The sequence below is a fragment of the Paenibacillus sp. FSL H8-0122 genome, from assembly GCF_038005345.1.
In the GTDB taxonomy this organism is placed as follows: Bacteria; Bacillota; Bacilli; order Paenibacillales; family Paenibacillaceae; genus Paenibacillus_AQ.
This window is the reverse complement of sequence record NZ_JBBOTB010000001.1, coordinates 1325331-1383001: the sequence shown is the minus strand read 5'-3', so window position 1 is coordinate 1383001 and position 57671 is coordinate 1325331. Positions and strand designations below refer to the sequence as shown.

40 protein-coding genes (2 of these 40 cut by a window edge) are annotated in these 57671 nt (G+C 53.5%); 25 read left to right on the top strand and 15 right to left on the bottom strand.

Annotation, left to right across the window (positions count from 1 at the left end; translation table 11 throughout):
- Together NSS64_RS06015 and NSS64_RS06010 are read left to right on the top strand one after the other, a co-directional pair.
- A protein-coding gene (locus tag NSS64_RS06015) for a collagen-like protein (protein ID WP_341139540.1) crosses the window boundary here: on the top strand, positions 1 to 350 show its 3' end. Its footprint begins 1726 nt before the window's first position; 350 of the gene's 2076 nt are visible here — the last part of the coding sequence; the start codon falls outside the window, past its left edge; the stop codon is at positions 348 to 350.
- Positions 351 to 389: 39 nt separating this feature from the next.
- Positions 390 to 2465, top strand: a complete 2076-nt coding sequence (locus NSS64_RS06010) for a collagen-like protein (RefSeq protein ID WP_341139539.1) — start codon at positions 390 to 392, stop codon at positions 2463 to 2465.
- Between the two features lie 249 nt (positions 2466 to 2714).
- Here the strand turns inward: NSS64_RS06010 and NSS64_RS06005 are convergent, their stop codons facing one another.
- A complete protein-coding gene (locus tag NSS64_RS06005; protein ID WP_341139538.1) occupies positions 2715 to 4082 on the bottom strand; it encodes a hypothetical protein in 1368 nt (455 codons plus the stop codon).
- A 427-nt stretch (positions 4083 to 4509) separates the two neighbouring features.
- Here NSS64_RS06005 and NSS64_RS06000 point away from each other — a divergent pair, with 427 nt between their 5' ends.
- The 9 genes from NSS64_RS06000 (at position 4510) to NSS64_RS05960 (ending at position 19815) form a co-directional block, all read left to right on the top strand.
- Positions 4510 to 4821, top strand: coding sequence for a hypothetical protein (locus NSS64_RS06000; protein WP_341139537.1), 312 nt, complete (start codon positions 4510 to 4512; stop codon positions 4819 to 4821).
- A 115-nt stretch (positions 4822 to 4936) separates the two neighbouring features.
- Positions 4937 to 7585, top strand: coding sequence for a collagen-like protein (locus NSS64_RS32710; RefSeq protein ID WP_445667775.1), 2649 nt, complete (start codon positions 4937 to 4939; stop codon positions 7583 to 7585).
- A 114-nt stretch (positions 7586 to 7699) separates the two neighbouring features.
- Positions 7700 to 8746: a tetratricopeptide repeat-containing glycosyltransferase family 2 protein gene (locus NSS64_RS05990; protein WP_341139536.1), complete on the top strand. Its 1047-nt coding sequence runs from the start codon at positions 7700 to 7702 to the stop codon at positions 8744 to 8746.
- A gap of 615 nt (positions 8747 to 9361) precedes the next feature.
- Positions 9362 to 11227 (top strand): YVTN family beta-propeller repeat-containing protein, encoded by a 1866-nt coding sequence (locus NSS64_RS05985; protein WP_341139535.1) that lies wholly within the window; start codon positions 9362 to 9364, stop codon positions 11225 to 11227.
- 171 nt (positions 11228 to 11398) lie between these two features.
- Positions 11399 to 13288: a collagen-like protein gene (locus NSS64_RS05980; protein ID WP_341139534.1), complete on the top strand. Its 1890-nt coding sequence runs from the start codon at positions 11399 to 11401 to the stop codon at positions 13286 to 13288.
- A gap of 243 nt (positions 13289 to 13531) precedes the next feature.
- Positions 13532 to 15913, top strand: coding sequence for a hypothetical protein (locus tag NSS64_RS05975; RefSeq protein ID WP_341139533.1), 2382 nt, complete (start codon positions 13532 to 13534; stop codon positions 15911 to 15913).
- Positions 15914 to 15966: 53 nt separating this feature from the next.
- A complete protein-coding gene (locus NSS64_RS05970; protein WP_341139532.1) occupies positions 15967 to 17064 on the top strand; it encodes a tetratricopeptide repeat-containing glycosyltransferase family 2 protein in 1098 nt (365 codons plus the stop codon).
- Between the two features lie 362 nt (positions 17065 to 17426).
- Positions 17427 to 19118, top strand: a complete 1692-nt coding sequence (locus tag NSS64_RS05965; RefSeq protein ID WP_341139531.1) for a collagen-like triple helix repeat-containing protein — start codon at positions 17427 to 17429, stop codon at positions 19116 to 19118.
- Between the two features lie 379 nt (positions 19119 to 19497).
- Positions 19498 to 19815, top strand: coding sequence for a hypothetical protein (locus tag NSS64_RS05960; RefSeq protein WP_173140217.1), 318 nt, complete (start codon positions 19498 to 19500; stop codon positions 19813 to 19815).
- Between the two features lie 258 nt (positions 19816 to 20073).
- On the opposite strand, the gene NSS64_RS05955 is transcribed toward NSS64_RS05960, so the two are convergent.
- The 7 genes from NSS64_RS05955 to NSS64_RS05925 all read right to left on the bottom strand — a co-directional run bounded on the left by NSS64_RS05955 (position 20074) and on the right by NSS64_RS05925 (position 27641).
- Positions 20074 to 20499, bottom strand: a complete 426-nt coding sequence (locus NSS64_RS05955; protein WP_341139530.1) for a MerR family transcriptional regulator — start codon at positions 20497 to 20499, stop codon at positions 20074 to 20076.
- A 238-nt stretch (positions 20500 to 20737) separates the two neighbouring features.
- Positions 20738 to 21859, bottom strand: a complete 1122-nt coding sequence (locus NSS64_RS05950) for a glycosyltransferase (RefSeq protein WP_341139529.1) — start codon at positions 21857 to 21859, stop codon at positions 20738 to 20740.
- A 20-nt stretch (positions 21860 to 21879) separates the two neighbouring features.
- A complete protein-coding gene (rfbH, locus tag NSS64_RS05945; protein WP_341139528.1) occupies positions 21880 to 23166 on the bottom strand; it encodes a lipopolysaccharide biosynthesis protein RfbH in 1287 nt (428 codons plus the stop codon).
- Positions 23167 to 23427: 261 nt separating this feature from the next.
- The gene (locus tag NSS64_RS05940) at positions 23428 to 24117 is read right to left on the bottom strand and encodes an N-acetyltransferase (protein WP_341139527.1); all 690 of its coding nucleotides are present in this window, start codon (positions 24115 to 24117) and stop codon (positions 23428 to 23430) included.
- 23 nt (positions 24118 to 24140) lie between these two features.
- A complete protein-coding gene (locus NSS64_RS05935) occupies positions 24141 to 25421 on the bottom strand; it encodes a glycosyltransferase (protein WP_341139526.1) in 1281 nt (426 codons plus the stop codon).
- A gap of 25 nt (positions 25422 to 25446) precedes the next feature.
- Positions 25447 to 26526, bottom strand: a complete 1080-nt coding sequence (locus NSS64_RS05930; RefSeq protein WP_341139525.1) for a Gfo/Idh/MocA family protein — start codon at positions 26524 to 26526, stop codon at positions 25447 to 25449.
- Between the two features lie 8 nt (positions 26527 to 26534).
- Complete coding sequence (locus NSS64_RS05925; RefSeq protein WP_445667774.1) at positions 26535 to 27641, bottom strand: DegT/DnrJ/EryC1/StrS family aminotransferase; 1107 nt, start codon at positions 27639 to 27641, stop codon at positions 26535 to 26537.
- A 96-nt stretch (positions 27642 to 27737) separates the two neighbouring features.
- On the opposite strand from NSS64_RS05925, the gene NSS64_RS05920 reads away from it, so the two are divergent.
- Genes NSS64_RS05920 through NSS64_RS05910 form a run of 3 tightly spaced genes read left to right on the top strand, consistent with a single transcriptional unit; the run spans position 27738 to position 30166 of the window.
- A complete protein-coding gene (locus tag NSS64_RS05920) occupies positions 27738 to 28727 on the top strand; it encodes an NAD-dependent epimerase/dehydratase family protein (RefSeq protein ID WP_341139523.1) in 990 nt (329 codons plus the stop codon).
- Positions 28728 to 28740: 13 nt separating this feature from the next.
- The gene (locus NSS64_RS05915; RefSeq protein ID WP_341139522.1) at positions 28741 to 29664 is read left to right on the top strand and encodes an NAD-dependent epimerase/dehydratase family protein; all 924 of its coding nucleotides are present in this window, start codon (positions 28741 to 28743) and stop codon (positions 29662 to 29664) included.
- Entirely contained in the window at positions 29645 to 30166 is a 522-nt protein-coding gene (locus NSS64_RS05910; protein ID WP_341139521.1) for an acyltransferase, read from the top strand. Before NSS64_RS05915 ends, NSS64_RS05910 begins: the two co-directional genes overlap by 20 nt.
- A 1-nt stretch (position 30167) precedes the next feature.
- Here NSS64_RS05910 and NSS64_RS05905 read toward each other — a convergent pair whose 3' ends face one another.
- The 5 genes from NSS64_RS05905 to NSS64_RS05885 all read right to left on the bottom strand — a co-directional run bounded on the left by NSS64_RS05905 (position 30168) and on the right by NSS64_RS05885 (position 35544).
- The gene (locus NSS64_RS05905) at positions 30168 to 32156 is read right to left on the bottom strand and encodes a glycosyltransferase (protein ID WP_341139520.1); all 1989 of its coding nucleotides are present in this window, start codon (positions 32154 to 32156) and stop codon (positions 30168 to 30170) included.
- Positions 32153 to 33268: a glycosyltransferase gene (locus NSS64_RS05900; protein WP_341139519.1), complete on the bottom strand. Its 1116-nt coding sequence runs from the start codon at positions 33266 to 33268 to the stop codon at positions 32153 to 32155. The genes NSS64_RS05905 and NSS64_RS05900 overlap by 4 nt, the downstream gene beginning before the upstream one ends.
- Positions 33269 to 33286: 18 nt before the next feature.
- Positions 33287 to 34549, bottom strand: a complete 1263-nt coding sequence (locus tag NSS64_RS05895; protein WP_341139518.1) for a nucleotide sugar dehydrogenase — start codon at positions 34547 to 34549, stop codon at positions 33287 to 33289.
- 184 nt (positions 34550 to 34733) lie between these two features.
- The gene (locus NSS64_RS05890; RefSeq protein ID WP_341139517.1) at positions 34734 to 35276 is read right to left on the bottom strand and encodes a hypothetical protein; all 543 of its coding nucleotides are present in this window, start codon (positions 35274 to 35276) and stop codon (positions 34734 to 34736) included.
- Complete coding sequence (locus NSS64_RS05885; protein WP_341139516.1) at positions 35266 to 35544, bottom strand: hypothetical protein; 279 nt, start codon at positions 35542 to 35544, stop codon at positions 35266 to 35268. The genes NSS64_RS05890 and NSS64_RS05885 overlap by 11 nt, the downstream gene beginning before the upstream one ends.
- 192 nt (positions 35545 to 35736) lie before the next feature.
- On the opposite strand from NSS64_RS05885, the gene NSS64_RS05880 reads away from it, so the two are divergent.
- The 5 genes from NSS64_RS05880 (at position 35737) to NSS64_RS05860 (ending at position 45127) form a co-directional block, all read left to right on the top strand.
- Positions 35737 to 36150 carry a hypothetical protein gene (locus NSS64_RS05880; RefSeq protein WP_341139515.1) on the top strand — a complete coding sequence of 138 codons (414 nt, stop codon included), beginning with the start codon at positions 35737 to 35739 and terminating at the stop codon, positions 36148 to 36150.
- Positions 36151 to 36260: 110 nt separating this feature from the next.
- Positions 36261 to 38417: a collagen-like protein gene (locus tag NSS64_RS05875; protein ID WP_341139514.1), complete on the top strand. Its 2157-nt coding sequence runs from the start codon at positions 36261 to 36263 to the stop codon at positions 38415 to 38417.
- Between the two features lie 35 nt (positions 38418 to 38452).
- Positions 38453 to 40609, top strand: a complete 2157-nt coding sequence (locus NSS64_RS05870; RefSeq protein WP_341139513.1) for a collagen-like protein — start codon at positions 38453 to 38455, stop codon at positions 40607 to 40609.
- A gap of 126 nt (positions 40610 to 40735) precedes the next feature.
- Complete coding sequence (locus NSS64_RS05865) at positions 40736 to 42886, top strand: collagen-like protein (RefSeq protein WP_341139512.1); 2151 nt, start codon at positions 40736 to 40738, stop codon at positions 42884 to 42886.
- Positions 42887 to 42997: 111 nt separating this feature from the next.
- On the top strand, positions 42998 to 45127 hold the full coding sequence (locus NSS64_RS05860; protein WP_341139511.1) for a collagen-like protein: 2130 nt from the start codon (positions 42998 to 43000) through the stop codon (positions 45125 to 45127).
- A 66-nt stretch (positions 45128 to 45193) separates the two neighbouring features.
- Here the strand turns inward: NSS64_RS05860 and NSS64_RS05855 are convergent, their stop codons facing one another.
- Positions 45194 to 45610: a MerR family transcriptional regulator gene (locus NSS64_RS05855; RefSeq protein ID WP_341139510.1), complete on the bottom strand. Its 417-nt coding sequence runs from the start codon at positions 45608 to 45610 to the stop codon at positions 45194 to 45196.
- 536 nt (positions 45611 to 46146) lie between these two features.
- On the opposite strand from NSS64_RS05855, the gene NSS64_RS05850 reads away from it, so the two are divergent.
- Positions 46147 to 49272 carry a hybrid sensor histidine kinase/response regulator gene (locus NSS64_RS05850; protein ID WP_341139509.1) on the top strand — a complete coding sequence of 1042 codons (3126 nt, stop codon included), beginning with the start codon at positions 46147 to 46149 and terminating at the stop codon, positions 49270 to 49272.
- Positions 49273 to 49315: 43 nt separating this feature from the next.
- Positions 49316 to 50449: a response regulator gene (locus tag NSS64_RS05845; RefSeq protein ID WP_341139508.1), complete on the top strand. Its 1134-nt coding sequence runs from the start codon at positions 49316 to 49318 to the stop codon at positions 50447 to 50449.
- A 262-nt stretch (positions 50450 to 50711) separates the two neighbouring features.
- On the opposite strand, the gene NSS64_RS05840 is transcribed toward NSS64_RS05845, so the two are convergent.
- Positions 50712 to 51911: a hypothetical protein gene (locus tag NSS64_RS05840; RefSeq protein ID WP_341139507.1), complete on the bottom strand. Its 1200-nt coding sequence runs from the start codon at positions 51909 to 51911 to the stop codon at positions 50712 to 50714.
- Positions 51912 to 52747: 836 nt separating this feature from the next.
- Here NSS64_RS05840 and NSS64_RS05835 point away from each other — a divergent pair.
- The 4 genes from NSS64_RS05835 to NSS64_RS05820 all read left to right on the top strand — a co-directional run.
- Positions 52748 to 53275, top strand: a complete 528-nt coding sequence (locus tag NSS64_RS05835; RefSeq protein WP_445667773.1) for a cupin domain-containing protein — start codon at positions 52748 to 52750, stop codon at positions 53273 to 53275.
- 223 nt (positions 53276 to 53498) lie between these two features.
- Positions 53499 to 54254: a LytR/AlgR family response regulator transcription factor gene (locus tag NSS64_RS05830; RefSeq protein WP_341139506.1), complete on the top strand. Its 756-nt coding sequence runs from the start codon at positions 53499 to 53501 to the stop codon at positions 54252 to 54254.
- Positions 54241 to 55542, top strand: a complete 1302-nt coding sequence (locus NSS64_RS05825; RefSeq protein WP_341139505.1) for an ATP-binding protein — start codon at positions 54241 to 54243, stop codon at positions 55540 to 55542. Before NSS64_RS05830 ends, NSS64_RS05825 begins: the two co-directional genes overlap by 14 nt.
- A 319-nt stretch (positions 55543 to 55861) precedes the next feature.
- Positions 55862 to 57671 carry the 5' portion of a serine hydrolase domain-containing protein gene (locus NSS64_RS05820; RefSeq protein ID WP_341142767.1) on the top strand. Its footprint extends 233 nt past the window's final position, so 1810 of the gene's 2043 nt are visible here — the first part of the coding sequence; it begins with the start codon at positions 55862 to 55864; its stop codon lies off the right edge, out of view.

Genomic DNA, 57671 nt, shown 5'->3' with positions numbered 1-57671 from the left:
CCGTTCCGTTCGACAGTTATGTTGGTTCAACCAATAATATACAACTAGACGTTCTCACAGGAACCTTCACTTTAACCGCCGGGCATGCTTACCTGATTATGTACACTATGGGAGCCGGTAATAATAACGCTTTCCGCTTTGCAACGGGTATTCCCCCAGTCCCTCCAAACACTCTGGTTCCAGGCACTCTTACGTCAGCCTCCAATAATACCAATGTCAATCACACTACAAGTGCCATTCTGGATCTTCGCGGTGGCGTAGATACTGCTTTGGAAGTTCAAAACGTTGGAGCTGCACCTATAACTGTTAATTCTGACAGATGCGGAGTGACGATAAACACTTTGACCTAACGATATTTCGAACCATCAACTCATGAAGGAGGGTTTTATTTGTCTACACCTAACATTCCCAATATATCTCCAACGATCACCTTGACAAGAGAAGATGTCGTTAATCTGTTGTTCTCGTCTATTGCGATGGAAGAACTCGGTCTGGCTCACATTATTAATGCAGAGGGAGAGAAAATTCAGTTTGCTCTAGGCACACTGCCGGGAATAAGCGGTCCGCCCGCTACGCTGGCACAGGTTCTGGAGGTCAATAGCAGTACGCAAGCCATGCTGGATTCCATCTTCCGGCAGGAAATGATGCTGGATTCCAAATTAAAGAATGCCTCTCTCATTCCTACGGTAACCGGACCGACAGGACCCACGGGACCCACAGGGCTAGCAGGGGCTGTCACCAGCGTCAACGGCTCGATCGGAGCGGTTGTACTGGACTCCGCGGACATTGGAGCCCTGCCTTTTACAGAAGAGCCCTCCAGCTCCCCCTTGAACTCGTTCACCGAAGCGGGTGTCTACAGTTCCAATGATCCCGATGGAGCCGATCCCACTAACGGTCCGACAGGAGTATCACATCCGCCGGTCTGGACCTTGTATGTCTCCCAGGTTGGAAGTTTCATTCAGCAGCTATATATCTCCAATCCCGTTCTCTATTACCGCAGCAGCCAGGATGGAGGAGCGCACTGGACGGACTGGCAAGAAATTGGTCAGCGCGGCATTACCGGACCTGCCGGTCCTACGGGGACGGGCGTTACGGGTCCAACAGGATCTATTGGCGTCACCGGGTCCAGGGGCGCCTCCGGGCCAACAGGTGCCACTGGACCTATCGGCGTGACGGGTTCAACCGGCATTACCGGGCCTACGGGGGCTACGGGACCGACCGGCATTACCGGGCCAACCGGTGTTACCGGACCCACCGGCGTCACCGGACCTACTGGCATCACCGGGCCGACCGGCGCTACCGGACCCACTGGCGTCACTGGACCCACCGGCGTTACTGGACCGACGGGCGTCACCGGGCTGACCGGGGCCACCGGACCCACCGGCGTCACCGGACCCACCGGCGTCACTGGACCCACCGGCGTCACTGGACCCACCGGCGTCACTGGACCCACCGGCGTTACCGGACCCACGGGCGTCACCGGGCCAACAGGTGTCACTGGACCTACCGGGGCCACGGGTCCCACCGGCATCACCGGACCCACCGGCATTACCGGACCCACGGGCGTTACCGGACCCACGGGCGTCACGGGGCCGACGGGTGTCACCGGACCCACCGGCGTTACCGGGCTCACCGGCGTTACCGGACCCACGGGCGTTACCGGGCCCACCGGGGTTACTGGACCCACCGGCGTCACGGGACCTACGGGCGTCACTGGACCCACCGGCGTCACTGGACCGACCGGCGTCACCGGGCCCACTGGGATCACCGGACCCACCGGCATCACCGGGCCGACTGGTATCACCGGGCCGACCGGCATCACCGGACCCACCGGCGTCACCGGACCCACTGGCGTTACCGGACCCACCGGCGTTACCGGACCCACCGGCGTTACTGGACCCACCGGCGTTACCGGGCCCACTGGCGTCACGGGACCCACTGGCGTCACGGGGCCGACTGGCGTTACCGGACCCACCGGGGTTACAGGACCAACCGGGGCTACGGGAGCCACCGGGATCACAGGACCGACAGGACCAACAGGGTTACCAGGCCAACCCCTTAACTCTGTATATGCCACTATAGCAGCTGCAGCCCCCCTACCTATTCCGAATGGAGACCCGGTACCGTTCGATACGCGTAACGGAACAAGCGACACAGTAACACTTGCACCAGATGGAACCTTTACATTAACCGCTGGGCACGCTTATATGATTATATACTCTGTAGGAGGTGGCACTAATAACTCGTACCGTCTTGCAACGGGTACTGCTCCTAATGCTCCAACGAATTTGGTTGTAGGAACACTCTCATCATCCACTAACTCGACAAATGTTAATCATACGGCGAATGCTATTCTTGATCTTCGCGGAGGCGTAAATACTACCATGCAGGTCCAAAACGTGACAGCCACTGCAGTAACTATTATCCCTGACAGATGTGAAGTGACGATTATTACTTTAATATAAGGAGTTCGTAGTAAAGGAATCGAACCTACGTTTCCTTAAGGCTGAAGCAGGTTGTCTCAGACTAACATGTTCGAACGACCACCATCATGAATGAGAATGTCTTGGCTTGTGAATCTGTGTCTTCCATGATGGAAGTGCAGGTCACAGGCCGAGACTTTTTTTTGGTAGGACTGAAGCACACAAAAGCCACCCGAGCTTAGCGGGTGGCTTAGGTGCTAAAGCAGTACTCCCAATGCAACGATACTAGGATCAGGTTAATCTATGCATAGACCATATAATACCTGAATCTGTAGCACCCAAATCAATCGCAAGGTTTAAGCCATCAGCCTGATACAGGACAGCAATCTGATCATTAGCTGTAAGTTCAACTTCGCCTGCCAGAGTAACTGTGCCGCTAGCCAGGAGTGTTCTAAGGGTTAAGGTTCCTGTGATAGCCACATCCAGCACCGGCAATAATCCGGTCACCAGATCTATAGGTGTCGGAGTAATTCTTCGCACCACTACATATGGATTCTCATTTGCCCCGAGCGCAGCCGCGATAGCCGCGTTAGTTGCGAAATTGACGGTAGCTTCAATAGAGTATCTTCCCGTTACCGGAACGGTGAATACCCCACTAGTCTCGTTGAACCCCAGGTAACCATAATAAGGTGCTATTATCGTCCAACCGACAAGTTGTTGATCCGCATTCACTGCGAACGTAGTTAGAAATGCCGAGAAGCCTTGAATGGCCAAAATCGGACCGGTGGGACCAGTTGGACCCCTTTCACCTGTGGCTCCAGTAGCACCTGTGGCTCCGGTCGGACCTGTCACTCCTGCACCTGTGGGTCCAGTCGGGCCGGTCGCTCCGGTCACTCCGGTCACTCCAGGTGGTCCCGTCACTCCGGTCGGGCCAGTCACTCCTGCACCCGTAGGTCCGGTCGGGCCGGTTGCTCCAGTCACTCCAGGTGGCCCCGTCACTCCTGTTGCTCCAGTCACTCCTGCACCTGTGGGTCCACTCGGGCCTGTCACTCCTGTGACTCCAGGCGGCCCCGTCACACCGGTCGCACCCGTTGCTCCTACCCCTGGACCTGGAGGTCCTGTTACCCCGCGAGGCCCAGTCACTCCAGCACCCGTTGGTCCAGCAGGTCCGGTCGGGCCTGTTACTCCTGTGACTCCGGGTGGTCCCGGCTCACCTGTTGCACCCGTCGCCCCTACTCCTGGACCGGCCGGTCCGGTCGGGCCTCTTGCTCCAGTGGGGCCTGCCTCTCCGCCGCCATTTTCTCCAAGCAGTTCCTCAGACACTAACCGGTGTGCCGTGACCAGTTGACCTGTACTGCTCTTGCCCCACACCGAAACTTGAACCGGACCACTGTCTTCAGACGCTTCCGGTGTAACAAAAGTAAATTCAAACCCATTAAAATCAGCGTAATAATTCCTCGTAATCACTTGATTCGCTGCAAGATGGTGTAATTCGCTTACATACATAACCCTCGTTCCGGCACTCAAATAATAGCCCTGAATCGATACGGTGGAAGCCGAGTCCACACTGCGGTTATCGATTTTCACGGTAACCTGCTGAGTAGGCCTCACTCCGCCAACCGGATTATTTTCAATCGGTCCTGTTGATAAAAAAGCCATTATTCCATCACTTCCTGACAGTATATTTGGATTTCATTTCAGCATACGCCCGGAATAATACGGTATAGCGATGAACTGCGATCCCCCTTTTCCACACCGCCATTATTCTTTAGTCATACATGCCGAGTCTGCACATATAACCAGAAATATTCCAGTCAACAGCATGCTGAATTGATTATTATAGTAATATTCCGAGTTAACGGTTTGGTGTGGACTTCGGGGCCGACAAGCTGTAATGGGGCTGATGAGTAACAAAAGAGACCCTCCCGGGGGTTAACAAGCCTACGGAAGGGTCTCTCTCGACTGAATATCCAGCAATATTTGCGGTTCTTGCGGTTAGTGTAGCATCCATACGCAGAATTGTTGTACATGGACAACTGCCCATGCATAGACTTAGACAAAGACAATTTCAAACGGAGGTGCAATCTTGTCCAACCCCAACATCCCTAATATTACTCCAACCATCTCCCTGACCCGGGATCAGACTATTAATCTGCTGCTTGCTTCCATAGCGATGGAGGAGCTGGGTCTGGCCCATATTATCAATGCAGATGGTGAGAAAATTCAATATGCTCTGGGTACGCTCCCTGGTTCTAATCATACCAAATCTTCGATTAAGGAAATTCTGGCGGTGAATGAAAGTGTAAGAGATATGCTGGAGACTGTATTTAAGGAGGAAATGATGCTGAATTCCAAGCTTCAAAATGTGCTTAAACTGCTTCCTGACCGCCACTGCTAACCAAATAACCTTAGTAAAGTTATTTAATTAATATAAAGAAGATAGGTTCATATCCGGTTCGTCAATAATGTTCAGAGAATATTGTGGATTAATCCAACTTAAGGAGGTTGTTGTATTGTCCAATCCCAATATTCCGAACATCACCCCGACGATTGCCTTATCGAGAGATGATGTCGTCAATCTGCTCTTCTCTTCCATTGCTATGGAAGAGCTTGGACTCGCTCATATCATTAATGCTGAAGGGGAGAAAATTCAGTTTGCCCTCGGCACACTCCCAGGATTAAGCGGCCCCCCCGCCACACTGGCCCAGGTGCTGGAAGTCAATAGCAGCACCCAAGCCATGCTCGACACCATCTTCCGACAGGAAATGATGCTCGATTCCAAGCTCAAGACCGCCGCCAACGTTCCCACCTTGCAGGGGCCCACCGGACCTGTCGGACCCACCGGCGCCGCAGGCGCCGTCACCACAGTCAACGGCCAGGCCGGTGTTGTCGTATTGGATGCTGCAGATGTAGGCGCCTTTCCCGAAAATGTGGAGTCTTCCGATTCTAATCTTAACGCCTTCGTAGAAGCCGGGGTCTATAGCTCCAATAACCCCACTGGCCCGGCGCCTCAGAACGGTCCGATGGGAGTCTCGCATCCACCGGTCTGGACCTTGTATGTCTCACAGGTAGGTAGCTTCGTTCAGCAGATCTATATCTCGAACCCTGTCCTCTTCTACCGTAGCAGTCAGGATAACGGGGACCACTGGGGCCCGTGGATCGAAATTGGACAACAGGGGGCGACTGGCGCTACAGGGCCGACCGGAGCAGGCGTTACCGGACCTACTGGAGTTAGTGGCGCCAAGGGTGCCACAGGGGCCACTGGCGCTGCTGGGGTCACAGGAGCCACCGGGGCCACCGGCGCTACCGGGGTTACCGGCGTTACCGGCGCTACCGGCGTTACCGGCGCTACGGGTGCTACCGGCGTTACCGGCGCTACGGGTGCTACCGGTGCTACCGGCGCTACGGGTGCCACCGGCGCTACCGGCGCTACCGGCGCTACCGGCGCTACCGGCGCTACCGGCGCTACCGGCGCTACCGGCGCTACCGGCGCTACCGGCGCTACCGGCGCTACCGGCGCTACCGGGGCTACCGGGACCACGGGGGCCACTGGCGCTACAGGAGCCACTGGAGCCACTGGTGCTACCGGCGCTACCGGCGCTACCGGGGCTACCGGGGTTACCGGGGCTACCGGCGCTACCGGCGCTACCGGCGCTACCGGGACCACGGGGGCCACTGGCGCTACAGGAGCCACTGGAGCCACTGGTGCTACCGGGGCCACGGGGGCCACTGGCGCTACAGGAGCCACTGGAGCCACTGGTGCTACCGGCGCTACCGGCGCTACCGGCGCTACCGGCGCTACCGGGACCACGGGGGCCACTGGCGCTACAGGAGCCACTGGAGCCACGGGTGCTACCGGGGCCACGGGGGCCACTGGCGCTACAGGAGCCACTGGAGCCACGGGTGCTACCGGGGCCACGGGGGCCACTGGCGCTACAGGAGCTACTGGAGCCACGGGTGCTACCGGGGCCACGGGGGCCACTGGCGCCACTGGCGCTACAGGAGCCACTGGAGCCACGGGTGCTACCGGGGCTACCGGGACCACGGGGGCCACTGGCGCTACAGGAGCCACTGGAGCCACAGGTGCTACCGGCGCTACGGGTGCCACCGGCGCTACGGGTGCCACCGGCGCTACGGGTGCCACCGGGGCTACCGGTGCCACCGGGGCTACCGGTGCCACCGGCGCTACTGGCTCTAGAGGTGCTACAGGTCAACCAGGAACCTTGCATCCTCCAATGCTGTATGTAGGCACTAATGGGGGGAATGCAGCTAATAGACGTGTGTCGGTCATTAACGCCTTAACGAACGAAATCGTCTCAACCTTTTCAATTGCCGCAACGTACTTCGATAGTGCGGTAGTAGACTCACAACGGCACCTTCTCTATTTTTCTAACAGCACCAACATTATTCAATATGACGAACTGATGAACCAGATTACTGCCACTTACGCTCTGGGAGCGGGAACTCCCCGAGGGATGGCCATCAATACGTTGACGAATAAGCTATACGTGGCTAATAACCTCTCCACAGCTACCAATATTTGGCAAATAGATGTTCCCACAGGTGTAGTTACAACCATATCCGGGGTTACAAGCTTCCCAGTAAATATCGATATCAATCCACTGACCAATACGATCTATATCGCTTCTAATTACATTTCAGTCCTTGATGGAAATAACAATAATGCCGTGATTACAACATTTGCCGCTGCGACCAGACCGCATGGTATTCTGATCGACCCTCTTCGTGACCGGTTATGGGTTTCACATTATACGAGCCCAGGCATTGTGAATGTTTTTGATTCAACTAACTATGGCATTGTAGGCACGGTTACCGTTGGTAATAATCTTACGAATATCTCAGCGAACTTGCTGACCAACCGCTTTTATGTAACGAGTTATAGCGCATCCTATGTTAGTGTCATCGACGGAAATACCAATACTGTCGTCGGTACGATTACAACAGGAAGCAATCAGGACTCTCCTGCTGTGAATCCATTCATCACCCTATTGCGGAATACCGTTCAATCTAATCTGGTCTATGCCAGTATCGGAAATGCGAATGCCGTGATCGTTATTGACCAGAATACCAATAAGCTGCTTGCCACCATTCCGGTAGGAGACACGCCTTTTTGGAGTGTTATTGATCCGTTTATGTCTTAACGCAGGCCGAGAACGGACCAACGGTCTATGTTTCATGTAATTCAAGGAGAGGTGCGTCTAAGCAATCGCGCACCTCATTTCTATGTAACGATGGACAAAATAGGAGGGTAAGCTGTGGCTACAATCAGTTTGTGTCTAATTGTCAAGAATGAAGAGCAGAACCTGGAGCAATGTCTCTCTTCCGTACAAGGCATTCCCGATGAGATTATTATTGTTGATACCGGTTCAAGCGACCGCACCAAGGAGATTGCAGCAAAGTGGACACAGCATATCTATGATTTCGAGTGGATTGATGATTTCTCTGCTGCCCGGAATGAATCCTTCAAGTATGCCACCAAGGACTATATTCTCTGGCTGGATGCCGATGACATTCTGAAGCCTGAAGAAAAGGTCAAGCTGGAGCATCTGAAAGATACGCTTACGGAAGAAGTCGACGCGGTTGCAATGAAGTACGAAATTCCGCAGGATGGCAGCCGGAGATTCATCAGTCACACCACCAGGCTGCGGCTTCTCAAGCGTACCAAGGGCTTCATCTGGAAAGGAATCGTACACGAAGATATTGCTATAGAGGATGCCTATCATTTTATGAACTCCGATATTACTGTCACCCATACTAAAACAGGAAGTGCTACAGGCGGTCCCCCCCCAATGAGAAATCTGAAAATCTACGAAAAGCATCTGGCCAGGGGTTACACCTTCAGCATATCCGATACGCTTAACTATGCCAGAGAATGCCAATCCCATAAGCAATATGAAAAAGCGATTCGTTATTACGAGTTATGCAAGGATCATCCTGAAATACCCCGGGAGAACCAAATTTTCATCCTTCACAAGCTGGCAACCTGCTATGTATATAACAACCAGCCGGAGAAAGAACTGGAGCTTACTCTTGAAGCTCTTGCCAAAGATGTCCCTTACCCTGCCTTCAGTTGCCGGATGGGGGAGCACTTCCTGAAGTCAGGCAATCTGGAGGCCGCCATATTCTGGTATCGCTCGGCATATTCCTCCCCTCCAGGGGAACGGTATTCCTGGTCTGCTGTTGACAATGCCTATCATACCTGGCTTCCGCATCAACAACTCTCTCTATGCTATCAGGCTCTGGGAGATACGGCCCAGGCGAAGCACCATCAGCAATGGGCTGAATTTTATCGTAAGGGGTAGCAGCAAATAACGTGGCTGTGATGGGTCAGAACACGAATAAAATCCTTGCTACCATTCAGGTAGGAACCGCTCTACTTTGGAGTGTTATTGATCCGTTTATTTGTTGATGTCTTCGTGGGGGCAGATACAATATCCTGTGTTCGTTTAGCAAAATATTTAATAGAAAGAGACAGCTCCGGATGCTTGTTCACTCCTGTAGCTGTCTCTTTCTGGGTTAATCCGCCCTTTATAACATGTTCCCCCCTAAGTCCACACCAAACTGGTAAGTCTGAATATTACTATATTAATCATTAAGCATGCTGCTGACTGGAACAAAATTCAAATATACTGACTGGAAGTGATGATGTAATGGCCTTTTTATCAACAGGACCGATTGAAAATAACCCGGTTAGCGGAGTGAGGCCTACTCAGCAAGTTACCGTTAAAGTCGATAACCGCAGCGTGGCCTCAGCCTCCTCAGTATCTATTCAGGGTTATTATCTAAACGCAGGAACAAGGGTCATGTACGTTAGCGAATTACTCCATCTTGCAGCGAATCAAGTCATTACGAAGACTTACTACGCGGATTTTAATGGGTTTGAATTCATTTTCGTTACACCTCATGATGCAACCGAGTTGAGCGATTCTATTCAAGTCTCAGTGTGGGGCAAGAGTAGTACAGGTCAACTGGTAACGGCACACCGGTTAGTGTCTGAAGAACTGCTTGGAGAAGATCACGGCGGAGGGGCGGGTCCCACTGGAGCACAAGGACCGACCGGACCCACCGGCGCAGGATTGACAGGTCCTCGTGGAGCGACTGGTCCTACCGGGCCAGGGGCAGGAGCGACGGGTCCCCGCGGAGCGACAGGGCCTCGCGGAGTGACTGGACCGACCGGTCCAGGGGCAGGAGCGACGGGACCTGCTGGAGTGACAGGGCCTCGTGGAGCAACCGGACCCACTGGTCCAGGGGCAGGAGCGACGGGACCTGCTGGAGTGACAGGGCCTCGTGGAGCAACCGGACCCACTGGTCCAGGGGCAGGAGCGACGGGACCTGCTGGAGTGACAGGGCCTCGTGGAGCAACCGGACCCACTGGTCCAGGGGCAGGAGCGACGGGACCTGCTGGAGTGACAGGGCCTCGTGGAGCAACCGGACCCACCGGTCCAGGGGCAGGAGTTACCGGGGCTACGGGTGCCACTGGCGTTACCGGGGCTACGGGTGTTACCGGGGCTACGGGTGTTACCGGGGCTACGGGTGTTACCGGGGCTACGGGTGCTACCGGGGCTACGGGTGCTACCGGGGCTACGGGTGCTACCGGGGCTACGGGTGTTACCGGGGCTACGGGTGTTACCGGGGCTACGGGTGCTACCGGGGCTACGGGTGCTACCGGGGCCACGGGTGTTACCGGGGCTACGGGTGCTACCGGGGCCACGGGTGTTACCGGGGCTACGGGTGCTACCGGAGCTACGGGTGTCACCGGGCCTACCGGTGCTACTGGTGCTACCGGGCCTACCGGCGCTACGGGTGCCACCGGAGCTACCGGGGCGACGGGTGCACCAGGAACAATACGTCCCCCAATGCTATATGTAGGGACTAATGGTGGAACTCCGGCTAATAGACATGTGAATGTCATTAACGCCTTAACGAACGAAATCGTTTCAACCTTTTCAATTGCCGCTACGTACTACGATAGTGCGGTAGTAGACACGCAACGGCATCTTCTCTATTTTTCTAACGGCACCAACATTATTCAATATGACGAACTGACCAACCAGATTACCGCTACTTATCCTGTCGGAGGCCAGCCTCGCGGGATGGCCATTAATACCTTTACGAATACGCTATACGTAGCCAACTCCACCAATTCATCTACGAATATTTGGGAGATCGATGTCGACTCAAGTGTAGTAACAACCATTGCCGGTGTTACAAGCTTCCCTGTAAATATCGATATTAATCCACTGACCAATACGATTTATATCTCTTCTGATTATGTTTCTGTCCTTGATGGCAATAACAACAATACAGTGATTACGACATTTGCCGCTGCTACCAGACCGCATGGCATTCTGATCGACCCTCTTCGTAAACGGTTATGGGTCTCACATTATACGAACCCAGGCATTGTGAATGTTTTTGATGCAGACACCTATGCCATTGTAGGCACGGTTACTGTTGGCAACAATCTAACGAATATTGCAGGGAACCTGATAACCAACCACTTCTATGTAACGAATTTCAGCACAACTTATGTTAGTGTCATCGACGGAGCCCCTCCATACCCAATCGTCGGTACAATTACAACAGGAACCAATCAAGACTCTCCTGCTGTGAATCCATACATCACACTTTTGCGGAATACCGTTCAATCCAATCTGGTCTATGCCAGCATTGGGGCAGCGAATGCCGTGGTCGTAATTGATCAGAATACCAATACACTCCTTGCTACCATTCCAGTTGGAGACTCGCCTTTTTGGAGTGTTATTGATCCGTTTATGTCTTAACCCAGTGCTGAAATCATTTATAAAGAAATCAAACTCAAGGAAACCGATTATTTTATCCATCGGCTTCCTTTTTTACTGGATTATTTTTTTGCAATAGATGGGTTCCTATCCGGTTCCCCTAAGCGGTTCTTAGAATATTGTGGATTAATCCAATTTAAGGAGGTTAACCTCTTGTCCAATCCCAATATTCCAAACATCACTCCTACGATTGCGTTATCAAGGGATGACGTTGTCAATCTTCTATTTTCTTCCATTGCAATGGAGGAGCTGGGACTAGCCCATATCATCAACGCCGAAGGCGAGAAAATCCAGTTTGCTCTTGGTACGCTGCCGGGGATCAGCGGTCCCCCTGCCACACTGGCACAGGTACTGGAGGTGAACAATAACGTACAATCCATGCTCGATACTATCTTCAAGCAGGAAATGATTCTGGATTCCAAATTAAAAACTGCCTCTAATCTTCCTATTGTAATTGGACCTACCGGCCCTACCGGACCCACAGGTGCTGCAGGAGGTGTCCTAAGTGTCAACGGCCTGACCGGCGCGGTGGTATTGAATGCCGAGAACGGCGTCTTCCCCTTCTCTAATGACGAACCTTCCGGTAGTAACCTCAATCAGTTCAACCAGCCTGGGGTCTACAGTTCGGCAGACCCGTTCGGTCCGGATCCCCAGAACGGTCCACCCGTCCAACACCCGCCCGTTTGGACCCTCTATGTCTCCCGGGTCGGCAACTTTGTCCAGCAGCTCTATATTTCCAATCCCTCCCTGTACTACCGCAGCAGCCAGGATGGGGGGAGCACCTATCCTACTCCTTGGATTCCTATTGGTGAACGAGGCCCGACCGGGCCGACAGGAGCCGGGGCTACGGGGCCTGCAGGATCTACAGGGGCTACTGGCGCTACCGGCGCTAAGGGGGCTACTGGCGTTAAGGGGGCTACCGGGCCTACGGGGGCTACCGGAGCCCCGGGGGCTACGGGGGCTACGGGGGTTACCGGGCCTACGGGGGCTACGGGGGCCACCGGAGCCACCGGCGTTACTGGTGCAACGGGCGCTACTGGCGCTACTGGTGCTACTGGTTCCACAGGGGCTACCGGCGCTACCGGCGCTACTGGTTCCACAGGGGCTACCGGCGTTACCGGCGCTACCGGCGTTACCGGCACTACCGGCGTTACCGGCGCTACTGGCGTTACCGGCGTTACCGGTGCTACTGGTGTTACCGGCTCTACTGGTGCTACCGGACCAACCGGGGCTACTGGCGCTACTGGCGTTACCGGGGCTACTGGCGCTACTGGCGCTACTGGCGCTACTGGCGCTACTGGACCAACAGGCGCTACTGGACCAACAGGCGCTACTGGACCAACAGGTGCTACTGGACCAACAGGTGCTACCGGGTCTACAGGTGCCACTGGTGCTACGGGTGCCACTGGTGCTACGGGTGCCACCGGAGCCACCGGCGCCACCGGAGCCACCGGAGCCACCGGCGCCACCGGCGCTACTGGCGCTACTGGCGTCACCGGGGCCACTGGCCCTACCGGCGCTACTGGCGCTACCGGCGCTACCGGGCCTACTGGCGCTACTGGCGCTACTGGCGCTACTGGTGCTACTGGGCCTACTGGCGCTACTGGGGCATTGTCATCATCCTATTTTTATGCGATTGCTAGTTCGAACGGCATAACACCAGTCATCACAGGTAACAGCATTATATTTAATCCATTTATAGTAAAAACCGCTGATATTGATTTTGTAAATGGCACTACCACAGCCACTCTTAACACTTCAGGCATTTACAGAATTGCTTTCATGGCAACCACGGCGGCTTCAGGAGGTGCTACCACTTTATTAGAGTGGACTCTGGCAGTAGGCGGTACCCGCATCCCTAGCGGAGAATTTCACGAAACCGTGGTCGCAACAACTGTTAATCAAATAACCGGAGAGTATTTGGTAGATATAACCGCTCCACAAACCATCAGCGTAGTGAATACTTCACCGAACACCCAGAATCTATCGGGAGCAAATGCTAATGAAACGAATGCATACTTGATAATTACGAGAATTGCATAATCTGATCAGGACACAATAAATTCCAGTTCAATGCGGCGGTACCCGAGGCTTCGGGAACCGCCTTTTTATATATCACTCAATACTTCTGATGCCTAGCTCTGCTCCATGTCTCGGTCAAGACTGGGAACTGAGGATTGGACCATCATAGATGGACTGACCCCATCTCATTAATAGGTTCCTATCCGGATCTCCTAAGCGGTTCTTAGAATATTGTAGATTAATCCAATCTAAGGAGGTTACATCTTGTCCAATCCCAATATTCCAAACATCACTCCTACGATTGCCTTATCGAGGGATGATGTTGTCAATCTGCTGTTCTCTTCCATTGCCATGGAGGAGCTGGGACTTGCCCATATCATTAATGCCGAAGGGGAGAAAATTCAGTTTGCCCTCGGCACACTGCCGGGGATCAGCGGTCCCCCTGCCACACTGGCACAGGTACTGGAGGTCAATAGCAGCACCCAAGCCATGCTCGACACCATCTTCCGACAGGAAATGATGCTCGATTCCAAGCTCAAGACCGCCGCCAACGTTCCCACCTTGCAGGGGCCCACCGGACCTGTCGGACCCACCGGCGCCGCAGGCGCCGTCACTACAGTCAACGGACAGGCCGGTGTTGTCGTATTGGATGCTGCAGATGTAGGCGCATTTCCCGAAAATGTGGAGCCTTCCGGTTCTGATCTTAACACCTTCGTAGATGCTGGTGTCTATAGCTCCAATAGTCCAACTGGTCCGGTACCTGGGCATGGTCCCACGGGAGTAGCACATCCGCCGGTCTGGACCTTGTATGTCTCACAGGTAGGTAACTTCGTTCAGCAGATCTATATCTCGAACCCTGTCCTCTTCTACCGCAGCAGTCAGGATAACGGGGACCACTGGGGCCCGTGGATCGAAATTGGACAACAGGGGGCGACTGGCGCTACAGGGCCGACCGGAGCAGGCGTTACCGGACCTTCTGGAGTTAGTGGCGCCACGGGTGCTACTGGCGCTACCGGCGCTATGGGGGCCACTGGCGCTACAGGGGCCACGGGAGCCACTGGTGCTACTGGGGCCACTGGCGCTACCGGGGCCACGGGAGCCACCGGCGCTACCGGGGCCACGGGAGCTACGGGAGCTACTGGTGCTACTGGTGCTACCGGGGCCACTGGCGCTACTGGCGCTACCGGGGCGACGGGCGCCACTGGTGCTACCGGAGCCACCGGGGCCACTGGCGCCACTGGCGCTACCGGGGCCACTGGCGCTACCGGGGCCACTGGCGCTACTGGAGCTACCGGGGCGACGGGCGCCACTGGTGCTACTGGCGCTACCGGCGCTACTGGACCCACTGGCCCTACTGGACCCACCGGACCTACTGGACCCACCGGCCCTACTGGACCCACCGGCCCTACTGGAGCCACCGGCCCTACTGGAGCTACCGGCCCTACTGGACCCACTGGCCCTAGTGGACCCACCGGACCTACTGGACCCACCGGACCTACTGGACCCACCGGCCCTACTGGACCCACCGGCCCTACTGGACCCACCGGCCCTACTGGACCCACTGGCCCTACTGGACCCACCGGCCCTACTGGACCTACTGGACCCACCGGACCTACCGGTGCTACTGGCGCTACCGGAGCCACTGGCGCCACGGGTGCCACGGGTGCCACGGGTGCCACGGGTGCTACCGGACCGGCTGGTACGATGCAATTCCCCAAATTATATACTGCCACCAACACTGGGCAGGTCGTATACTCCATTAACGCACTTACCAATCAAGTGATCGCTACCTGGCCTCTTAACCAGCCAGGTACGGGTTTAAAAACAGGTTATGGTGCAGCAATTGATACACTTCGTCACAAGCTTTTCTACTCGGATGGATTCAGCGTCGTCAAAGTGGATGAACTGACAGATCAGATAGAAACGGTGTATGTGGTAGGCGCCCAACCACGCGGTATGTCGATTAACACGATTACCAATACGCTTTATGTTACAAATAATACCAATACCAGCAATAATATTTGGGCTATTGATGTAGATACGGGTGCAATCAGCACAATTACGGTTAGTGCAACTGCTGTACAACCAATCCAGGCTGAAGTTAATCCCTTCACTAATAGGGTGTACACTTTACAATCTGCAGTACCTGGGATTACTGTTTACGATGCCAGCACCAGTGCCATTGTTCAAACCATTGCACTGACAGGTAACAACCCTCATGGCCTCGTGGTAGACCCTTTCAGAAATAGACTATGGATAACTTATTACGGCGCTAATTTTATCAATTCGTATGATCTCACAACAAGTACGATTGAGACCAACATCGTAATTGCTGGTAGTATTAGTAATATATCTGCAAATCTGGTCACTAATCAGTTGTACGCCACTGGCGCGGCAGTCTATGTAATTGATGGAGATAGCAGAACTGTGGTCGCAACGATTAGTACAGGCGGCAACTCAAATGAACTACCTGCCGTTAACCCTTATACGACCCTTGTTGCAAAGTATCCAGCGAATTCCGTATATGCCGCAGTAGGTCAGAGAAATTATTTGGCAGTTATCGATCAAAAAACGAATACTATAGTTTCTACAATCTTAGTGTCGCAAACCCCGCTTTGGACTGCCATAGATCCTTTTGTGAATTAAATGTTGGAAAAGGAATTACTTGAGGAACACATACTCCTCACTAGGAGGCCAGGATGATATCCATTAGCTTGTGCATGATTGTCAAGAACGAGGCGCACACCCTTAACAACTGCCTGGCATCCGTCAAGGGAATCCCTGATGAGATTATCATCGTCGATACAGGCTCGACAGATCAGACCAGGGAAATCGCCAAGGAATGGACGGATCAGGTATATGACTTCTCTTGGACGGATGATTTCTCAGCGGCGCGCAACGCCTCCTTCCAATACGCCACGAAGCAATACATTCTCTGGTTGGATGCGGATGATATCCTGTTGCCTGAGCAGCGGTCGAAGCTGCTGCAATTAAAGGAGACGTTAGCTGATAATGTGGATGCCGTGAGCATGCCCTATGAAATCCCGCAGCAGATAGACCGCGGAGTGGTGAGCTACACGGTTCGTATACGACTGGTGAAGCGCGATAAAGGCTTCCGCTGGCAAGGCGTGGTTCACGAGGATCTTGCAACTGGCCAGCCTTACCAGTATCTGTCCTCCGACATTAAGGTGACACACACGAAATCAACCAGCGGGACAGCAGCAAGTCCATCACGCCGCAATCTGGATATCTATGAACGCCATCTGGCCAGGGGCTATAAGCTTACGGTCTCGGATCAATTTCACTATGCCAGAGAGTGCCAGCAGCACCATTTGTATGACCAGGCGATCGAATCCTATGAGTTATGTGCGGACCACCCGGATGTCTCGCTGGAGAATCAGATCTTTGCGATGCATAAGCTTGCGACTTGTTATGTCCAGGCGGGCCAACCGCATAAGGAGCTGGAGCTGACGCTAAAAGCGCTGGCCAAGGATGTCCCCTACCCTGCCTTCAGTTGCCGGATGGGGGAACACTTCCTTAAGCAAGGCCATATTGAAGCCGCCATTCATTGGTACAGTACGGCCTATCTTCATCCGATGAAGGAGCGTTACAATGCTTCTGTCGTGGATACAGCCTTTCAGACCTGGCTTCCACATGAACAGTTGGCTATGTGCTATGAGATGCTTGGCGATGCCAAGCAAGCCGATACGCACAGACAATGGGCCGGATTTTACAAAATGGGGATCACAAAAAAAACTTATAAACTTAGTAAGAGCTCTTCCGGGAATACAGGGTAACTTTGAGGCAATTTTATAATGAAAGGAAGCCGACCGTACTTTAGTCAGCTTCCTTATTTTAGTACTATCTTCAAAGTAAATTACGATAGGTTAAGGTTAAGACTAGGCTGAGAAACTCAGCTCGTTCTAGGCTCATTGCCTGGTTTAAGCGACCCTCCTGCCGCTATTCAATAGAAAAAGGCAGCTCCGGAAGCTTGATGCCTCCTGGAACTGTCTTTATCTATGGTTCATTTGCCCCATTATAGCGGATTCCCCCCCTGAGTCCACACCAAACCGCTAAGCCTGAATATTACTATACTAATCATTTAGTATGTTGCTGACTGGAACGAAATCCAAATCTACCGACAGGAAGTGATAAAGTAATGGCCTTTTTATCAACAGGACCGATCGAGAATAATCCGGTTAGCGGAGTGAGGCCTACCCAGCAGGTTACCATTAAAATCGATAACCGCAGCGTGGACATGGCTTCCACAGTATCGATTCAGGGATATTATTTAAATGCCGGAACAAGAGTCTTGTATGTAAGCGAATTACATCATATTTCAGCCAATCAAGTGATCACGAAGAATTATTACGCTGATTTTAATGGTTTTGAATTTACCTTTGTTACACCGGCTACGTCCGAAGACAGTGATCCGGTTCAAGTCTCGGTATGGGGTAAGAGCAGTACAGGTCAGCTGGTAACGGCACACCGCTTGGTGTCTGAAGAACTGCTTGGAGAACATAACGGCGGCGGGGCAGGACCAACTGGACCTACTGGCGCAGGAGCGACGGGTCCCCAAGGGGCTACTGGGCCTCGTGGAGCAACAGGTCCGACCGGGCCAGGGGCAGGGACTACGGGACCTGCTGGCGCGACGGGGCCTCGTGGAGTGACGGGCCCAACCGGGCCAGGGGCAGGGACTACGGGACCTGCTGGCGCGACGGGGCCTCGTGGAGTGACGGGCCCAACCGGGCCAGGGGCAGGGACTACGGGACCTGCTGGCGCGACAGGGCCTCGTGGAGCGACGGGCCCAACCGGGCCAGGGGCAGGGGCTACGGGACCTGCTGGCGCGACAGGGCCTCGTGGAGCGACGGGGCCGACTGGGCCAGGGGCAGGGGCTACGGGACCTGCTGGCGCGACAGGGCCTCGGGGAGCGACGGGGCCGACTGGGCCAGGGGCAGGGGCTACGGGACCTGCTGGCGCGACAGGGCCTCGGGGAGCGACGGGGCCGACTGGGCCAGGGGCAGGGGCTACGGGACCTGCTGGCGCGACAGGGCCTCGGGGAGCGACGGGGCCAGCCGGTCCAGGATCAGGAGCTACTGGTGTTACCGGCGCTACTGGAGCCACAGGGGCTACGGGAGCCACCGGGGCCACCGGCGCTACCGGCGCTACTGGAGCCACCGGCGCTACCGGACCTACCGGAGCCACCGGCGTTACTGGTGCTACCGGACCTACCGGAGCCACCGGCGTTACTGGCGCTACCGGACCTACTGGAGCCACGGGCGTTACCGGAGCCACGGGCGCTACCGGCGTTACTGGACCCACCGGCGCTACTGGCGTTACTGGACCCACCGGCGCTACTGGACATACCGGACCGACTGGCGTCAGGGGTAATACCGGACCGACTGGACCCACCGGCTCTCCAAGTACAGCCCGCCACCTGTTTATTGGAAATAATCTTTCCACCACGTTTGTTGCCAACACTGAAGTTGTATTTAATCAGACGCTTGTCGATAACGGCGCTCCTGATATTGTACTTACAACACAAACTTCAGTTACTCTGCTAAGAGGATACTATTGGATTTCTTGGAATATAAGCGGAGGTCTTGTCGCTGGAGGTACCGTTTTTTCCTTTGCCTTGCGCAAAGGCGTGAACCTAATTGAGGGTGGCAGAGCAGCAACTAGCGTTGCGCCTGATGCTCCGGGTACTTTTTCTATAGGAGCCGATCTAATTGTAGGCGTAACGGGCGCCAGCAACGATATTAATTTATTTAACGATGGTGACAGCGCAGCTTTAACTGCAGTAGCTGGCCGACTGGCAGCCCAAATGTCCATTATGAAAATATCGGATTAACCGCACCTGTATGTGGAATAACTGGATTTCGATCCGGATGGAAAATTAGGAAGCAGCCTTTTTTACAGAGGCTGCTTTTTCATTTCTGCTTGGAAGTCCGATCCGCCTGCTAAGTCCGGCACATCTGCAGAATCCGCGATTGCCATGGCTGTAGGGATGCCATTCCTCGGTCCATAACCGTAAAGTCTGCTTTTCCAGATAATTCTCATCACAAATATTACTAATGCCTAATATTTTGGAGACAACGGCCATACATATAGTTATGGAAGGGCGCAATTATGGACTCAGCGGCTAACTTGCATGAGATCTATTCATTAGGATATATCTGCAATGCCTTATTCCCGGTATGTGAATTGACCATTAGAGGAGGATATAGATCGTGTCAATGCCCAATATTCCTGACATCACGCCCTTGATTACCCTGACGCGAAGCGAAGTCATTAATATGCTGCTGTCTTCGATTGCGCTGGAGGAAATCGGTCTTTCTCATATCATGAATGCCGAAGGCGAGAAGATCCAGCGGATGCTGAAATTCGATAGCATCTCTCTGGATGAGATCCTCCAGGTGAACCGCAGCGTGGAACGCATGCTTCGCACCATTCTTAAGAATCAAATGATGCTGCAGTTCAAGCTGGAGGATGTGATTGATCTTGCCGCCAAGAATGAGGGCCCGCCTGATGAGCAGGAAGAAGAATAAACGAAGTCATTGCCTGGAATCAGTCACCCGCCTGGAACAGGCCTTGCAGCAGTGTTGGCTTAGCCAGACCCGTTACATAGCTGTGACGCTGAGGAACTCGCCAAGCACTTCCCTAGGCTCCCGGTGCTGTCAGATATACTCTTGCCTCCGGCGACAGTGAGCACAGGCTCCAGTTGCTGAGGCATTCGATAGCGGGTATCCATACGGCACCGCAGGTGGCTTGCCCTCATATTTTCGTGGATAGCGTCATTGCAGGAATCATTCCTCATACTTCTCAAGCAGCTCGGCAAGCTCCTTAATCTGCAAAGACAGCTTCTCCAAAGAGCCAACCAGATCACGTTTGAAGCCCTCATTGCGTAGAGAGATTACGGATGCCGGATTACCGCTGGATTCACCGGAACCACCCGGATTGGGATACAACCTGCCAGCTTCAGAATCGTTCTCATGGTATAACGGAAACCCCTCTTCAATCAGAATCCGTACGATCGTTCCCAGATGGTAACGTTCTTTCCTTAGCGTCTCAATCCGTTTCAGCAAGTTCAGCGCCTCATATCTGTACATCACGCTATCCCCCTTCTTCACAATAGGCATAAAGAGGGAATAGTAGGTCAGCCAGCGCTTGACAGTGGTCGGCGGCAGTCTCAACATCTGAATCAGTTCCAATTGGCTGTATGCTCTACTCATCAACCTTCTCCTTTCGTTATCGCATTATCCGGGATGAATATAGCCTGAAATATATGCTATTCTAAAATCTATCCACGAAGTTCGCAATTCATGAGGAAAAAGCAAAAATAATCCGTATTATTCCAATTTAGGGACGAGCATTCATGAATTTAGACACAATGCACAAGAAACGCCTGCAGGGCAACTGAACTTCAGCTGCCCTGCAGGCGTTTCTTTGATTCGAATCACTGCCTATGATTCAAGGGTTCATGTCCTTAAGCAACTTACCGGCTTCAGGGTAATCCGGGTTAAGAATTAGCGCCTCCTGTAGCACAGTCTGCGCCAGTTTGTGATTGCCGCTGGACAGATAGCAACGTGCAAGATAATAACAAGCCAGGAAGCTGCCAGCCCCCTTGGTGGTCAGATGCTCATTGCAGTCCTCCCCGAGGGCAATGCACTCCTGGAACACTTCCCCCGCCTCCCGGAATAATCCCATTTCGAACAGCATCAGTCCCTTGGTGTAATAAAGGTCAACATAGTCAGGATACAGCTGAATTGCCAGATCAATTCCTGACACGGATTCCGGAGTTGGGGAGGTCACCAGAAGAATCGAATATTTTAATTTGTATAGCAGAGAAGGTGGCAGATACCCCTGTTGCACGAATTGGCTAATGGACGAATTCACATAATGATAAGCTTCGTCGAAGGCTTCTCTCCGGTACAGAACACTTGCCATATGATAATCAATCCACGGATCGGGAGAACCCTGATTCTTCTCTTGCTGCAGAATCAGCATATTTCGCTTGTCTTTGTCCCGCTGACTTACGGTTTCATCCAGATAACCATAATGATATACGGTTACCGGCAGCTGGATAATCATGGACTGCCCAATATCCCGGCCAGGCAGATGAAGCTGTTCATGTACACTGCCCCGGAAGCGAAAGCCGCTCTCCCTGCGGAACATTCGTACCTGATTCATTCCGTGCGCGCGCTGCCGGTCCGGCGGATTCTCGCCATAATAGCTGAACAGATGGATGCCGGCCAGCAGGATGGTCTCAGCATCCGTCTGCAGCACTTGCCTGACGTTCATGGCGTCACCGCTCCGGACTTCTTCATCGGCATCCAGCCAGAGCACCCAATCCCCGGTTGCCTGCTCCAGGCTATAGTTGCGTGCTTCAGAGAAATTATCCTGCCATGGATAGTCATATACCGCCGCACCAAAGTCTTCCGCAATCTTCCGGGTCCGGTCCGTTGAGCCGGTATCCACAATTATGATCTCATCAACAGCCTCCCGGATGCTGCGGAGGCAGTTATCTAGCCATCGTTCCTCATTGTGTACAATCATGCACAGAGACAGCTTCTTCTCAGCGTTCAATTTCATAGACTCCCTCCGCTAATAGCTTACATGGTGAACAGCTTATGGATCACACCCGCAGAATAGGACAGCATCTCTTCCGTAAGGCCGGGATGCAAACCGATCCAGAAGGAACGGTTCCTGACTGTATCCGTGTTCGTCAGCGGTCCAGCGAGCCTGTAGGAATCGGCCCTGTAATCGAGCTGGCTAATCGAAGGACCGGGGAACAGCAGGCGCGTGCCAATACGGTGCTCTTCGAGACTCTGAATCAGCTCATTGCGTCCGATTGGAGAATGCTCCTTTACGGTAAGCGGGAAGCCGAGCCAGCTCGGCTCGCTGCCTGGCGTCTCCTCCGGCAGGTACAGCGCATATTGCAAAGGCTCCAGAGCGTGATATAGAAACATATAATGCTCTCTGCGCTTGCGGGTGAATTCGGCAAGCTTGCGAAGCTGCGTGAGACCGATGCCCGCCTGGAGGTCAGCCGCGTGCAGATGGAAGCCCGCGGGACTTAAGGCGTTGCCCTCGGTATAACCTCTCCCGGGAGTCTCCCGTATCCCGGCCCCTGCATTCTTATAGGCGTGAGGAGAGGCCTTGCCCAAGTCGCGCAGGGATTCCACAATCTGCTTCAGAAGGGAGCTTGAGGTCAGCACCGCCCCCCCCTCTCCCATTGTGATCTGTTGTCCCGGAAAGAAGCTGACGGTTGCCAGATCTCCGAATGACCCTGCCGGCTGCCCCTGGTACATTGACCCCAGAGCATCGCCGGCATCCTCAATCAGCCAGAGCCTGTGCCTGTCGGCAAATTCTTTCACATAGGCAATATCAAAGGGGTTGCCCAGCGTATGGGCAACCATAATAGCTTTGGTCTTGGCGGTGACCGCCTGATCCAGCAGCTCCGTCTCCATACTGTAGGTGGGAAGCGCCACATCCACAAAAACCGGAATCAGTCCGTGCTGCAAAATAGGAATAACTGTACTTGGAAATTTATTGGAAGTCGTAATTATCTCATCACCCGGATGTAAGGCCCTTGCTCCCAGATACGGAGAGGTGAGCGCAGAGAGCGCCAGCAGATTGGCACTCGTTCCAGAGTTAAGCAGGAGGGAGTACCGGACTCCCACTGTCATGGCCAGCTGTCTCTCGAACCGTGCCGCCTGGTCTCCTTCAGACAGACAATAATCGAGCGACGCATTCATTAGACTGACAAGCTCCTGCTCGTCAAACACTTTTCCGCTCGCAGTAATCATGTCAACTCCCGGTCTGAATGAATGCTCGGGTCGTTGCTCCCTGTAATATAGTGCAGACAATTCCATTATTTGATCTCTGCGGATTGAGTTCAAGCCATCCTCTCCTTTGCTGTTTCATTCATTCCCGGTTCTCACGGATATTGTGGCCTTGGGATAATATATGCGGCTAACGGTAACATAGAAATGATTTATCCTAAGGAAATGAGCAAAGGCTTGTCCATTATGTAACGCAATTACGGATGTAGTGGATTGAAGGATGTCCACGGAGTTACGGAACCCATAAAGAACCCGGTAATGCTGAGAATAAATGCACAACCAGGTCCCTTGAGTCCGCTGCTGAAGGCAGGAATAATCTTAACGCTGCCGGGCAGGATTGCCGACAACGGTAGCTCCGGGCAGAACATCCTTGGTGACAACCGCTCCAGCCCCTACAACCGCCTGACTGCCGATTTCTATAGGAAGCAGGGACGCATTATTACCTATCCGGGCCCCCCTGCGGATTCGCGGTCCGCTGTGATGTCCTTTGCCGCTGGCCATGTACTTATCATTGGACATGGAGCAGCAGGGTCCGATGAAGACCTGATCCTCAATCACCGTATCCGCCGTGATGTACGAGCCGGTCTGAATCGTCGTCTCTGATCCGATTACGGTATTCGGCTCGACCATAACATTCCGCCCCAGTATCGTATCCTTCCCGATGACAATCTGTTCACGGATACTGGCATGATCTGCAATCAGAACACCGCTGCCGATCACGGAACCGGCATACACTGTAACCTGACTGCCGATCATTACATCAGCTTCAATGAATAAAGCCGGAAGATCTTTGGCAGGTTTCCTGGCCATCTTCCGGTTCGCACCGGGTTTCTTGCCGAGAATCGTCAGATCCCCGATCACTGTTCGATCTCCAATCTGTGTACCCGCTTTGATCACACAGTGGTGACCTATAGTCACCTGGTTGCCGATGACAACCCCCTCTTCCACTACCACATACTCTCCAAGCTCCACATCCTGCCCGATTCTTGCGCTCTCATGAATGCTCAACGCTCATTCTCCTCACATCTGGTTTAGATTGATTGCAGACGTTGATATATTTCAAGTATCCTCCGGCTGTTCTTGACCATATCATGGTGCTGCTCCACATAGGCTCTTCCCCGGATACCAATCTCCGGCAGACAATCCCGTTCTTGCAGCAACTTCTCCAGAACACTCTGAATCGTATCCGGGTTGGCACGGATCAGGGGTAGCTCCGCCGGATACTGCTCCGTCATGTAATCGCTGATCCAGCAGATAACCGGTTTGCCAAACGCCATACTCTCCACGGCCAGAAGGCCATAACTACCGATATGCAGTTGATCAATAATCAGATCTGCCTTCTGATAAATTTCCTTAGCCTGCTCGTGGGACATTCCCTGAACCAGCTGAAAATCAAAATCATACTGCTCCTTCAGAGCTTCAATGGCCTTCAGAATCACCTCGGTTCCCTTGAGTCCCGGATTCGTTGGTGCATGAACAATCAGCAGCCTCTCATTCGGCTTCCATTCTTCCTGCACGGAATAGCGGGTCAGATCTACCATCATCGGAACAACCGATACCTGGGGATAGTAGTCCTTCACATATTGTTCAAGCTCTTTATCGGCCACAATGCAATGCTGCACATGACGGGAGAGCTGGGACAGCCGCCGTCTCAATGGGCGTTCATGCTGTGTAACAAGCACATAAGGATTAGTCTTCTTCCCTACCGAATACAGCCGGACATCGCTGCCCCAATGCTGCATAATGATTGATTTACCTGCTTGCCGCAGCAGAGGGTAATCCGTATGATCAAGAGCGATACTCTGGGCAAAATGGAAATGAAAAAGATCATACTTGGGAAGGAGAGCGAGGGTTAACCTGCGTAATTTATCGTGTATTCCCCGCCTGGTCATCTCGGAAACCAATGGAAAGCTGTAGTCCGAGCCATATTTCAGATAAGTTGAAGAATAATCCAGAGAATGTGCCATGACTCCCTGAGCCTGCAGTCCTCGGTTTAAGGTATTCATCTGGTTAGCAATCTCCATAGTCCCCTGCAATACACGAATTGAAGCAGTAGGAAACTTGCTGTCAGCTTGTGAGTATAAGTCCTTCAATACCTCGTCTTCAGGATCATCTTCCAGGCCTCTCCACAACCATAGCCATCCATTGGGGACATTCCCCTTACGGACTGACAGTTCTGCACGATATTTATAGTAGACTGAGGTTGTAACTTCCTCCTTCTCCCATCTGTCCAGTAGTGATTCCGCAGCATCCCACTGCGCCATGTTCATAGCAGCTTCAATCAACGCTTCAATATCCGCACTGATCTTCATCCCCTCCTTCTGCCTGCCGCCATCATTACCGCTGCCATCCACCCGCCCCCATAATCTCTGTGGAGAATTCCGCCAGGGGCAGGGCCACCCTGCGGCCTTCAAGAGCGGAACGGTAGATGGCAAAGATGGCTTCAATCGCTTTGGTGGCCTCTACGGAATCGACGACCATTCCTTCAGACCCGTTCTGGATTCTGTCCAGATATGCTTCGTACATGCGCAGCTGCTCATCCCTGTCCGCCTCCAGTTGCCGAAGCTCCTCTTCCTCTACGTGAACTCCATTGACCTCAAACCGTTCAATCTGCTCCAGTTGGGTCCCGCTAATAATCAGCGTGCCCTTCTCTGCGAATAGACGAATGGAGTAGCCGAAATTGCCGGGTCTTGTGATCGTATTGGCTTCAACCAGTCCTTTGGTTCCATTCCGGAAGGATAAGACAGCAAGTGCGACATCCTCGATTTCCTTACCTTCCTGAACCTTCTGCAGCTCGCCGTAAGCTCCCTCCACATCTCCAAGGAACCAGAGAAGCAGATCAATGAGATGAATGCCCTGATTCAGCAGCATGCCGCCATCCTGGTCCCAGGTCCCTCTCCAGGCGGCCTGACGGAAATACTCCGGGGAACGGCTGATTTCGAGTGATGCTACGCCATAATACAGCTCTCCAAGCAGACCGCTGTCAATGTAATTCTTAATTCTCAGCATCGGGAGACGGTAGCGCATCTGATGGCAGACCAGTAAGTTCAGGCCACGCTTACTGGCCAGTTTAGACAGCAGCCTCGAATCCTCCAGTGTAAGCGCAAGCGGCTTCTCGATAATGACATGCTTCCCGGCTATCAGCGCATCCCCTGCCATATCGGCATGATGTCCGCTGGAAGTGGCAATTACAATTACCTTCACCTCCGGATGTACCAGTAAATCCGCGTAGTCGGGATACATCGCTACCTCACTTGCAGTGTGGCCCGCCTCAGTCAATTGCTGGTGGATGATTTCCATTCGCTCTACCGATATATCACTGATAGCCACTACCCTGGCCGAGCCCAGCCGCGATAGAGTTGCGGCGTGCTTCTCTGTAATCCGACCGCAGCCGATGATGCCAATGCCAAGCTTCATGTGATTATTCACACCTTCCCTGAATAGTTCAGAGCAACCTCCAGAACCTCCTGCTGTTCCACAGCAGACAGGAACGGGTGAAGCGGAAGCGCGAGGAGCCGCTCGGATTTGCTCTCTGCAACCGGCAGATCTCCCGGCTTATAGCCAAGCTGCCGGTAGACCTGCTGCAAATGCAGCGGCAGCGGATAGTAAGACCCGCTGGCGATGCTGTTCGCCTGCAGGTATGCCATGAAGTCATCCCTATGCTCATGCTCCAAACAATATAGATGATAGACATGGGAATTACCCTGATGCCGATTCACCGGAGTGCTCAGCCCGCTCTTCCCGTTCAAGCTGTCGTATACCTTCGCGAGAGCACGGCGTACTCCATTCCAGCCGTCGATGTGCTTCAGTCCGCTGCGGAGTACAGCGGCATGAATCTCATCCAGCCTGCTGTTGAAGCCAATCTCTTCATGATAATATTTCTTCACACTGCCATGGTGCCGGAGCTTACGCAGCCGCGCCGCCAGTTCCCCATCCCTTGTCACCAGCATTCCGCCGTCACCGATGGTTGACAGATTCTTGGTTGGAAAAAAGGAGTAGCAGCCGATCCGGCCGATCGTTCCGAGCTTAACCCCGTTCTCCTCTGCTCCGAAGGCCTGGCAGGCATCTTCAATCAGCTCCAGACCGTATTGATCAGCCAGTGCCGTGAACTCCCGCATACCGCAGGATTGGCCAAAAATATGCACCGGAAGAATCGCCTTGGTCCGCGGGGTAATTCTTGCTTCAACGGATGCAGGGTCCAGATTATACGTCTCTGGATCAATGTCCGCGAAGACCGGCATTGCCCCGACTCTTGAGATCGCCTCTGCTGTAGCGAAGAAAGTGAACGGTGTAGTAATAACTTCATCTCCCGCACCGATATCCAGTGCCGTCAAGGCCATAACCAATGCATCTGTCCCATTGCCGACGGAGACGGCATAGGGGACCCCCAGATAGGCTGCCGTCTCTTCCTCGAAACGTCTTACCTCTTCACCCAGAATGAACTGTCCGCGGTCAAGCACAGTCTCAACTGCGCTTAGAATTTCGGATTTCATGGACTGGAATTGTCTGTCAATCTGTATCAGTGATATCAAGTGATTCACGCTCCTTAGTATTTATCAAGGTTCTTCGTCCCTCTCCCGGCGCATATGTTATTCATGCGTAAATATGGATGTAGGAGGCTGAAAATTATGAACCTTGCGGATTTCCCGGATTTCAGCGGAAAGCATATTTTTATTACCGGAGGGGCCGGATTTATCGGGTCCTCATTAATCGGCGCCATTATTGAACATAACAAGGTGACGGTGTATGACAATTTCTCCAGGGATGCACTGAAGTTCAAACCCTACCGCAACCATCCTAATCTGAACATCGTACATGGTGATATTCTCGATCCGGAAGCGCTGAAGACTGCTATTCAGGGCGCAACCCATGTCGTTCATGCCGCAGGCATTGCAGGGATTGATACGGTAATCCGCAATCCCGTGCAGACGATGAAGGTCAATATGATCGGCTCCTCCAACCTGCTGGAAGCGGCAGCCACTCTGGATCACTGCGAGCGCGTGATCTGCTTCAGCACCAGCGAGGTCTTCGGGCAGGTTGCCTTTCGCGCCAATGAGTCCAATGCCACCGTGCTGGGGGCTGTAGGCGAAGCAAGATGGACCTATGCGGTAAGCAAGCTTGCCGAAGAGCATCTGACTTATGCCCACTATAAGGAGTTTGGCTTGCCCACCGTCATTATCCGGCCATTCAATATCTATGGTCCCGGACAAATCGGGGAAGGCGCCATTAAGACGATGATTGAGCTTGCTCTGCAGAACCAGACCATTCAGGTGCATGGCAGCGGAACTCAGATCCGGGCCTGGTGTTATGTCGATGACATGGTTGAAGGCATTATGCGCTGCCTCACGGTAAATGCAGCAGTCGGAGAATCCTTCAATCTGGGCAACGAATCGACCATTATCACCATCTATGGCCTTGCCAACACTATTGTGCGCGTGCTGGGCTCTAAGTCTCCTATTCAGTACCAGGCGAAGGATACTGTCGATGTCGAGCTACGCATCCCTGAACTCAACAAAGCCAGACAGGTGCTTGGCTTCCAGGCCAAGATCGACCTGGAAGAAGGCATCAAGCTTACAGCCGCCCATATCCGTCAGGAGATGGATAATAATTCTATATAAGGGGTCTTAAACCATGAACACTACACACTATGACCGGATATTCATCACCGGCTATTCCAGCTTTATCGGGAGTCATGTATTCAGCCTTCTCAAGGATTCGGGAATGGCCGGTCAGGTCATCTTGCTAGGGCGTAAGCCGCAGGCCCTTGCTTCCGCCTCCTGGAAATACTTAGATCTTACGGAGCCGCAGCCTGCGGGCCTTCCCTACAACGGCCGTAATCTGCTTATCCATTACGCGGCACAGCTGCCCGGCTCTATTTCTGTAGATTATAAGAAGCTGTTCGACAGCGAAGCAGAGTTCCTTGAGCGTTGCCGGATAATGCAGATTACGGATATTGTATATGCCTCGACTGGAGGAGTATACGGATATTCCGGCAGCAGACGGGAGAGTGATCCCCCCCATCCTGAAGATCCCTATTCCGTCTACAAGTTAGCCATTGAAGAGAATGTGACTTGCCTCTGGCCCCGCAATCACCTGATTCTGCGTTATTTCTTCCCCTTCGGGGCCGGGCAAGGAATCCCCCGGCTGATTCCAGGGCTGATTCATAAACTGATGGGTAATGAGACGATTCGGATTGCCGGAGAGAGCCATGGCCTGACCCTGAATCCCGTTTACATCGCGGATGCTGCTGAAGCATCCGCCTGGCTGATCCGCAATAATCTGCACGGCATCTACAATATCGCTGGCCGGCACAGGCTGACTTTGCTTGAGCTGGTTCAGCAGTTATCCAGCGGGCTGAACCGGACACCCAAGCTTGAATACTCTAATGAGCAGGACAGGGAAATGACTGGCTCCGCCGATAAAGTGCTGTCTATGCACAGCGGGCTGTTATCCACCCCCTGGAACGAAGCCATCCGCCGTACAGTGACAACCTATTTCGACCCCTCAGTACCTTTAAGCGAAGGAGTGGCCAGAGATGAAGCAATGGAAAAGTGAGGGCAGCGGCGAGATCGACCGTAAGCGCCTCGGCAGTTGCGGAGACAATGTCATTCTGGAAGACGGTGTCCGCATCTTCCACCCGGAGAACGTGCATTTTGGCGACAATGTGTACATTGGACACGATACGATAGTGAAGGGCTATTACAAGCATGAGCTGCGAATTGGCTCGCACAGTTGGATAGGCCCAAATTGCTTCCTCCACGGAGCAGGTGGTCTGCACATTGGCGAATACAGCGGAATCGGTCCTGCGGTACGGATTCATGGGGCTGCCCATATCGAAGGGGGAAACCCTAAGGAGGCCACAGTATTTGCCCCGCTCAAATATTCTCCTATCAAAATAGAACAAAACTGCAATATAGGAATCGGGGCAACGATTCTTGGCGGAGTAACGATCGGTGCCCATAGCAAGGTTGGAGCCGGTGCGGTGGTTACCCGTTCCATGCCGCCTTATAGCGTTGCAGTAGGCATACCCGCTAAAGTTATTCGCAGCCGGATTTGAATTAGGGACTGAAGGAAGCTCTCCGGTTGACAATATCAGCACTGTAATCGGCTCCGGTTTGCAGACTAAGATCGAAATATTCATTCATTTTGACGAGAATAGGCTGGATACAGGCTTTCTTTTGCTCCGCACTAAACGTCCTGGTGAATGAATTACTCATATAATTCAGCGCCATCTTGGCATAATGATTACCTATGGCATAATTCTTAACGGTTTGTCTGGTTTGCTCCCCGTACTGATCCCATTCAAAAGCAGGGAAGTACATCCTCTCATCAAAATGTTGGATAATGTAATCCAGGATATAAATCAGGGATTGAATCCTATTGTCTATTTGAAAGGTCAAGCTGCTTGAATGTCTACGGTAATTGAGCAGGGGCTCCTTCACATGCTTGCGGACCCAGCCGCGTTCGCAATTGATTACACAGTTCAATGTATCGCCGGCAAGCTTCTTCAACGGATCAATGAACCAGTTATTCTCTTGGTAAAAGGATGTCTTGAACATGCCAATCATTGGAACAACACCTGATCCCCATCTCTGAAAAACAAGACGGATAATATCCTTATCGTTATATTCCTGGTAAGTCCATTGACCGATCGGGTTCCCGGCAGGTCCCACCAGCCCCATATCACCGTAGACATAATCTATCTCAGGTCCTTCTGCCTCCTGAAAAGCTTGCAAGTATCTCTCCAGCACCCTGTCATGCGGGAGATAGTCATCTGAACTCAGAAGAAGGGTATACTTCCCTTCTGCGGTCTCATATATTTGCTGAAAGGCTCTGTCAGGAAGTCCGGTGTGCCCGCCATCGCTAATCAGCTTAATATTATCGTAGAGCTTCACGTATCGTTCAATTACCGCCATGGAGTTATCCGTTGACCCGTCGTCTACAATGAGTATTTCAATGTTGGGATGGGTCTGACTGAGCACAGACTGTAGGCATGCATCCAGATACTGGCTGTAATTATAGTTGATGATACCTACTGTAATTTTCGGCACAGCCGCTAGATCTGCCGGCTCAGCTTCTGCCGACTCCTCCAGAAGCTCTTCCAGCAGCTTCTTAATCTGTCCGGTCTGCTGCCGGAAATCATACCGCTCCTCTATGAAGGAGCGGTAACGGACGGAGGTATAGCTGTCCTCCGTTACAAGCTGCACCAGATCACCTATGGAGTTCCAGATAAAATCCTTCTCAAACACCTCTTCAGCACCATAGAAATTGTGAATCAGCGGTTTAATTCCCTTAGCCATAGCCTCCATCACCGAGATATGCTGGCTCTCCAGAGGGCTGGTAACCAGCACATACTGTTTATCCTCCAGATAGTGATCCAGATCCCCTTGCCAGCCGTCAAAATGTACACTGTCCTGCAAATCCAGCACTTCAATCATCTGGTTGAAATAGAGCTGAAAACGGATCTCCTGATGCACACCGGCGATGTGAAGCTGGTAACGGGAATCCCGGTCATGAATCGCCTTGAAAGCATGCAGCAGCAGCATAGGCCCTTTCTTATAATTGATGTAGCCTACATAGGCAATATCGAAGCCCTTCTCCCGTTCGGCGAAATTGTACTTCTCCAGCTCCAGGCCGCCTGCAATGACCATTGTCTGCTCTTCCTTCAGACCGGTTCTTCTACCCAGAACATGGTTGCGTATATGGCTTCCAACAAAGATGAGCCGGTCAACAGTACTCCAGTTGACCCTGTATATATTCCTGGAGAATGCTTCGAAGCTGTGCAACCGGCAGATGAGGATTCGCTTCTGGGCAAGCGGAAGCTTGCTCCCGGCCATCACCAGGTCATCGCACCATTCGAACCAGCAGATATCAGCCTCCTCCATCTCCGGGCCAAGCTGCTCATGATCCGTGACGATAACCTTTCTGGTCAGAAAGTGTTCGGACAGCGCCATGATTATTGGATTAAGGAAGTTATCTAAGCCCGGCTTGACGAAGAATACGACCCTCGCTTTGCCTTCCGCTATGATATGGGGGAGCTGTTTCATGAAACTTCATCTTCTGCAGAAGATTTACTTTCTTCCTTGGGCTTAACCTTCCCCTCGAACCATTTGCGGTTGTGGAGGATCGCAGCATCATTCGGGCGGAACGTCGCGGCCAGCTCGTTATGCTCATTAGCTTTTTCAAGTTCTCCTATTTTGGAATAGCAGAGGCACATCTGCAGGTGAGGGTACCACGTAGAGTATGCAGGATAGCTGAAGCTCCATTGATTGTCGTCCGGCTGAAGCTTGGTGGCCAGGTCATACCAGAATATTGCGTGCTTATATTCCAGATTTTTCTGGAAATTATAGCCGATCCGGCTACAGGCCTCCGGACGGGGCGTACGCGTGAACTGGAATGACTGCAGCAGAGCGGCCAGCTCATTGAAGCTGTCACCGAGCGCGCGGTAGCAATCCCCCTTATTGATGCAGGCATAGAATTTGTCTTCGACCCAGCCTTCCTTCATTTCTATATTCTTGTCATACGCCTTAATGGCTTCTTCCGGATGGCCATTCTCACGCAGCTCATTCCCGTAATAGAAATAATCCCGGGCAGAGAAGGTATCGCCCCGTTCAATCCGTGTCTTGTATATGGACAGGTTCCGGCCTACGGAATGCTTGATCTTCTTATGGGTGACCGAGATATTCTCGTTGATGATCTTGCCAAACACATTCAGGTACTGATGAGCCTCTCCCTGCCACTGGAAATTGCGGTCCCGGCGTACCAGACGGTTACGGCGGTACCGCAGCGTAACATTTCCGTACGCGTCTGTCCCGGCGTCATAGAACATCGAGACAGAATCTACCGAAGGGTCCAGGGTCTCCTTGAGCTTGCGCAGCTTCTCACGGTCTTCGTCCAGAATGACATCATCCGCATCCAGATACAGCAGATACTCCTTCGTAGCATGTTTGAACGACTCCGTCCGGGCTTCAGCGAAGCTTCCCGTCCAGGGAAAGAAGAAGACGCGGTCGGTGTAACGCTTGGCAATTTCCACTGTGCTGTCTGTTGAACCGGTATCTATAATATTAATCTCATCCACAATATCATGGATGGAGTCCAGGCAACGGGCCAGCACTGCTTCTTCATTCTTGACGATCATACACAAGCTAATAGTAATCATATGATTTCCTCCTTGAATTTAAAGTTTAACAACATGAGAATAAGCAAGCTCATAGCAGTTCCTGGTATCGAAAATCAGCGGTGCAGCGCGCAGGATCATCTCATAATCGACACTCTGGTGAGCGGTGGCGATCACTACGCAATCATATTCATTAAGGACCTCTTCGCTAAGATCCACATGCAGATATTCATGGCCGCCTGCTGTAAATTTAGAAATGAAGGGATCATGATAATTTACCTCGTACCCCTCAGCTACCAGGAGCTGAAATAGGCTGATCGACGGTGATTCCCGCAGATCCGCAATATTGGCTTTGTAAGCCAGCCCGATTTGCAGAATCCTTACCCGGTCATTCCTGTTACATTCGGCCAGTAATTGCTTGATACGGCCCATTACATACGCAGGCTGAGAGTCGTTAATGTTCTTGGCAAGGTCAATGAACGGCGTCTCCATCCCCTCCAGATTGGCTTTCCATTTCAAATAGAGCGGATCTACTGGAATGCAGTGGCCGCCAATACCGGGACCTGGATCATAGCTGGTGAAGCCATAAGGCTTGGTAGCTGCAGCCTCGATAACCTCCCAGACATCAATGCCCATCCCCTCGCAGAGCCTGCCAATCTCATTAATGAAGGAAATATTAATGAAGCGGTAGGTATTCTCCAGCAGCTTCGTCATCTCTGCCGCTTTGGTTGAACTAACCGGTACAATCGTCCGGAAGACCGTCTGATAGAGGTTCACGATCCGCTCCAGACAGCCCGCAGTGGCTCCGCTAACCACCTTTGCGATATTCTCAAGTGAATACATCAGGTTGCCCGGATCAATGCGTTCGGGAGAGTAGCCTACGAATACATCCTCGCCGACAGTGTATTGATGCTGCTCCAGCAGCGGTACGAATTCCTCCTCGGTAGTTCCGGGATAGGTGGAGCTCTCCACGACAATGAGCTGCTGCGGTCTCAGATAGGGCAGGATAGACTGCATGGCGCCCTTCAAATAGCTGAGATCCGGATCACTGCTCTCCGACAGCGGGGTAGGAACACAGATGATAATCGCTTCCGACTCGCTTAATCTGGAGAAATCACCGGTGTATTCAAAGCTCCCCGACGCATTCAGCCATCCGATTTGGTCATCGCTAATGTCGGAAATATAGGATCTTCCCTCGCGCAGCTTCACTAGTTTGTCTTCGTCCACGTCAATACCAATGACATGATAATCCTTCTGATGAAACAACAGCGCCAGCGGAAGACCAACATATCCCAGACCGACGACCACAATTTTCCGTTTCATAGATGTACTCCTCTCACCAAATTATCCGGCTCGGGTCCGTATATTGGCTCGCCTCAGGACCGGAAGGGCCTTAACCATAGACAGCATATGTAGCCGCTTCTGAAAGGTGCATTCATTCACGGACTTAACGGACGGAATTTGCTTGAAACCATAAAAAAAGAACCTGACGTTACTCAGGTTCTTCTCAGTCCTTCAGTTTCAAATTGGAGGAGGTCCGGATATCCGGGATATCTTCTGCCTGAGCCGTGATCTTTGGCCCTTGCGGCTGGGACTGCTTGGCTGCCGGTTTAAGCGGCGGGGCAGGCTTGTTATTTTTCTTATTCATTTTTGCAGGATTGCCTGCGGTCTTCCGCTTCTTAGGCTTCGGACGCTCAGGCAGCTTCAGGCGCTCAAGCAGCTCCGGCTTGCCGGGGTGCTGACGAACAGCAGGAAGGGGTTCAGCTACACTGCGGAACAGTGATTTGCCGCCAGCTCTGATACTGCTTACTCTCCGGAAGACCACCGGCTTACTGTCCTTTGCAGTCTCGGGCTTCCGGCTCCCGGTTTCACCTTCATCTTCGCTCCAATGGAGCAGGAGCCTGGTTCTGGCGATTAATTCATTAAGCTCATTCTCTACCTGTACAGGAATCAACCGGCTTGCCTGCTTGAATGCTTCCATCTGGCCGAGCGCTTCGCCCACAGCCTTCTTCAACTCTTCAACGACTGGCCCCGAAGTCTCACGCTTCACTGTTATCCACCTCGTCCAACAGGCGGCTATTGAGGATGAAGTAATGAAGCAGGACCACTTGTCTTCGCGTCAGAGCCTGAAGCACCCGGATAACAGCTCTCTCCAGACGGGACAACTGCCCGGACGGCTGATATTGCCGCTCCTCCGCCTGCTCAGAAGCAACAGCCTGTAACATAGACGTCAAGGCCGCCAGCATAGTCACGATAGCCCTTTGCTCAACAGCGGCAGCCAGAAGCACCGCTTCCGTAATTTTTGGTTTCGTCCGCAATTTCTACACTCCTTTAACAGGTGCACAGATGCTTAATATTATATTTTATGCAGTCAGCTCCCCTAATATATCGGACTTTTCGGATTTTCGGACGCCGCGAATGAATAGGTGGAATAGATACGGCTTGTTCTTTATATATTGATACTATAATAGTTCCGGATCTTGCAGCCGGTCACAGGAGGTGTTCCAAGGATGTCCTTGCCTGATTCTCCCGAAACGAAGCCCGGCCAATCAATCACTAAGCGCGAAAGCCTTGCCCTCCTGCTCACTTCCGTGGCCATGAACGAAATCTCACTGTCCCACATTATCAGTGCGGAAGCGGATGCTATACAAGCCTTCATTAAGTCCCGTCCGGAAGAATTAAGCTATATGAGCGTTATCCGCATCAACAATACAGCCTCCAGACTCCTTGAGGAAGTCTCGAATGGTCAATGGTTAAGCCTAAGCAAGCTGGACCGCATTCTTCGCCTGCTCACGGATGATAATGACCTCAACGGTGAATCCGGGGATTTCAGTGATTTCAGTGATTTCAGTGATTTCGGTGAAGCGGAGGAATTGGATGCGGCGTTGAACGAGGATTTGGTTGAGGATTTCAATGACGATTGATTGGCGTGACACACCCTTACTTATAATCAATTAGGCTAATACCCCCAAGCACTTCCCCCTATTGAATATACACATATAGTATAAGATCCGACCATTAAGGAGGGTCTTATTTGTCTACCCCAAATATCCCCAATATTACTCCATCCATTACCCTAACCAGGGATCAAGCAATAAATCTCATCATGTCATCCATTGCTATGGAAGAGCTGGGCCTGGCTCACATTATCAATGCCGAAGGTGAAAAGATCCAGTATGCCTTGGGCACCCTTCCGGGAATCAGCGGACCACCTGCCTCACTGGCACAGATTCTGGAGGTGAATAACAGCGCAAAAGCCATGCTGGATACCATCTTCCGCCAGGAGATGATGCTGGACTCCAAGCTGAAGACCGCCACCACCCTGAAGCCCGTCATTGGGCCTTCCGGCGTTACTGGACCTGCCGGGGTGGCCGGAGGCGTTATCAGTGTTAATGGCCAGACAGGTGCAGTCCTGCTGGACTCTGACGAGATAGAGGCTCTGCCCTATAGCGAAGATCCTTCTGACTCTCCCCTGAAATCTTTCATCCAGCCTGGTGTGTACAGTTCCAATGACGATAATGGAAATGCACCTCTGGACGGTCCGCAGCCTGTAGGCCACCCGGCGGTCTGGACGCTGTATGTCTCCCGTGTAGGGAATTACGTCCAGCAGCTCTATATCTCGAATCCTGCTCTATTCTACCGCAGCAGTCAGGATGCGGGAGGGAACTGGACGCCGTGGGAAGCTCTCGGACACCGCGGAGTAACTGGGCCAAGCGGACCTACCGGACCTGGTGCCAGAGGACCGGCAGGTGCGAGGGGACCTGACGGTGCAGTTGGCAGGCAGGGGATCACCGGTCCGACGGGACCTGCGGGTCCGGTTGGCATCACCGGTCCGGAAGGAGTACAAGGGTCTGACGGCGTCGCTGGGCGACAAGGAAGCAGAGGTCCTGACGGAATCGCCGGGCCAACCGGACCCATCGGGCACAGAGGGCCAAGCGGGTCAACGGGCAGCACCGGACCACTCGGTCCTATGGGTCCAACAGGAATTAGAGGGGCAACAGGAATTAACGGAGGTACAGGTGTGACTGGACCGACAGGCGCTACCGGGCCCACTGGATTCGCGGGAGCTACCGGTGGTACCGGGGCTACTGGCGTTACCGGACCCACTGGTACCACGGGATCTGCAGGCGCAAGGGGCCCAACCGGACCCACCGGACCCGCCGGGATCACAGGGCCCAACGGCAGTACCGGACCTACCGGACCTACCGGGCTGACTGGCAGCACTGGAATATTGGGGACCACGGGACCCACCGGAATCACTGGAACGAGAGGTGTAGGGGGGCCGACTGGCATTACGGGGCCGACCGGCGTTACGGGCACGACCGGTGCTACCGGACCTACCGGCGTTACCGGGCCAACCGGCGCTACCGGGCCGACTGGTGTTACCGGGCCGACTGGCATTACGGGGCCGACTGGTGCGACCGGGCCGACTGGTGTTACCGGGCCGACTGGCGTTACCGGGCCGACTGGTGCGACCGGGCCAACTGGCGTTACCGGTTCAACTGGCGTTACGGGGCCAACCGGCGTTACAGGGCCAACCGGCGTTACGGGGCCAACCGGCGTTACGGGGGCAACCGGTGTTACTGGACCTACCGGCGTTACCGGACCCACCGGGGTTACCGGACCTACCGGCGTTACCGGACCTACCGGCGTTACCGGGCTGACTAGTGTTGTAGCAGGGCTATCCGGCGTCAACGGAGCGACTGGAGCCCTGGGATCAACCGGATCTACAGGTTCGACTATCATCAGCTACAACGCAGTGTTTCAACCCTTAGATGAGATAATAACCAACAGAAATTTTCCGCTTTCATTCTTAGAAGTATTCAACCACAGCAGCGGAACGATTACTCTGGATACCGGTGCAGATACTATTAATCTGCAGCCGGGCAGCCTTTACTATGTTTCGTTCTATGTACGTATTAATCTCACACCGGCTGATGTAGCTGTAACTTCTGTCGAATTCTTCTTAACACTTAATGATGTAGATCAACCCGTGGCCATCGCCGGTAGCAGACCCGAGAGTCTGTCTTCTTCTTCCCTGCCCTTCATGCTGGGTTCATACGGATTCATAAGAACTGGGAACGATCCCGTGCAAACATTGCAACTGACCGCAGATATTGTCCTGGGCGGGACAGCCGATGCTGTAACAGAATCGTCTTGGTCTAATTTGAGCATTATCCGGCTGGGATGAATAACCTTGTATTCATATATTAAGGAGGTTGTGATTTGTCTACACCCAATGTTCCTAATATTACCCCGACGGTCTCACTGTCACGGGATGATGTGATCAATCTGTTGTTCTCTTCCATTGCTATGGAGGAACTGGGTCTGGCGCACATTATCAATGCGGAAGGAGAGAAAATACAGTTCGCCCTCGGTACACTTCCGGGATTAAGCGGGCCACCCGCTACCCTACAGCAGATTCTGGATGTGAATAACAGTACGCAAGGTATGATGAATTCCCTCTTCCGTCAAGAAATGATGCTGGATTCCAAGCTGAGAACTGCCGCAGGTATTCCAACTCTACCCGGCCCAGCTGGTCTATCCGGGCCGACTGGTGCAGCCGGAACCGTAAGCAGTGTCAACGGCCAGACAGGTGCTGTGGCGCTTGATACTGCAGATGTCGGTGCACTGCCCTATAGTGTGGAGCCTTCCAATTCCAATCTTGATTCCTGCATAGAAGCCGGTGTCTATAGCTCCAATAATCCAACTGGCCCAGTGCCTACACACGGTCCAGTCGTCACCCACCCTGCGGTCTGGACCCTGTACGTCTCACAGGTTGGAACGTATGTACAACAGATCTATGTCTCGAACCCTGCCCTCTTCTATCGCAGTAGCCAGAACAGCGGGGGCGACTGGACGCTCTGGATAGATATTGGGCGGCGCGGTATAACCGGGCCTTCCGGTCCGGCAGGTGCAGGTGTTACAGGTTCGATAGGCGTCACTGGTCCAGACGGCACTACTGGAACAACTGGCACTCCAGGACCGATGGGACTCACGGGAACAAAGGGCATGACGGGACCGGTGGGAGACACCGGACCAGACGGCATACCTGGCCCCAGAGGCATCAGCGGCCCTTCAGGTGCCACCGGTTCAGCGGGAAATACCGGTTCAATCGGGCTTCGAGGAATTACAGGTCCAACCGGGACCCGGGGAGGGTTAGGACCCGCAGGAACAACAGGGTTACGTGGAGGTACAGGGCCTTCCGGGCTGCGCGGCATTCAGGGCTCTGACGGCCTTCGGGGACTAGATGGCAGGAGAGGAGATAGCGGGCCCAGGGGATTCAGAGGGATTCAAGGCCGTGCTGGAGCAACAGGAACGGATGGAAGCCGGGGAATTACCGGACCGGGTGCCCGGGGCGAAGCCGGCCACACAGGGATGAATGGTGTTATCGGACCCGTTGGAAGGCAGGGACTGGATGGGCCGCAAGGCCATACAGGTATTACGGGACCTGCTGGTAAACAGGGAGTTACCGGACCGGAGGGCTTCCGGGGCGGAACCGGGGCCGCTGGAATACGCCGGAGGGGTATTCCAGGATCAGAGGGTATTAACGGCATTCAAGGAATCTCCGGGGTACGGGGATCATCGGGCCACAGGGGAATCCGGGGACCGTTCGGGTTACGGGGCACCCCGGGGAAGAAGGGCCTGGATGGCGTAGAAGGCAAAATAGTACCGGGTGCTCAGGGAGTTGGCGGAGCCGCAGGACAGCGGGGAATTCGCGGTGTGAGAGGAGCTTCCGGCATTCGGGGGGCTGCCGGACAACGTCCCCCGGGCATCACCGGTCCGGCTGGTGCACGAGGGAATGCCGGGCTGCGCGGGCTAAAGGGCATACGTGGGATGGCCGGGCAGAGGGGGCCAGCTGGTGTAACGGGAACCAGCGGTGTTGGCGGAGCCAGAGGACACCGGGGCGTTACCGGGTCCAATCTTATCTTTGTCAACAATGCCTTGTTCCAGCCAGGTGCAGAAATACTAAGAAATACAGCGACTATCATCACGTTCACTGAAATTTTCAATAACAGCGGCGGCAGTATTTATCTGGATAACACCCGACAGAAGATCGTTATGCTGCCGGACAGCGTCTACTATCTTTCTCTATCATTCTTGATTAATATATTCTCGCCCGGGGACAATTTCGACATCCGATTATTGGAGATTATTACTCTCCTCAACGGCACTCAGACCTATGTGTCGCTTATTGATTCTGAATTATTCGGCCCCGGCAATGCTCCTGCGAACTATACGGCTCTGGCTGGCGGATTAATCCTGACCGGGTCAGCGCCCGTTCAAACGTTGCAAGTACAGATCACCCTCTCGCTGGATGGTCAGGCGACACCTGCATTCACTACCAACTTGTCCAGCTTAAGCATTTATCAAGTTGAATAAACCAAACCTAAATTTTACCATATATTCAAACCTTAATAATAGGTGTTTCAAATAGGCACTTATCCATACCGGATAAGAACGTGCAGGAATACCTTATACCATCCCACCCATAAGGAGGTTTTTATTTTGTCTACACCTAATATCCCCAATATTTCCCCGACGATTACATTAACACGGGATGATGTGGTGAACCTCTTGTTCTCTTCCATCGCCATGGAAGAGCTGGGGTTGGCACATATTATTAACGCGGAAGGAGAGAAAATTCAGTTCGCCCTCGGTACACTGCCGGGAATTACGGGTCCAGGCGCTACATTGCAACAGATTCTGGATGTGAATACCAGTACGCAAGGCATGCTGGATACGATCTTCCGGCAGGAAATGATGCTTGACTCGAAGCTTAAGACCGCTGCCAACGTTCCCACCTTGCAGGGGCCCACCGGACCTGTCGGACCCACCGGCGCCGCAGGCGCCGTCACTACAGTCAACGGACAGTCCGGTGTTGTCGTATTGGATGCTGCAGATGTAGGCGCCTTTCCCGAAAATGTGGAGCCTTCCGGTTCTGATCTTAACACCTTCGTAGATGCCGGTGTCTATAGCTCCAATAATCCAACTGGTCCGGTGCCTGGGCATGGTCCCACGGGAGTAGCACATCCGCCGGTCTGGACTCTGTATGTCTCCCGGGTTGGTACCTATGTGCAGCAGATCTATATCTCGAACCCTGTCCTCTTCTACCGAAGCTCTCAGGATAACGGGGACCACTGGGGCCCGTGGATCGAAATTGGACAACGGGGAGCTACTGGTGCTGTAGGGCCGACCGGTGTCGGCGTTACCGGCCCTACAGGTATCATCGGACCGACTGGTGCTACTGGACCTAGAGGGCTTACCGGACCGACCGGTATTACTGGTGCTACGGGGATTACCGGTGCTACCGGGGTCACCGGTGCTACCGGGGCCACTGGAGCCATGGGCGCTACGGGACCTACGGGGGCCACTGGTATCACTGGCGCTACCGGAGCCACCGGCGCTACCGGCGCTACTGGTCCGACTGGTGCTACTGGGCCTACGGGCGCTACTGGGGCTACCGGCGTTACGGGCGCCACTGGACCGACGGGCTCTACTGGACCTACGGGGCTTACCGGACCGACCGGCGCTACTGGACCGACCGGTGCCACTGGACCGACTGGACCGACTGGCGTTACCGGACCTACTGGCGCTACAGGCGCTACCGGCGCTACCGGTGCTACCGGTGCTACGGGTGTTACCGGGGTTACGGGCACTACCGGAGCCACGGGCGCTACCGGAGCCACGGGTGCCACAGGCGCTACAGGTGCTACTGGACCGACTGGCCCTACCGGACCGACTGGCCCTACCGGACCGACTGGCCCTACCGGACCGACTGGCGCTACTGGACCGACTGGCGCTACCGGTGCTACCGGGGCCACAGGTGCCACAGGTGCTACGGGCGCCACGGGTACTACGGGCGCTACGGGTGCTACGGGTGCTACAGGTGCTACGGGCGCTACGGGTGCTACGGGTATCACCGGGCCGACCGGCGCTACTGGACCGACTGGCGCTACCGGACCTACGGGCGCTACCGGACCGACTGGCGCTACTGGACCTACCGGCGCTACCGGACCGACTGGACCGACTGGCGCTACCGGACCTACGGGCGCTACTGGACCGACTGGCGCTACCGGGCCGACTGGCGCTACCGGACCGACTGGCGCTACTGGACCGACAGGCGCTACTGGACCGACTGGCGCTACTGGGCCGACCGGGGCCACTGGACCGACTGGTGCTACCGGTGCGACAGGTCCAACAGGACCGACAGGCTCGAATTTAAATGCAATGTTCCAGCCTGCTTCTGCTGCAGCCGTAACCGCCACACCAACTCCCATAGTATTAAGTCCGATATTTAATGGCAGCGGCGGAACGATTTCACTTGGCGCCGGCAACAATTCCATCCTTTTGCAGCCGAACAGCACCTATTATATGTCTTTTTCATTAAGAATAACGTTAAGCACAGGAGCTGTCGCTGTAACCACAGCAGAAATAGCTACCACTCTGGACGGCACCCCCCTCCATATCACGAATCTTGGAAGCAAACCTGCAGGTGTTGCCGGCTTAACAGCTATAACGCTGGAATCAAGCGGATTAATTCAGACAGGTGCCGGGACCCCAACCCTTCAACTGACTGCAAGCATCGTTTTTGCCTCAGCAGCTACCGCTACATTTAATAACACCTGGTCCAATGTGAGCGTCTTCCAGATAGAGTAAGATTCTTAAGATAGGGATTCCCCTCTTCTGCATTTGTCTTCTGCCGTAGAGAGGGGAGCTCTCTTAAGAGCCGGAAGTGAAATTCAATGTACAAGCGAAGGAGGGTTTTCATTGTCTACACCCAATATCCCCAATATTACACCGTCCATTTCATTGACACGGGATGATGTCGTCAATCTGATCTTCTCTTCCATCGCTATGGAAGAGCTGGGTCTGGCACACATTCTCAACGCAGAAGGCGAGAAAATTCAGTATGCCCTGGGGACCCTGCCAGGCCTAAGCGGCCCGCCCGCGACACTGGCACAGGTGCTACAGGTTAACAACAACGTACAATCTATGCTGGATACGATCTTCAAGCAGGAAATGATGCTCGACTCGAAGCTGAAGACCGCCGCGAATCTGCCTATTGTTATTGGGCCCAGCGGACCTACGGGACCTACAGGCGCCCCCGGCGGTGCTGTCGTCGTCAACGGCCAAGCCGGAGTAGTTGTTCTGGACGCGGCTGACGTAGATGCGGTCTCGCTTAACGAGGAGCCTTCCGACTCCCCTCTGGAATCCTTCAATCAACCAGGCGTCTACAGCTCGGATTCTCCCACGGGCCCACCGCCCACGATCTCTCCGCCGGTCATCCATCCAGCGGTCTGGACCTTGTATGTCTCCAGAGTCGGAAATTACGTGCAGCAGATCTATATCTCGAACCCTGTTCTGTTCTACCGCAGCAGCCAGAACGGAGGCGGCACCTGGACACCGTGGGTGGAGATCGGGCAGAGCGGAGCTACGGGACCTACCGGTCCGACCGGTATAGGTCCAGTCGGAGCCAGCGGAGACATCGGACTGACGGGCATCACCGGATCCACTGGAGCTACCGGGGTTAGAGGAGCCATCGGGATGACTGGAGCTATCGGGGTTACAGGCGCTACTGGCGTTACCGGAGTCACAGGCATTACCGGTGTTACCGGAGCTCCTGGCATCACGGGGGCTACTGGCCTTACAGGGGCCACGGGCGTTACCGGGGGTACCGGGATTACCGGAGCTACGGGCGTTACCGGAGCCACCGGAGCTACAGGGGCTACGGGGGCCACAGGCGTTACCGGGGCAACCGGAGTTACGGGCGTTACCGGAGCCACAGGCGTTACCGGAGCCACGGGCGCTACAGGGGCTATCGGGGCGACGGGAGCTACGGGAGTTACGGGAATTACAGGCGCTACGGGGGTCACTGGCGCTACGGGTGCCACTGGCGCTACCGGCCTTACCGGGGCTACCGGCCCCACAGGGGCTACCGGAGTTACTGGGGCCACGGGAGCCACGGGCGTTACAGGTGCTACCGGCCCCACGGGCGCTACTGGGCCCACGGGCGCTACGGGGGCCACGGGCGTCACCGGTGTTACGGGCATCACTGGAATTACGGGCATCACTGGAGTCACAGGCGTAACTGGAGCCACGGGCGCTACAGGAGCGACCGGAATCACGGGTGCTACGGGGGCCACGGGCGTCACGGGGGCCACGGGAGCTACCGGCGCTACCGGCCCAACAGGCGTTACCGGAGCCACCGGTGTTACTGGGGCCACGGGGGCCACGGGAGCGACCGGCGCTACTGGCGCTACCGGGGCGACGGGGGCCACGGGTATTGAACCCAGAGGCGTTACCGGAGCCACTGGTGTTACCGGGGCCACTGGCCCTACAGGAGCTACTGGCCTTGAACCCAGGGGTCTTACTGGAGCCACGGGTCCTACCGGGGCTACCGGTCCTACCGGGGTCACTGGCCCTACCGGGCCCACGGGGGTTACTGGCCCAATGGGGCCTCTCGTTAACCCGAATGCGATGTTCCGGCCCGTTGCGGCTACCTTGCCTACGGGACTCACAGCGTTTGGGTTTACGACAGATTATAATAACAGCAATGGAAGTATTACCCTTGCCGGCACCAATATTAATTTACTGGCTAACCGCTCTTATCATGTTTCCTTCTCATTCAGGATAAGGGTTCCTGCAAATCGTTCGGTAACTTCTATTGAAGTAATAGCATTTCTTGGCACTGCTATTTCACATATAACCTATTTCGGCACTGAAGAGATAGGCTCAACAACCGTTCCGTGGGAATACACGATTCAATCCGCAGGTGTGATCAGGCCAACCGGTTCATTAAACCTCAATTTTAAAATAGCTACTACTTTAAGCAGCGGATCTGGATCCCAATTGGACCCGGCATTGTCCAATTTAAGCATTTTCGAGTTATTGCCATAAATATACTTCTATAAATACAGCACCCCCTCCGGCAGAACAGCAATTTCTGCTCCGGAGGGGGGGCTGTTATTTCTGTCCCAGCTCATCAAGATGTCCGGCAAGCCGGTACAATTCATCTGCGATCAGCAGGATGGAAGACACAATACGCTGCTGTTGTTGCTCCTTGCTCTTCAACTCTTCTGAATCCGATGAAATGCCTGACTTGTCCATATGTAGTCCTGACATTTCTCTTGGACCACAGTACATAGGGAAGCCTTCCTCCACCAGAATGCGCACGATGGTTCCCAGATGATAACGGTCCTGCCGGAGTTCACTCACACGCGTCAGAACTTTGAGAGATTCGTATTCAAAGAATTTGCTGTCTCCCCTCTGCACCACAGGGATGAAATGTATGAAGTATTCGAGCCAGCGCTTGATGGTAGTAGGGGGCAGCTTCAATAATTCGATCACTTCCAATTGAGTATACAGTTTTTTGGTCACCATCATACTACCTCCCATAGTCTTTCAATGTTATACATTAGATATATTCATCGCCCTATCAATAAATGAGTAAAATTACCTATTTATTCAATATACGATCTAACAGTATCGTCGGGGCCGTTTCAAAAGACTCCGGGCAGAGAAAGCATTCCCTGCTTGAACCTCTCTAGGATACTAGCCGGATATCACAATCTAATGAGAATTATTGGAATTTAAATTCCAATTTTGTTCAGTTCTTGTCTATGAGGTCTCTCTATAATGGGCTTGACTTGAAACGAAACTTTCATGGAGGGATGCACAATGGGGAGACTCAGGGCCATTAATGAAAGAAAATGCACGATAGAAAACTGCAATAGGAGGCATTATGCGAAAGGGTTGTGCAAGCAGCACTACTGGCCGGCCTGGAAAGCAGGACAAAAGACCGAATCTGAAACTAGTCAAGGTTCCAGTGACAATTCGCCGCAGCAGCTCCAGTTTGTTCAAGAATTTATTTGATGTTATAGAAGGTTAAGCCTTTCCTTTGTCGAAATCATTAGACTATGATGAATACAAATTCCAAATATTACTTCAAGCATTTGACTTTAATCATGCTGTATATGTCTTTGCTCCTGGGAATGCACACGGTATGGCAGCAGATTTTTGCTTTTCCGCAGCAGCCCACGGCGTCCAGGGGCGAGCTTGATTTGCGCGGCTGGAATTTGAAGAACGCCCACTCGCTCGTTCTCGATGGTGAATGGGCCTTTTATCCGAACCGGCTCGTGACAGAGAGCGATATCCGCTCAGGGGCAGCCGGAGCTCCGCTTATGATTAATGTTCCGGGTAACTGGAAATCGGCTCTGTCCGGTTCTTCTCTCGGCTACGGGACCTATGCTCTGCGTGTACTCGTGGATCACCCCCTGGATGAACCCTATTCCTTCTGGGCACAGCAGATTCAGGCCTCTTCCCGGATCGAAGTCAACGGCCAGACGTACCCGGCAATGGGACAACCTGCTGTGCGCAAGGAGTTATACCGGCCGATGGCTGTATCCTATAATGTAGACTACCCCCTGCCTGCGGGTAAGCAGGATATGCTTGTGCTGATCCAGGCAGCCAACTTCGAGCATGGAGAGAAGGGCGGAATCTCTTACTCCATCCGCTTCGGCGCCCAATCCTCCATTCAGAAGGAGCGCTGGTACTCCACGGCTTTTCAGCTAACCACTATCATCATCCTTCTGCTACACGCCCTGTATGTCTGTATCCTGTATGTGCTTGCCAAAAAACAGCGGGTCTTGCTGCTGTTTGCTCTTATGCTGATTACGACAGCTCTCTCCATTGCAGCGGACAACGATGTCCTGCTGCTAATTGTGCTGCCGCTTAACTATACGTGGATGTTCAAGGTCAGGCTCCTGTCTTATGTATGGATGGTCTTTTTCATGCTGCTGCTGACCTACAAGTTCTACAGCGCTCAAGCCGTAGGGCGGGCCTTCAAGATCTACAGCTTCCTCCTTGTTCTATACAGTCTTTGTATAAGTGTGCTGCCGATTCAGATCGTATTGTCCAATGCCACTATTTATTTCAGCCTTTTGTATATGCTTCCCCCCTGCTGGATGTTTGTAATTTTCGGAATAATGGTATATAAACGGAAAAGGGACGTCAGCTTTCTTACCTTCATCGCTTCCTGTATTGTGTCAGGGGTCGTATGGGGGAATACGCTGAACGGTGACCGGCAGAATCTCCCGTTCTACTCTATTGACATTCTGGCTGCTATTGTCGGGTTCTCCACCTACGGCCTGAAGCAATATATCCGGCGCTCCGATGAGAACAGAGAGCTCTATGAACAGCTGGTGCAGACGGATAAGCAGAAAGAACGGTTCCTGATCAGCACCTCGCATGAGCTGCGGACTCCGCTGCATGGTATGCTCAGCATTGCTGAGACCGAGTATGACAAGAGGCGGGCAGCCTGCCCGGAGGAAGAATCGGGCGATCTGGAGCTGCTTGTCCGCATCGGACGCCAAATGTCACAGCTGCTGGATGATCTTATGGATCTGACCCTGCTGCGGGAGAACCGGATGGTTCTTCACCCCGTGCCGTTATCGGTCTATACGATTGCAGCTGGAGTTGCGGACATGCTCCGTTATTTAACGGAAGGCAGAAACCTTACACTTCATGTAAGCGCATCCGAAGCACTTCCGCCTGTATGGGCCGATGAGAAGCGGCTTATACAGATTCTGTTTAACCTGATCCATAATGCTGTGAAATTCACCGAATCCGGCAGTATACGGATATCTGCCGAAGAAGCGGACGGCCAGCTGCTGATCAGCGTTGCCGATACCGGTGAAGGGATTGGTGAGGAAGTACTCAGCCGTATCTTCCAGCCCTATGAACAGGCGGGCGGGCAGGACAGGGGCGGCCTGGGTCTGGGCCTGAGCATTACCCTGCAGCTCGTGGAGCTGCACGGGGGCAGGCTTACGGTGGAGTCCAGGCCGGGGGAAGGCTCCGTCTTTCGCTTCACTCTGCCGCTGGCAGACGGGGCTTTCTTCACAGACGGCAGATTCGGCGGGAGCGAAGCAGAGGAATGGCCGGACTTTACGCTGAACGCCCAGTCACCCTATTTCCAAGGCAGAGGCGAAGACCCGCTCCTTGCCGCTGCTCCTCTGTTCGCAGCAGCTGAGGGGCAGCAGGATGAAGCTGTACTCCACATCTTAGTGGTTGACGATGATCCGGTGAATCTTCGGGTACTCTCCACTATTTTGCATGAGGATATCTACCGGCTGACTCCTGTGCTCAGCGGTGAGGAGGCGCTGAAGCACCTGGGAGAGGAATCCTGGGATCTGTTAATCACGGATGTGATGATGCCTCAGATGTCCGGGTATGAGCTTACCCGGAGAATCAGAGAGCGGTATTCGGCATCCGAATTGCCGGTGCTGCTGCTGACGGCGCGTGCGCGGCGTGAGGAGATCTATTACGGATTCCGGCTGGGAGCCAATGATTATGTGACCAAGCCGGTCGATAGCCTGGAATTGAAGTACCGGGTTACGGGGCTGGCGAGGATGAAGCAGAGCATCCAGCACAACCTGCGCCTGGAGATCGCTTACCTTCAGGCGCAGATCCGTCCTCATTTCCTGTTCAACGCGCTGAATTCGATCTCGACGCTCAGCCAGATTGATATCCGCCAGATGCAGGAGCTGATTGACGCCTTCTCCTCCTTCCTGCGCGCCAGCTTCGATCTGATGAATACCGGGAAGCTGGTTCACTTGCGTCAGGAGCTGTCGCTGGTCGAAGCGTATTTGTATATCGAGAAGGTCCGGTTCGGGGAACGGCTGGAGATCGCGTGGAAACGGAATTACAGCGGACTACTCTTAGTCCCCCCGCTGACCCTGCAGCCGCTGGTAGAGAATGCCGTCCGTCACGGGCTGCTTAGTCTTATCGAGGGAGGCACCCTCATGATCCGCATTGAAGAGCAGAAGGATCATGTCCGCTTCGAGGTTCAAGATAACGGCAAGGGCATGGAGCAGGCTGAAATTGAACGCTTGCTGAAGAAGAACAAAGACACGGATTCCGGTATCGGTATTTGGAATACGAACCGGCGGCTGATTGAACGTTACGGGCAGGGCTTATCTATCCGGAGCCGTCCCGGCCATGGAACCACCGTCTCCTTTATTGTTCCCGTCCGGTGGATGGAGTGAACCCTTCCTCCACCGGCTATATCCTGTATGAGGAGGTGAGGCAATGCTTCGGGTAGTGCTGATTGATGATGAACGGCTCGCTCTGATCCAGTTGGAATCGACACTCAGAGCGCTGGGATCTGCCATTGTAACGGCAACCTATACCAATCCGCTGCTGGCCTTAAGCGAAGCGTCCGGCTGGGATGCAGATATTATTTTTCTGGATATTGATATGCCCGGGATGAACGGAATGGAGACTGCGAAGAGGCTGGAGGAGATTTGCCCCCGTTCAGCCATTGTATTCGTAACCGCCCATAACAGCTTCGCGCTGGAGGCGTTCGAGGCTAGTGCCCAGGATTACCTGCTCAAGCCTGTCCCCAGGGAACGGCTCAGCAGAACCATTCAGAGAATCAGGAACCGCAAAAAAGCTATGCACAAAGAACTCAAAAAACACTCGCTGCTGATCCGCGGCTTCAATTCCATCCAGTTCGAGCGGGATGGAATACCGATCAGGGACTTTCGCTGGCGGACCTCCAAGTCTCAGGAACTGTTCGCTTATCTGCTCTATTACCACGACCGGATCGTCGTCAAGGACAAGCTGGTTGAGCTGCTGTGGCCCGAAATCTCGCTCAAGCGTGCGTCCACCCATCTGTATACGGCGATCTATCAGCTCCGGCAATCGCTGAAGCGGTCGGACATCAGCCTCGTCATCAGCAATGCAAGCGTGGGTGAAGGTTATATGCTGGAGAGCGGGGACGCACAGATTGATTTTGTCCTCTGGGAAGAAGGCATTGTCTCGCTGGACCCGGTCGGTGATCGTAACGTCACGGAGCATGAAGAGCTGCTGAAGCTTTATACCGGCGATTTCCTGGGTGATTACGATTACCTCTGGGCCGAGAGCGAGCGCCAGCGGCTGAGGAACCTCTCCCTGCAGCATGCCACAGAGCTGGCCGATTATTATACCGCCAAGGAGAATATCACCAAAGCCGTCAACACCTATCAGCAGATCGTGGAGCTACACCCCTATCATGAGCCGGGCTACCTGGCGCTTATGGAATTCTACAACCGGCTGGGGGAGCTCAGCTTCGTCCAGGAACAATATGAGAAGCTGCGCAGCCTTCTGTGGCGGGACCTGCGGCTCACCCCGTCCGCCAAGGTCGAGCGCTGGTATGGGAACTGGAAGCGGCTATACACCTGACCCTTATGTATACAAAAACGGTATGCCGGCACCCCCGGTCAGGGGTTAGGCATACCGTTTCTTGTTGCTCCCGTATCTCCATCCTAACGGCAGGACCTGCACATGGCGCTGTCCCTTCCTTTCAGTGACAAGCTACGGGGATTGTGAATCCGCTGACACACCGGTGTACACAGTTCCTTGTGCAGCAGCTACCCATGTCAAACGAAGCTTCACACTTTTGTAGTACCCATTCCTGTGAACTTAAAACGCTCTGCGCCAGGCATCAACGACTCATGTAGGCTACGTCGTAATCGGGGAAATCCTCCATCCATTTCGTAATGGTCGCGGGCAGCATGTTGGTCCCCGGTACGTTCGTGTAGAACCGGACATACGGATCAGCGATGCCTTCCAGTTCGTCGCCTTCATCCGAGGCGAGGACGGCTGCCCAGTAACGGCCCTGCTTATCATACATGATGATGGCTTCGCTCAGGGTATACAGCCCCCGCACACCGCCCTGCACCACTCTCGCACCCAGGCCATCCGAATCCTTCGGCTCATCCAGCAGCTGCATACTGTACAGGAACAGATCATAGTCCTCCCCTACCACCTTACGGAAGGCCTTGTCTTCCGCCGTCGTCTTGAAGACGCCAGTGTCCTTCAGCGTGTAGACCTTCTCATCGTACGGACCTCTCACATATTCTCCGGTGTAGGTTACGTCTGCTCCGGCAGAATACACCGGCGAAGGACTGGTTACGTACAGCTTGCCGTTAAGCAGATAGAAAAAGACCACCGAGCCGTCCTCTTCCTTGTATACGGCCATCCGTTTGCGTACCACTGCCGATTCCTCAACCAGCTGGCCGGAATGACCGCCATCGAAGGCATCCAGGGAGAAGACCAGCTTATCGCTCTTGACCTTGCTGAATTCAACATAGGCCCCATAGAAAGGCGAGTTGTTCGCCGTATGCCATTCCCCGCCCCAATCGGCAGCCTTAGGAGCCTTGAGACTGGCAGCCGCTGCGCTCGTCAGCGCTTCAACCGGCAGCTGCCGGGTACCGTCCGGGTTGCTCCATACCCCGGCGAATCCGGTGCCGGGAATCCACCAGCCCTGGAAATGGCCGGTCTCCTTGCCTTTGGCGTCATACTCATACATATGGGCGATTTTGCCGTTGACATTGCCGGTGAGCCTGATCGTCTGTTTGTATTTGTCATAATAATAACTGCCGGTCAGCTTGCCGCCGCTCTCCACCTTGATGGACATATGGATCGGCAGATTGCCGTTGATGGCACCGGTCAGCGGCACCAGGCCGTTCGTCGCCGGACTCTGGGCGGCTGAAGCGGCAGCGGCCACCGTCCCGGCCGGCGCAGCCTTCGCCTGTACCGGAGCAGCCTCTGCTCCCGCCGGCACCAGGATGGCTGGCAGCAGGATGGCTGGCAGCAGAACCGCAGCCGCCAGCAGGGTACTGATTTTACGGATAATTCTCAATATAACCCCTCCCTTTCACAACCCTCTATAACAGCTATGTTACACTGTATGCCATCAATTACCCTTTTACAAGCAGGTAGAAAATAGCCCCGCAATATTTATTGCACGTATAATTTCACCAATCGCAGGCTGAGGATATGCCCTATCCAAATTAAGATATTACCGGACCTTAACGAACCAGCTTCTCCTTCGCACAGTAGTCATTCGGATGCTGTAGGTGCTGGAACGACAGTAACTGCATTTTGTACAATGGAATGCTGTAAAAAAGGCTTCGAAATAGAATCTATTGTATTCCGTACAATGGAATGTTGAAGAAAGGCCATTTTTCACCCAAAACACAACATTCTACTGTATGAAATACAATAGAATGTCATTTTACGGTCAGCTATACCTTTTCTATTGCAGGAAATACAATCCACTACTTGAATGTAAGAACAGAAATCGGTATCGGGTGCAGGATCAGCCCAATATCGGTAAGGGATGAAGCTGCGTTCGTAACGAAAAAACAGGGATAAGTGTATTCTGTGCAACTAGAAACAGTGAAACAGGAGTCCTTCTTCTTCTAATTGTAGTCTGTACAACTAAATTTGCCCGGATGGGCGAAAATCCAGGTATAGAGGCATTTTAATTGCACGAAATACAGATAAACAGAGATTCGGCGGCACATCGGACGATTTAGTTGTACAAAATGCACTTAAGCCTATCCCTGCACCCTAATCGGGGTGAGTTAACCCCTCATCAAGCCATTAGTTAAAGTAATTCTCACACGCACAAGATACATTACCAACATTAGGGTAATTCTATATATACCAAAATTCACGTAGGAGATGATCCGTGTGTCAAAATACAGTTCGGTAAGCCGGGAGCAAGATGAATCTATAGTGAAGCTCAGCTTCGAGCCGGATGGACTGCTGCCGAACAATCCGCAGCTTCCCGTCCTGCTGTATACAGGTGTTCTCCGGGACCACCCGGAAGACACCGAACAGATCTTCAATGACAGCGGCTGGCTGAACAGCTGGGTGAACGGCGTCTTCCCTTACCACCACTATCACAGCAACGCGCATGAGGTACTGGGTGTGATCTCCGGCAGCGCCAGGCTCCAGCTTGGCGGAGATGCCGGGTACACCGCCGACGTTAAGGCCGGGGACGTTGTGGTGCTGCCTGCCGGGACCGCGCACAAGAAGCTCTCGGCCTCGCCGGACTTCCGCATCGCAGGCGCTTATCCCGGCGGAGCCGATTATAACACCCGCCAGGCCACCCCGGAGGACTTCGCAGCGGCGCTCCCCGAGATCCGCGAAGTCCCGCTGCCGGAGCGCGATCCCGTCTATGGCGAGGCCGGGCCGCTGCTGCGGTTGTGGAAGTGACAACAGTTCCTGGAGCATACACTTAAACATCGGAGCGGGCGGAACGCCCCCCGTAAAAGCGTAGCGTTCGCCTTGATCTCCGGATGTTCAGCACTCCGCTTGTGCAGTCCAGGGATTAACTTCTGCGTTTGGCCCCCTGTTCTGCTCATTTCTCTGGCCATACTATATAATGTTGTGTACAACTATCCACTTAGGCCGTGCGCCTGAAAAGGGGGGCACTTGGATGTATCGAGTAGCGATATGTGAGGATGAAGAACAGCAGCGGGAGCTGGTGAAGAAGATTCTGGTCGGCTTATCCGTTAAGACGAATACCGAATTTGAAATCGAGCTGTTTCCTTCAGGAGAGGATTTAATCTCCCACTATGAACGGGGCGAAGCGCCCTTCCATATTCTAATTCTGGATGTGGAGATGGGCGGCATGAACGGGATTCAGGCGGCGCACCGGCTCAGAAGCCGGAAGCATTTTGACGAGCAGATTATCTTCCTGACCAGCTACCCTGAATATATGGTGGAGAGCTTCGACGTGATTACCTTCCAGTATCTGATCAAGCCGGTCGCCCCGCAGCTCCTGGAGGAGAAGATTCTTAAGTTGTGTGATTACTTCCAGGCCCAGGATAAGAAGTTCATGGTCATCAAGTCCGGGTATGAGGAGGTCGTCTTGCGGCATGATGATATTATCGGGATTGAGGCGGCCAAGAGCCTGACGGTCAAGAGCAAGCTGAATGTGATTACCACCACAGGAATCTATGAGACCAGAGGAATTATTGCAGAGTATGCTTCAGCACTGCGGGACAGCCATTTCCTGCACATCCACCGTTCGATTATTATCAACCTGCTGCATGTCCACAAGTTCGCGGGCGGCTCCGTGCTGATGTCGGGCGGGCAGGAGTTCCCCATCGGCCGGTCCAAAATCAAAGAGGTTAAGGATTTCTACACCAAATTCATGATCATGAAGGGCAGCTCCTATGACTCACTATAATCTGACCCTTGTCGTCTGTGTCGTACTGGTGATGTGCTTTCAGACCCAATTCTTCTTTGCCTCCGTATTTGATAAGTCCGCCAGGAAGCTTAACCGGATCATGTACTTCCTCATCTACGGGATACTCTGCTTCCTCTATCTGGTCACCCCGTTGTCCCCTCTCTTCTCCTCCGGCATAGCTCTGCTGATGATCTTCAGTATGGCGCAAGCCTATAAGGTGGAGATGAAGACTCAGGTGATCTTCTCCCTGCTGTACGCTGTGCTGATGACGGTGGTCAGCTTTATGTCGCTGTATATTTTCTCAATGATAGATTCGGTTGACTACACCAGCATGAACTCGGGTTCGGGGATTGACCGGCCGGCCTTCATCAAGGGGCTGATCCTGAGCTGCATCATTATGTTCCCTGTCATTCAGATCATCCGGCTGATCTCCAAGCGCCGAAGCGTATCCCTGCCCTACCGGTATTATGTAATGTTCCTGCTCGTCCCGCTCATCAGCACCTATCAGATCAACGTCCTTACGGTGAACAACACGAAGGATTTCTATTATTTCTTTGCAATTCTCGGCTTCCTGTTCCTGAATGTAATGATCGTCTATATCTTCGATACGATAACGGATAAGTTCCAGTTCATGCATGAGAACGCCCAGCTCCAGCACCAGATGAACTATCAGGACGCCAACTATGAGAAGACGGTGCACAGCTTCAAGTCGATTAAAAGAATCATCCACGATACCCATCAGCAGTTCCTCTACATTGAAGAGTGTATCCGGCGGGATGATCCGGCGGCCGCTCTGGAGCATATCAAGCTTACGCTGAATAAAGTAGAGGATGCCTATCAGCGGGTCAACACCGGCCATCTGGCGGTGGATGCGCTGGTCACGAACACACTGAATATCGGACAAGCGAACGGCATCCGAATCGATACTCGGCTTAAGCTGCTGCCTGGTGAGCTTCACATCGACCGTTATGACCTGTGCGTTGTGCTGGGCAACATGCTGGATAATGCCATTGAAGCCTCCAAAAAAGTACGGCTCGCCGAGGACCGCTACATTCTGATCCAGATGCACTCCAGTGAATCCGCGCTGTTCATCCGCATTATGAATCATACCGTCCCGGAGACTGCCCCCTTGCAGAGCCGGAAGCCGGACCCTGAATACCACGGCATCGGCCTGACCAATATCTCCAGAATCTGCGAGAAGTACGGCGGGAATATGACAATTGAAGCCGGGCATCGGGAATTCAACAATATGGTGGTCCTCCCCTTCTCACGCGAAGCTTCTATATAAAATGCACTAAACATTAAGTTTCGCCGTCACTGCGGTGAACATTTGGACTTCCGGCCGCTGTTGTATTTGGATTTCCTGATTTGACCGCTCTTAGCGGTAGAAATCCAAATACAAAAGCGGTCGCTACCGCTCCTTCAGTTCCAAATTTCCCCTCCGCTTCTTTCACTTTTTGTTACCGTTTTTTGTGCCTTTTAATCTAAGTTTCTACGTTAAGGGATCGTTATTAACGTTTCAGGGTTATTCGGGCCACGCTCCTCTCTTCTGCCTGTATGATAACTTCAGGAAGATTACCCAAGAGACACAAGAGGAGGAATTCATGATGAACAAGTTAACTTCAGTCGTATTGGCGGCCATGCTGGTGATCCCCGCAGCCCAGGTGTCCGCTGCACCGGAGAAGGAGAGCCCGGTGCAGGCAACAGCCCGCCTGCTGGGCTCGAAGATCGTATCCGATTATGGGGTAAGCGGCATGCAGTATGCGATCAGGGATAAAGGTGCCATTACAGTGTCGGGCGGCTTCGGTGTGTCCGATCAGGCAGCCGGGACCCCCATCACGAAGGATACCATGTTCGGCATCGGCTCCGTCAGCAAAATGCATGTCTCCGCAGCCACGATGATGCTTGCCGAAGATCAGATCATTGACATTGATCAGCCGCTGACTACGTATCTGCCGCAGTTCAAGATGGCCGACGAGCGCTACAAGAAGATTACACCGCGCATGTTAATGAACCATTCCTCGGGCCTGTATGGCAGCCACTACGGGAACAGCATTCTGATGGATGATAGCGATACACAGAATCATGATGACCTGCTGACAAGGCTTCAGTCTGAGCGGCTCAAATCCGATCCGGGCGCATATTCCGTATATTGCAATGACGGCTTTCAGCTGCTGGAGCTGATGATTGAGCAGGTGACCGGCAGCAGCTATACAAAGTTCCTGGAACAGCACATGAGCAGCCCGCTGAAGCTAAGCTCTACCAAGACGCCGCTGGATACCTTCAACCGGCAGCAGCTTGCCAAAACTTACTTCCCGGGCCTTAAGCCAGCATTGCCTGCCGAGAACGCTAATATCCTCGGAGCGGGTGGTCTCTATTCCACAGCCGAAGATCTGACCACATTCGCCGAGATGCTGAACGGAAAGCATCCGGACATTCTGTCAAAAGCCTCCGCTACAGCGATGCAGCAGCCTGAATACAAGAACGGGCTCTGGGTGCCTGAGGAGAGAAACAGCTTCAATTACGGCCTGGGCTGGGATGCCGTAGATCTGGCACCCTTCGGTGATTACGGAATCAAGGCCTTATCCAAAGGCGGAGATACTATCATGTATCATGCTGACCTGATTACCCTGCCGGAATCGGATATATCCATCGCAGTGCTCTCGTCAGGCGGAAGCTCAATCTATAACACTATTTTCGCCACCAATGTGCTGCTGGCTTACCTGAAGGATACCGGGAAGATTAAGAAGATTCTGCCGGATGCTACCTTCACTCCTCCGGTCAAAGCGGCTATGCCTGCTGAGCTGGGGGCCTATTCGGGATTATACGGGACCGTCGGAGCAACCACCACGATAGCCATTAAGGACGGGGCACTGGATCTGCCTGCGCTTGAAGGGGGACTCATTCCTGCACAGAAGTATATCTATACCGGCAAGGGACAGTTCACAAGCCCGGACGGCAGCGCAGCCGTGAGCTTCGATAAGCAGAAGAACGGCAAGACGTATCTGAAGCTGAACACCCACTTGACTATCCCCGGTATCGGTCAAATGCTAATGGTCACGTATGAGTATCAGAAGCTGGATGTAAGTCCGCTGAATGCTTCTACGAAGCAGGCCTGGGCGCAAAGAGACGGGAAGCATTACTATGCTGTGGATGAGAAAATCAATTCCTTCTTCTACCTCTCCCCTACCATCTTGACAAAGACAATTGAGGTTGAACAAGGATATGCCACCGGGACGCGGATTGTGGACGAGAACACCGCCGTCAATGCGGCTGAGATTCCGGTGATGAACGGCAGAGACGCCTTCGATCTGACCTTCTCCAAGCAGAACGGTACCGAATATTTAACCATTGACGGCAATGCTTATATCAGCGAAGATGCCGTGAAGCCGATCTACGGAGGGCCGGCCTCTACCA

Coding starts and splice junctions, on each gene's coding strand:
- NSS64_RS06005 (WP_341139538.1), bottom strand. CDS start 4,082: ATGGCTTTTTTATCAACAGGACCGATTGAAAATAATCCGGTTGGCGGA.
- NSS64_RS05970 (WP_341139532.1), top strand. CDS start 15,967: ATGATATCCATTAGCTTGTGCATGATTGTCAAGAACGAGGCGCACACC.
- NSS64_RS05965 (WP_341139531.1), top strand. CDS start 17,427: ATGGCCTTTTTATCAACAGGACCGATCGAGAATAATCCGGTTAGCGGA.
- NSS64_RS05955 (WP_341139530.1), bottom strand. CDS start 20,499: ATGAGTAGAGCATACAGCCAATTGGAACTGATTCAGATGTTGAGACTG.
- NSS64_RS05950 (WP_341139529.1), bottom strand. CDS start 21,859: ATGAAATTGAACGCTGAGAAGAAGCTGTCTCTGTGCATGATTGTACAC.
- NSS64_RS05935 (WP_341139526.1), bottom strand. CDS start 25,421: ATGAAGATCAGTGCGGATATTGAAGCGTTGATTGAAGCTGCTATGAAC.
- NSS64_RS05930 (WP_341139525.1), bottom strand. CDS start 26,526: ATGAAGCTTGGCATTGGCATCATCGGCTGCGGTCGGATTACAGAGAAG.
- NSS64_RS05920 (WP_341139523.1), top strand. CDS start 27,738: ATGAACCTTGCGGATTTCCCGGATTTCAGCGGAAAGCATATTTTTATT.
- NSS64_RS05915 (WP_341139522.1), top strand. CDS start 28,741: ATGAACACTACACACTATGACCGGATATTCATCACCGGCTATTCCAGC.
- NSS64_RS05910 (WP_341139521.1), top strand. CDS start 29,645: ATGAAGCAATGGAAAAGTGAGGGCAGCGGCGAGATCGACCGTAAGCGC.
- NSS64_RS05905 (WP_341139520.1), bottom strand. CDS start 32,156: ATGAAACAGCTCCCCCATATCATAGCGGAAGGCAAAGCGAGGGTCGTA.
- NSS64_RS05900 (WP_341139519.1), bottom strand. CDS start 33,268: ATGATTACTATTAGCTTGTGTATGATCGTCAAGAATGAAGAAGCAGTG.
- NSS64_RS05895 (WP_341139518.1), bottom strand. CDS start 34,549: ATGAAACGGAAAATTGTGGTCGTCGGTCTGGGATATGTTGGTCTTCCG.
- NSS64_RS05880 (WP_341139515.1), top strand. CDS start 35,737: ATGTCCTTGCCTGATTCTCCCGAAACGAAGCCCGGCCAATCAATCACT.
- NSS64_RS05855 (WP_341139510.1), bottom strand. CDS start 45,610: ATGGTGACCAAAAAACTGTATACTCAATTGGAAGTGATCGAATTATTG.
- NSS64_RS05850 (WP_341139509.1), top strand. CDS start 46,147: ATGATGAATACAAATTCCAAATATTACTTCAAGCATTTGACTTTAATC.
- NSS64_RS05845 (WP_341139508.1), top strand. CDS start 49,316: ATGCTTCGGGTAGTGCTGATTGATGATGAACGGCTCGCTCTGATCCAG.
- NSS64_RS05830 (WP_341139506.1), top strand. CDS start 53,499: ATGTATCGAGTAGCGATATGTGAGGATGAAGAACAGCAGCGGGAGCTG.
- NSS64_RS05825 (WP_341139505.1), top strand. CDS start 54,241: ATGACTCACTATAATCTGACCCTTGTCGTCTGTGTCGTACTGGTGATG.